The following is a 56,915-nucleotide window of genomic DNA, read 5'->3' as shown; positions in this document are numbered from 1 at the left end:
ACTACGTGAAGGACCTGCGCCAGAGCCGCGCGATCATCGCCTGTATGCTCGCGCTGTTCCTGATCGGCAGCAGCACCGCGCTGTGGTCGGAACACCAGCCCAACCCGGCCCTGGAAAGCGCCCAGGTGCAGCAGAGCGCGCCACTCGAAGGCAAGGAGAGCCGTTTCGGCACTACCGGCTCCGTACTGTGGACGGTGACCACCACCTCGGCCTCCAACGGTTCGGTCAACGCCATGCATGATAGCCTCAACCCGCTGACCGGCATGGTGGCGATGGTCAACATGATGCTTGGCGAGGTGATCTTCGGCGGCGTCGGCGCGGGCCTCTACGGCATGCTGCTGTTCGTGCTGATCGCCGTGTTCCTGGCCGGCCTGATGATCGGCCGCACCCCGGAATACCTGGGCAAGAAGCTGCAGGCCCGTGAAGTACAGCTGTTGGTGGCGACCCTGCTGGTGATGCCGGTGGGCGTGCTGGTGCTCGGCGCCATCGCCGCCAGCCTGCCAGGGCCTGCCGGCGCGGTGACCAACCCCGGGGCCCACGGCTTCAGCCAACTGTTGTACGCCTACACCTCGGGTACCGCCAACAATGGCTCGGCCTTCGCCGGCTTCGGCGCCAACACCCCGTTCCACAACGTGATGATCGGCCTGGCCATGCTAATCGGCCGCTTCGGCTACATCCTGCCGGTGCTGGCCCTAGCCGGCAGCCTGGCCGCCAAGAAGAGCGCGCCGCAAGGCCTGAACAGCTTCCCCACCCACGGCCCTTTGTTCACCACGCTGCTGCTGGTGACCATCCTGCTGGTCGGTGGCCTGACCTTCCTGCCGACCCTGGCCCTGGGGCCGATTGCCGAACACCTGAGCCTGGGTTTCTGAGGAACACACCATGAACATGCCCATTCCCGAAGTGAAGGCGCGTCATAGCGCCAAGGACCAGACCCGTTTCGCCGCCCTGTGGCGCCCGGCGCTGGTGCAGGCCTTCGTCAAGCTCGACCCGCGCCAGCTCAAACGCGCCCCGGTGATGCTGGTGGTGGCCCTCACTGCCATGCTGACCACCGTGCTTTGCTTCGCCCCTGAAAGTGGCGTGAGCACTTCAGTGGCCGTGCAGATCACCGTATGGCTATGGTTCACCGTGCTGTTCGCCAACTTCGCCGAAGCCCTTGCCGAAGGCCGTGGCAAGGCTCGCGCCGACAGCCTCAAGGCCGGCAGTCAGGGGCTGGCCGCCAAGCGCCGCAAGAGTGACGGTACGTTCGAGACCGTCGCCGCCACCCAGTTGCGCAAGGACGACGTGGTGCGCGTGGTGGCCGGTGAGCTGATCCCCGGCGACGGCGAGGTGCTCGAAGGCATCGCCGCGGTCAACGAGGCGGCCATCACCGGCGAGTCCGCGCCAGTGATCCGCGAGTCCGGCGGCGATCGTTCGGCCGTTACCGGCAACACCCGCCTGGTCTCAGACTGGCTGCTGATCCGCATCACCAGCAACCCCGGCGAGTCGACCCTGGACCGCATGATCGCCCTGGTCGAAGGCGCCAAGCGGCAGAAGACCCCCAATGAGATCGCCCTCGACATCCTGCTGATCGGCCTGACCCTGATCTTCCTGGTCGTGGTGGTGACCCTGCAGCCGTTCGCCCGTTTCGCTGGTGGCGAGTTGCCGCTGATCTTCCTCGCCGCGCTGCTGGTGACGTTGATCCCCACCACCATCGGCGGCCTGTTGTCGGCCATCGGCATTGCCGGCATGGATCGCCTGGTGCGTCTGAACGTGATCGCCCGCTCCGGCCGCGCCGTTGAAGCGGCAGGCGACGTGCACACGCTGATGCTCGACAAGACCGGTACCATCACCTTCGGCAACCGTCGCTGCAGCGCCCTGCATGCAGCTTCGGGCGTGACCGCCAAGGAGCTGGGGGAGGGCGCCTTGCTCGCCTCGCTGGCCGATGACACTGCCGAGGGCAAGTCGATCGTCGAGTACCTGCGCCAGTTGCACGATTTCGCGGAACCGGCGAGTAACCAGTACGAAGCCATCGCCTTCAGCGCCGAGACGCGCCTGTCGGGTATCGACTTCCAGCAGCGCCGCTACCGCAAGGGCGCCGTCGACGCGGTACTGGCCTTCTGCGGCCTGCAACGCCTGGAGCTGCCCACCGCGCTGGCCCGTGAAGTGGAGCGCATCGCCCAGAGCGGCGGCACCCCGCTGCTGGTGTGCGTCGACAAGCACCTGCTCGGCGTAATCCACCTCAAGGACGTGGTCAAGCCCGGTATCCGCGAGCGTTTCGCCGAACTGCGCAAGCTCGGTATCCGCACCGTGATGGTCACCGGCGACAACCCGCTGACCGCCGCCGCCATTGCTGCCGAGGCGGGTGTGGACGACGTGCTCGCCGAAGCCACCCCGGAGAAGAAGCTGGCGCGGATCCGCCAGGAGCAGAACGACGGCCGCCTGGTGGCCATGTGCGGTGACGGTGCCAACGACGCCCCAGCCCTGGCCCAGGCCGACGTGGGCATGGCCATGAACGATGGCACCCAGGCGGCCCGCGAGGCCGCCAACATGGTCGACCTGGACAGCGACCCGACCAAGCTGCTGGACGTGGTACAGGTGGGCAAGGAGCTGCTGGTCACCCGTGGCGCGCTGACCACCTTCTCCATTGCCAACGACGTGGCCAAGTACTTCGCCATCCTGCCGGCGCTGTTCGCCGCCATCTACCCACAGTTGGGCGTGCTCAACCTGATGCACCTGGCCAGCCCGCAAAGCGCGATCCTCTCGGCCATTGTGTTCAACGCGCTGATCATCATCGTGCTGATCCCCCTGGCGCTGCGTGGGGTGCGGGTGCAGGCCGCCAGCGCCGCCCATTTGCTGCGGCGCAACCTGCTGATCTATGGCCTGGGCGGCATTGTCGTGCCGTTCGCCGGGATCAAGCTGATCGACATGCTGCTTACTGCGCTGCACCTGGTCTGAGGAGAGACTGACATGACCGCTTATGTACGCCCGGCCCTGAGCCTGATCCTGCTGATGACCGTGGTCACCGGCGCGCTGTATCCCCTGGCGGTGACCGGCATCGCCCAGGTCGCCTTCCCTGAGCAGGCCAACGGTAGCCTGTTGCGCGATGATCGGGGCGAGGTGCGCGGTTCGGCGTTGATCGCCCAGGAATTCAAGGGTGACGCTTGGTTCCAGTCGCGGCCTTCGGCGGGGGCCTATGCCACCGTGGCCAGCGGCGCCAGCAACCTGGCGCCGAGCAACCCGGCGCTGGTCGAGCGGGTCAAGACCGATGCCGCTGCGCAGTACCAGGCGCAGCAGGGGCCGGTGCCACAGGCGCTGCTGACCACCTCGGGCAGCGGGCTGGACCCGCACCTGCCGCCCGAGGCGATCGCCTACCAGCTGCCGCGCGTGGCGGCGGCGCGGCAGGTCTCTGAGGAGCGCTTGCAAGTGCTGGTGAATGACGCCACCCTGCGTCCACTGATCGGGCCACCGGTGGTGAATGTGCTGGCATTGAACCAGGCGCTTGAGCGGTTGGCGCCGCTAGCCGCGCGCTGACGGTGGGATTTGTTCGCCGGCAAGCCGGCTCCTACGGGGTTTGTGCCGTCCTGGCATGTGTCTGTAGGAGCCGGCTTGCCGGCGAACAGCTGATCCTTGAACAACCAAAGGATGAAACATGAGTGACTCCGCCCGCGCCGACGCGCTGTTGGCGGGCCTGCCCCGGGAAGGCCGGGGCAGGCTCAAGGTATTTCTCGGCGCCGCGCCCGGGGTCGGCAAGACTTTCTCCATGCTGCAGGCCGCCCACGCCCAGCAACGCCAGGGCGTGCGCGTGGTGGCCGGGGTGGTCGAGACCCACGGCCGGGCCGAGACCGAGGCCTTGCTCGGCGGCCTGACCCAGCAACCCCTGCTGCGCAGCGAATACCGCGGCGTGATCCTCGAGGAAATGGATCTCGACGGCCTGCTCAAGGCCACGCCGCCGCTGGTGCTGGTCGACGAACTGGCGCACACCAACGCCCCTGGTAGCCGCCACGCCAAACGCTGGCAAGACGTGCAGGATCTGCTCGCCGCCGGCATCGACGTCTACACCACGGTCAACGTCCAGCACCTGGAAAGCCTCAACGACAAGGTCCGCGACATCACCGGCGTGCAGGTGCGCGAGACGCTGCCTGACTGGGTGTTGCAGGAAGCCTTCGAACTGGTGCTGATCGACCTGCCGCCGCGTGAACTGCTCGAGCGTCTGCGCGAGGGCAAGGTTTACGTACCCGAACAGGCACGGGCGGCCATCGAGGCCTATTTCTCCCAGACCAACCTCACCGCCCTGCGCGAACTGGCCATGCAGACCGCCGCCGCCCAGGTGGACGCGGACCTGGCCAGCGGCTATCGCCAGCGCGGTCAGGAAGCCCCGGCCCTGCGCGGCCGGCTGCTGGTGGGCATCGATGGCGACGAGCAGGCCGAACGCTTGGTGCGCCATGCCTGTCGCGTCGCCCAGCGTCGCCATCTGCCATGGAGCGTGGTCCACGTCGACAACGGCCGCCTGCGTGACGAGACGGCCCGCCATCGCTTGCAGGCTGCCCAGCAACTGGCCGAGCGCCTCGGCGGCGAAGTGGTGCTGCTGCGCGCCGGCGAAGTGGCGCGCACGTTGATCCAGCACGCCGCCGAGCGCCGCGCCAGCCTGGTGCTGGTGGGCCAGTCCCGTGATCTGTTGCGTCGGCGCCTGTTCGGCGCCGGTGTGGCGGCCCGCCTGCTGCGTGAGAGCCACGGCCTGGAGATCAACGTGCTCGACCGCGACGCCCAGCCGCCAGCGGCGCGCACGGTGGTAAAGCGCGTATGGGTATGGCGCCATTACCTGCTGGCGCTGCTCGCCACCGGGCTGGCGGCGGGCTTGTCCTGGGCGGTGTCGAGCGTGCTGGCGCTGCCCAACATTTCTCTGGTTTTCCTCGGCGCTGTGCTGCTGGTGGCGGTGCGCAGCAGCCTGGGGCCGGCGCTGGCGTGCGCGGCGCTGTCGTTCCTCACCTACGACTTCCTGTTTATCCCGCCGAACTTCTCCTTCGCCATCCAGCGCGAAGAGGACGTGCTGACCCTGGTGTTCTTCCTGCTGATGGCCGCGCTGACCGGCAACCTCGCCGCGCGCCAGCGCCGCCAGTTGCAGGCGTTGCGCGAGACCCAGGCAGAGACCCGCCAGTTGCTCGACCTGTCGCGTCGCCTGACCGTGGCCACCGACCGCCAGGCGGTGTTCAGCGCTGCCGGCCAGCATATGGATGGCTGGCAGGGCGTGCAGGTGTGTCTGCTCGAGCGCAGCGCCGACGGCCTGCTGCAAGTGGCAAGCGGTGGCTCGCCAGCCTTCACCGACAATGAACGCGCTGCCGCCGAATGGGCCTGGCAACATGGCCAGGCCGCGGGCTTCGGCAGTGACACCTTGCCCCACGGCCGCTGGTGGTGGTGGCCGCTGGTCGTGGAGGAACAGCCCCTGGCCCTGCTCGGCATCCGCCCACGCGACGGCGAACCACTGAGTGATCCGCGCCGTCGGTTGTTGATGGCCCTGGCGCAGCCCCTGGCCCAGGCCCTGGCCCGCGCCCGCCTGGGCGAGCAACTGGAGGCCGCCCGCCTGCATGGTGAAACCGAGCAACTGCGCAGCGCCTTGCTCGCCTCGGTCTCCCACGACCTGCGCACGCCGCTGACGTCGATGCGTGGCAGCATCGACAGTCTGTTGGCGCTGGGCGACGCCATCCCCCCGGACGACCGCCGCGAGCTGCTGGAAGGCACCCGCAACGAAGCCGAGCGCCTGGATCGCTACATTCAGAATCTGCTGGACATGACCCGCCTGGGCCACGGCACGCTCAAGCTGGCCCGCGACTGGGTGGCCCCGGCCGATATCGTCGGCAGCGCCCTCAACCGCTTGCGCGTGGTGCTGGCCCCCCTGCGCGTGCACACCGAAGTCCCGCCCGAACTGCCGCTGCTGTTCGTGCACGCGGCGTTGATCGAGCAGGCGCTGATCAACGTGCTGGAAAACGCCGCGCGTTTCTCTCCAACGCAAGGCCGCCTGGAACTTCAGGTCTCGGTGCGCGATGAGCAACTGTGCTTCGCCGTGGCCGATGAAGGCCCCGGCATCCCCCAGGATGAACGCGAGAAGATCTTCGACATGTTCTACACCGCCGCCCGCGGTGATCGGGGCGGGCAGGGCACCGGCCTGGGCCTGGCGATCTGCCAGGGCATGATCGGTGCCCATGGCGGGCGGATCCTGGTCGACGACGGCATCGATGGTCACGGCACCCGCATCACTCTATGCTTGCCGCTGCCGACCCAACCCGATACTGAAAGTGAAGCCCCATGAGCCAAGCCGCCACCCTGCTGGTGATCGACGACGAGCCGCAAATCCGCAAGTTCCTGCGCATCAGCCTGGCGTCCCAGGGCTACAAGGTGATCGAGGCCGGCACCGGCAGCGACGGCCTGGCCCAGGCCGCCTTGAACAAGCCCGACCTGGTGGTACTCGACCTCGGTCTGCCGGACATGGACGGCCAGCAGGTGCTGCGCGAGCTGCGTGAATGGAGCACGGTGCCGGTGATGGTGCTGTCGGTGCGTGCCAGCGAAGTGCAGAAGGTCGATGCGCTTGACGGCGGGGCCAACGACTACGTGACCAAGCCGTTCGGTATCCAGGAATTCCTTGCCCGGGTGCGGGCCTTGCTGCGCCAGGCACCCCAGGTGGGGGCAGCCACGTCGGCGGCGAGCTTTGGGCCATTGGTGGTGGATTTTGCCTATCGCAAGGTGACCCTGGAGGGCGTCGAGGTGGCGCTTACGCGCAAGGAATACGCGTTGCTGGCGCAACTGGCCGGGCACCCCGGGCGGGTAATCACCCAGCAGCAACTGCTCAAGGATATCTGGGGGCCGACCCATGTCGACGATACCCACTACCTGCGCATCGTGGTGGGGCATCTGCGGCAGAAACTGGGGGATGACCCCACGGCGCCCAGGTTCATCATTACCGAACCGGGCGTGGGGTACCGTCTGGTGACGCCGGCTTGACGCCCGTCGTCGTGGGAGCGGGCTCGCTCCCACAAACCCATCGCGTTACACGGATAACTCCAGGGCCAGCAGTTCCTGCACGCTCTGCCGTCGACGGATCATCCGCAGCCTGCCTTGCTCGAGCAGAAACTCCGGCAGCAACGGTCGGCTGTTGTAGTTCGACGACATCGATGCGCCATAGGCCCCGGCGTCGTGAATCACCAGCAGATCGCCCACCTTGGCCTGGGGCAGGTCCTGGGGCGTCAACTCCTCGTCGTTCTGGGTGAACACATCACCGGACTCGCACAGCGGCCCGGCCACCACGGTCGGTTGCAGGGGGCGATTGACTGGGCGCCCCACGGCATCGAACAGGCTCATGCGGTGATAAGCACCGTACATCGCCGGGCGCATCAGGTCGTTGAAGCCGGCATCGACCAGGATGTAGTGGCGGCCGCCCATCTGCTTGACCGCGCGCACCTCGGCCACCAGGTAGCCGGACTCGGCCACCAGGAAGCGCCCCGGCTCGATCTCCATGCGCACGGAGTGGCCGAGCATCGCCTCGATTTCCGAGCGGGCCACCGCCCAGGTGTGGGCGTAGCGCTGGAGGTCCACCGGTTGGTCGCCGTCGCGGTAGGGGGTGGACAGGCCGCCGCCGATGGAGAAGGCCTCGATATCCATGCCCAGCTTGCCGACCAGCCCGACCATGGCACCGGCTACCTGTTCCAGGTGTTCGTAGTCCACCCCCGAGCCGATGTGCATGTGCACGCCCACCAGGTGCAATCCGTACTGTTTCACACAGGCCAGCGCCTCGGACAATTGCTCGTGCCAGATGCCGTGCTTGCTGTTCTCGCCGCCGGTGTTGGTCTTGCGGCTGTGGCCATGGCCGAAGCCGGGGTTGATGCGCAGCCACACCCGGTGCCCGGGGGAGCGCTCGCCGAGCTGACGAAGCATGTCGATGGAGCCGGCGTTGACCTCGATACCGGTCTCCACCACCCGCGCCAGGGTCGGCTGGTCCAGCACGTCGCAGGTCAGCACCACACCGGCGGGTTCGCCGCCCACCGACGCCCCGGCGGCGAAGGCGCGTTCCATTTCGCCCAGGGACACAGCATCGAGCACCAGGCCGCGTTCGCGGATCAGGCGCAGCACGTGCAGGTTGGGGTTGGCCTTCTGTGCGAAGCGCACGGTGTCGAAGTGCTGCGTGAGCTGGTCGATGCGCTGATGGATGGTCTGGGCGTCGTAGGCCCACAGCGGCGAACCGTGCTGGCGGACGGCGTCGGCCAGGAGGGTGGTGGTCATGGTGGCGTTCCTTGTTTTGGATACGCCGATGGTGAGGCAGTTTTGGTGATTCATAAAAATAGCTATTGTTCTGAAGGTGATTCATATCTGATATGTATCCGCCCCTCCAGATTTCTGCTCACGCCCAGGTCTTGCCCCAGCCATGCGACTTTCCATTCGTCATATCGAAGTGTTCCGCGCCATCATGGCCGCCGGCAGTGTCACTGGCGCCGCGCGCCTGCTGTTCACCTCACAGCCCACGGTCAGCCGCGAGCTGGCGCGCATGGAGCAGGTCACCGGCCTGAGCCTGTTCGAACGCGAAGGCGGGCGCCTGGTGCCCAGCGCCCAGGCCTTGCTGCTGATCGAGGAAGTCGAGCGTGCCTTCGTCGGCCTCGAGCGCATCGACCGCTTCGCCCAGGCCATCCGTAATTTCGAGCAGGGCCGGCTGGCCATCACCTGCCTGCCGTTGTTCTCGCAAACCCTGCTGCCGAGGGCCTGCAAGGCGTTTCACCAGCACCATCCCGGAGTCAGCTTGAGCATTACCGCGCAGGAGTCGCCGTTGCTGGAGGAGTCGCTGGTCGCCCAGCAGCACGACCTCGGCTTGACCGAGACCGCGCAGGTGCCGCGGGGTGCGGTCGGTGAACTGTTGTTCAGTGCCGACATGGTCTGCGTGTTGCCCGCGCAGCACCCCCTGCTGGCCAAGCCGGTACTCCAGCTGCAGGACTTCCACGAAGTCGACTTCATCAACCTGGCCAGCCTGGACAGTTACCGGCAGCAACTCGACCGGCATTTCCGCGAGGCCGGCGTGAATCGCCGCACGATCATCGAGACCACCAGCGCCGCCTCGGTGTGCGCCATGGTCCGCCAGGGGCTGGGGGTGGCGATCATAAACCCGCTGAGCGGGCTGGAAGCGGGGCAGGCTGGGCTGGCGATCCGTCGCCTGAGCCTGTCGGTGCCGTACCAAGTGATGCTGATCCGGCCAGAGCTGCGGCCGGCGTCAGTGGTGCTGGAGCCATTCTGCCAGGCGCTGCGGGTGCAGGCCAGGGCAATGGAGGCGGCTTTGGCGCAAGGCACTTGAGCGGTCGGGCGACCGATTGGAACGTTCTCAGCCACGCCAGGGTCAACCCCCTCAGCAGTGATCGAAAATGCTCCACAGCATGAGGAATCGCCATGAGTACGCTGACGATCGAAGGCTGGTTCAAAGCTGAGGGTGATCGCAGGTCCACCCCGGTGGGTGATATCCACTTCGACATCCAGGGTGTGAACCACCGCAAGTTGGAGCAGGCCGAGGAGCGCCTGCAACAGAGCCACGAGCCCGAGGCGATGGTGGATGTCGACATGGACAGCCTGAACCTGGTGTTGCCCGAGGGCTACGGCCCGTTGTCGGACTGCCGCCTGCGCGTCTACCTGAGCGACGACGAGCGTGGCCAGTTTCATCTGGTCGGGCATCGGGCCAGCGATGGCAGCCTGATCTACACCAATGCGGTGTTGATCGCTCAGCTGAGCTGAGTATCGGCTGCGCGGTCGCCGGTTTCCAGGCGTGCCGCCACTGACGCTGCCACTTCGATGAAAGCCCGCGCCGCCGCGCTCTGGTAGGCGCCCCTGCGCTGCATCAACACCGCAGTGCGCTGCAGGCGCAGTGGGTCCAGGGCAATGGCGGCCAGTTCGTCATGGGCCAGGGCGATGGTGGCGGGCAGCAGGGTCGACAGTGTCGTACGGCGCACCACTTCGATCACTGCGCCAATGGCGTTGGCCTCCATCCGCACCTGTGGGCGTATACCGTGCTGGCGGAAATAGCGCTCGATCTGCTCGCGCGTGGCGAACTCGGCGCTGAGCAGTATCAGCGACTCGTCGTTGAGCGCCTGTGGGCCGATGCTGCGTGTATTGGCCAGTGGATGTGCGCGACTGACCACCAGCGCCAGGGTTTCTACCAGCAGTGGCCGGCTGTCGATGTACTGGCTGTGAACCTCATCGAAGGCAATGCCGACATCCAGCTCATCGGCCTGCAACAGTTCCTCCATGCTCTCCTGGGCGATCTCGCGCAGGTTCAGGGTGATGTTCGGGTAACGCGCATGGAAGGCCTCGACCAGCGGGCCGATCAGGTAGCTGGTGAAGGTCGGCGTTACCGCCACCCGCAGCGATCCTCGGCTCAGGTCGCCCACGTCATGGATGGCGCGCCTGGCCTCCAGCAGTTCCTGCTCCGCCCGCTTGGCATAGCGCAGGTAGACCTCCCCGGCATCGGTCAGCCGCGTGCTGCGCCCGGAACGGTCGAACAACTGCGCGCCAAGGCTTTCCTCCAGTTGCCTGACCTGCTGCGACAGCGCCGGCTGGGAGACATGCAGCGCCGCTGCGGCGCGGGTGAAACTGTGGTGTTGCGCCACTGCGAGAAAGTACTGGAGGTGCCGGGCAAGCATGACTGTTTCCATAAGATAATCTGATGCGCTTCATCATAAATGAGACTTTTACCTTATGTAATACGCTGCGTAACCTTTGCCTCAACACACCGCGACATTGAGGCAAGCAGCCATGAAAGACATCATCGACGGTTTTCTGAAGTTCCAGCGCGACGCCTTCCCCGAGCGGGTCAAGCTGTTCAAGGACCTGGCCACCCAGCAAAGCCCCCGGGCGTTGTTCATCTCCTGCTCCGACAGCCGCCTGGTGCCCGAGCTGGTCACCCAGCGCGAGCCGGGCGACCTGTTCGTCATCCGCAACGCCGGCAACATCGTGCCGTCCTACGGCCCTGAGCCTGGCGGCGTATCGGCCTCGGTCGAGTACGCCGTCGCCGCCCTACAAGTGGCCGACATCGTCATCTGCGGCCACTCCGACTGCGGCGCCATGACCGCCATCGCCACCTGCAAGTGCCTGGACCACATGCCTGCCGTGGCCGGCTGGCTGCGCTACGCCGACTCCGCCCGGGTGGTCAACGAGGTGCGCCAGCATCACAGCCCGCAGGCCAAGGTCGAGGCCATGGTGCGCGAGAACGTGATCGCCCAGCTGGCCAATATCCAGACCCACCCCTCGGTGCGCCTGGCCTTGGAAGAGGGCCGCGTGCGCCTGCATGGCTGGATCTACGACATCGAAAGCGGCCGCATCGACGCCTTCGATGGGCGCACCGGCCAGTTCGTGGCCCTGGCGCAGAACCCTGACGTCAACGCCGTTTCCCACCCCTCCAGGCACGTTGCCTGAACCTTTTTCAAACCCAAGGAGATACACCATGATCCAGTCGCAAATCAGCCAGAACGCCCGCCTTGCCCTGAGCGAAGTCATCCTCCTGGCCAAGGCCCGCAAGGACCTGTCGTTCGCCCAGATCACCGACGGCACCGGCCTGTCCGAAGCCTTCGTCACCGCCGCGCTGCTGGGCCAGCACCCGCTGCCGGCCAGCGCTGCCCAGGTGGTGGGTGACAAGCTCGGCCTGGATGCCGATGGCATTGCCCTGCTGCAGACCGTGCCACTGCGCGGCAGCATCCAAGGCGGCGTGCCGACCGACCCGACCATCTACCGCTTCTACGAGATGCTGCAGGTGTACGGTACCACCCTCAAGGCACTGGTCCACGAGAAGTTCGGCGACGGCATCATCAGCGCCATCAACTTCAAGCTCGACGTGAAGAAGGTTGACGACCCGGAAGGTGGTTCCCGCGCGGTGATCACCCTGGATGGCAAGTACCTGCCGACCAAACCGTTCTAATTCGCCCTTAGGGGAATGGCCCGACCGCAGCAAGACGGCCGGGCCATTTCCACGCTCGCTAATGATCCCCTATCAGGAGTGACGGCATGGACCTGATCTTCAGAAATGTCCGCATCGACGACGCAAAACCCTTGATGGATGTGGCCGTGCGCAATGGCAAGATCACTGATATCGCCCAGACGATCACGGCAACGGCAAACCAGGAAATCCAGGGCAACGGCAATGTCCTGGTCCCCGGCTTCGTCGAAGCCCACCTGCACCTGGAAAAAGCCAACGTCATGCAGCGCAAGGCCAACCGCTCCGGCACCTTGAAGGAAGCGATCGCCGTCACCGCCGCGCTCAAGCCCACCCTGACCCACGACGATATTCGCGAGCGTTCTGTGCAGGTGTTGCGCGCCCTGGTGCAGGCCGGCACCACCCATGTGCGCGCCCACGCCGAGTTCGATCCGGCCCAGGGTTTTACCGGCCTGGACGTGGTCCTGGAGCTGCGCGAAACCTTGCGTGATGTCATCGATATCCAGGTGGTGGCGTTTCCCCAGGAAGGCATCCTGAAACTGCCCGGCATGAAAGAGATGATGGTCGAGGCCATGGAGAGGGGCGCCGATGTGGTCGGCGGCATTCCCTACAACGACGTATCGCCCCTGGAGCACATCGATTTCGTCTTCGACCTGGCCCAGCGCTACGGCAAGGACATCGACCTGCACCAGGACTTCGCCGACGACGCCGAGCACATGACCATCGAGTACGTCGCCCGCCGGACCCTCGCCGCGGGCTACCAAGGGCGCGTCAGCGTCGGCCACCTGACCAGCCTGGCGGCCGTGGAGCCAGCGCGCCAGGCGCGCATCATCGCGCTGCTGCGCGAAGCCGGCATCAGCGTGATGTGCCTGCCTGCCACCGACCTGCACCTGGGCGCCCGCGGCGACAGCCACAATGTGCGCCGCACCCTCACACCGGTGCGAGCCTTGCGCGATGGCGGGGTGAACGTGTGCCTGGCCACCAACAACATACGCAATGCCTTCACCCCCTACGGTACCGGCGACCTGCTGCACATCGCGCAACTGGCCATCCCCGCCTGCCACCTGGGCGGGGCGGACGACCAGGCCACGGTGCTGCCGATGCTCACCAGCAACCCTGCCAAGGCCCTGGGGTTGCAGAACCATGGCCTGGCGGTGGGCAACGACGCGGACCTGGTGCTGATGGATACCCACCGTGTCAGCGACGTGATCCTCGACCTGCCTGCGCGGCTGATGGTGCTCAAGCGCGGCAGGGTGGTGGCGACGGCCGAGCAGCGGCGTTCGGTGGTGTTCTGAAGGCCGGGCTCAGACCGCCAGCAGCAACAGTGCCGCCACCAGTGCCGGGGGCATTACCAGCACGCCCAGGCGCAAGAAACCCAGCGCGCCGACATGCTCGCCCTCGCGGCGGATCGCCACCAGCCACAGCAGCGTGGCCAGGGAACCGGTGATCGACAGGTTCGGCCCCAGGTCGACACCGATAAGCAAGGCGGCGGTGGTCTGCCGGGGCAGCTCGACCAGCTGGCCGATGGAGCCGGCGATCAGGCCGGTGGGCAGGTTGTTCATCAGGTTGCCGGCCACCGCGGAGATCACGCCCGCAGCCCAGCTCGCCGTGCCCGGCGACTGCTGCGCCAGGGTCGCCAGCATATGCGCGAGCCGATCAATCACGCCGGTATGGGCCACCGCCTCCACCAGCACGAACAGGCCCGCGACCAGCGGCAGCACGCCCCAGGCCACATGGCGCAGCAACGGCGCCGGGCTGCGCCGCTGGCGCAGGTGGATCAGCCCGACCGTGGCCATGCCTGCGCAAAAGGTCGGCAGCCCCAGCGGCACGTCCAGTGCCGATACCGTCAACAGCAGGGCGCCGGTGAACATCAGGCCCAGCGCGCAAAGCCGGGCGCCGGCTGACAAGGGGCGCAGCTCGATGGCCACGGCCAGCGGCTGGCGGATGCGCTTGCGCATGGTCAGGCGCAGCATCAGGTAGGTCGCGGCGATGGCCGCCAGCGACGGCAGGCTGAACTGGCGCAGCCACTCCAGCAGCGGCGGCATCTGGCTGCCGAAGACCACCAGGTTGGCCGGGTTGGAGATGGGCAGCACGAAGCTGGCGGCATTGGCGATGAAGGCGCAGATGAACAGGTAGGGCAGCGGCTCGGCCTTGGCCGCCTTGCATGCCGCGTACACGGCCGGCGTCAGCACCACGGCGGTGGCGTCGTTGGACAGGAACACCGTGACCAGGGTACCGACCAGGAACACCAGGTCGAACAGACGCTGCCCGGAGCCCTTGGCGTGCTGCACCGCGTACCTGGCCAACCAGTCGAACAGTCCCTCTTGGCGCGCCAGTTCGGCCAGCACCATCATGCCGACCAAAAACAGGTACACATCGCCACCTTTGGCCACGGCCGACAATGCCATGCGCCAAGGGATCAGCCCGCAGGTCGTCAGCAGCACGGCGGCACCCAGCGCCCAGACGTATTCCGGCACGCGACCGGGGCGAACGATGACCAGGGCGGTGGCCAGGGCCGCGACCGACCAGATGATCAGTGCTGAATCAGCAACGGGCATGGGAACTACCAATTTCAGAATGGGGTATCGAGGGTGGCCACGACGCTGCACGCCGAGGCCGGCGGCATGGCCGCTTACGTTAGCACTCCCGTACCTTGGCAGGGATGAAGTTCGTGCAGGCCCGAGTGCACTGGCAGCCCTCCCTGGCAAAACCCATCAACCGCTATAAGCGCGATCAATGTTGGCAGACGGTCACTGCATCCGCCTCTAGATTGCACAAGGCGTGCTGGACGCCCCGAAAAACAATGATGAGGGACCCGACAATGCCCACCGCCCCCCAAGCGTCCAACGCCTGGCGCATCCTGTTCCTGCTGTTCCTGGCCAACCTGTTCAACTTCTTCGACCGCACCATCCCCGCCATCGTCATCGAGCCGATCCGCCTGGAGTGGCACCTGAGCGACTTCCAGATCGGCATCATCGGCACCGCCTTCACCCTGGTCTACGCCATCGCCGGCCTGCCCCTGGCACGTATCGCCGACACCGGTTCACGCAGCAAGCTCATGGGCTGGGGCCTGCTGGCCTGGAGCGGGCTGACGGCGGTCAACGGCATGGTCGGCAGCTTCTGGAGCTTCCTGCTGGTGCGCATGGGCGTGGGCATCGGCGAGGCCAGCTACGCGCCTGCCGCCAACTCGCTGATCGGCGACCTGTTCCCCGCCGGGCGGCGGGCAAGGGCGATGGGCATCTTCATGCTTGGCTTGCCGTTGGGCCTGTTGCTGGCGTTCTTCACAATCGGTGCAATGGTCGAGGCTTTCGGCACTTGGCGGGCGCCTTTCTTCATCGCCGCCGTGCCCGGCGTGCTGCTGGCGCTGTTCATCTTCATGATCCGCGAACCCGCGCGCGGTGCGGCGGAGACTGTGGCCATCGCCCAGACCCCGCTCGACCGCCCGCTGCGCCGGGTGCTCAGCGTGCCCACCTTCGCCTGGCTGGTGTTGGCGGGGCTGACCTTCAATTTCGCCACCTATGCCTGCAACTCATTCATGGTGCCGATGCTGCAGCGCTACTTTGCTCTAACGCTGCACGACGCCGCAGTGGCCACCGGGCTGATCGTTGGCCTCAGCGGCCTGGTGGGCCTGACCCTCGGCGGCTGGGTGGCCGACAAGGTGCACCAGCGCTTCGCCAATGGCCGCCTGGTGTTTGCCGCGTTGAGCATGCTGGTAGCCAGCCTGTGCACCGCCTGGGCGCTGCATGCCGGGCGCATCGAGCTGGGGGTGTTCGTGGCGGTCTTTGGTATTGGCTGGCTGTTCTCGTACAACTTCTACACCTGCGTGTACACCGCCATCCAGGACGTGGTGCAACCGCGCTTGCGGGCCACGGCCATGGCACTGTTCTTCGCCGGGCTGTACCTGCTGGGCGGCGGGCTGGGGCCGGTGGTGGTCGGCGGGCTCTCCGACCACTTCGCCGTGGCGGCCATGACGGCGGCGGGTGAGGGCATGATGAACGAGGCGTTCAAGGCCCAGGGGCTGCATGACGCGATGTACCTGATACCCGTGGCGCTGATGCTGACCATGGTGTTCCTGTTGGCGGCTTCGCGGTGTTTCAACCGGGATGCGCAGCGGATGCGCGAGGGGATGGTGCTGGAGGGTGGGGCAGTGGCGGGGCAGGCGGCACAGGCTTGAGTCCGTGCTTACCGGCCTGGACGCCAGCACTTGCTTGTCGAGAAGGTTGGCATTGAGGTTCATCGAGTCCTGACGCCGCGATTGTCACTCAAATCTCGGCGTTGCGGATCACTCGTTGATACGCCGCCGTCATGGCTTGCCATGTTTCGATGTCGGCGGGCACCAGGTGCTCGATACGCAGCGACGCCACCGTGATGTCCTGGGGCATGCCGAAGGTAGTGAAGGTGGACAGGAAGCGCAGCTCACCCTCGGCAGTGCGCACCCGGGTCAGCACCACTGGAGACATAGGCGTATCCGCCGCCAACGCGGGTGGCATGGGCAAGCCTTGCAGCAGTTTCACCAGGTCAGGGTTGCTCACCGCCTCCCTGGCCGCCCGTTGCCAGGCGATCGCCCGTATCTCGTCTGCATTGACCAGATGATCCCCCAGCCCGCCCGGGCGCAGCAGGGTGTCCAGCAGGTTGAGGCCCGAGGTGCTGCTGGTCGCTACGCCGGCCATTGCGAACAAAAGTCCGGCACTGGCATTGGCCGCCGTGATGTCCCAGTTGCTGGCGATGACGATGGCCGGTGCGGGGTTGTTGGCCTGCAGGATGTGCTCCACGGCGTCGTGCACCATCTTCATGGCCGGGGCGTCCGCTGCAGAGGCCATGTAGCGCGGTGCATAGCCAGCCGCGAGGAACACTTCGTTGCACTGATCGAGCGGTACCTGCAGCGCGCTGAGCAAAGCATGCAGGGTACTTGTGCTGGCCTTGGCGCGGCCGGTTTCCACGCAGCTCAGGTGGCGTTGCGAAACACCGGCGAGCAACGCCAGGTCGAGCTGGCTGAGCCCGGCCTGGCGCCGCAGGCGGCGCAGATGCGCGCCCGCGTCGGTAGCGGTGGGCGGGTGCGGGGTGTGGAAGGGAAGAGGGCTCATGCTGCGACTCTGGCTGTCCTTGGCTGAAGCGTCCATGACCTGTGAGGTCATTGCGGCGCAGGTGACTGTATCACTAGCGTGAGGCCAACTTCGCCCGCCAGATCGACAGGTATGGAATTCGACTATGAGAGCTCAATGGATCGCGCTGCCGGTGTTGCTGCTGTTTGCACTGTACACCGGCTGGACCATGATGATTGCGGAGCAATCGCTGATTACCTTTGGCCTGGAACTGATGTCCCGGTCAGACACCGCGCAGGTGGTTATCGACCTGTACGTGATGGCCGGGCTGGGCTGCGTGTGGATGGTCAGCGACCAGCGCAAGCGCGGCGGCTCTTTGCTTGGTGTCATGCCCTATCTGCTGCTGACGCTAGTGTTCGTCTGCATGGGGCCGCTGCTGTACATCGTGGTCAAGGGTGGCATGCCGAGGCACGGGCAATGAGCACCGCCCTGTTGGTTTATGCCTGCTGTGTGGTGGTGTTGTTCATCAAGATGCTGGCGATTTCCTGCTACCAGGGTTACTTCCGCCTGCGTTTCCTGGCCTTCACCAACGGCGAGGATGCGGCGGTGTTCAGACGCTCGGCTTGTCCCGCTGAACTGCCGCAGGTCACGCGCGCCGCGCAGGCTTGGCGCAATGACATGGAGAACATTCCGCTGTTCATGGCCTTGGCCGGGCTTGCGGTTGCGCTCGAGGCACCTGCAACCAGTATCGCGTGGCTGAGTGGCGTGTTCACCGTGGCGCGGGTGCTGCATACGGTGACCTACCTGGCGCGGCTCCAGCCCTGGCGGACGCTGAGCTATGGCGTGGGCGTGCTGTGCCTGATCGGCTTGGCCACGGTGCTCGTCATACGGATGTACTCAGCCGTGGCTTTACATTGAATTATTCCAGGCCAATAATTATTGCCATGGAATAATTGCGGATAAACCCATGGCTGACATCTTCCTGCGACCTGAACTGGCCGCCGACATGGCCCGGCAACTGCTCGAGCCGTCCGCGCTGGATATCGGCCTGCGTTCCGGGTTGTTCCTGTCTGGCCTGCGGCGCACCGGCAAGACCACCTTCCTCAGGAACGATCTGATCCCGGCGCTGGAGGCCAAGGGCGCGCTGGTGATCTACGTCGACCTGTGGAGCGACACCCAGACCAGCCCGGTGCATCTGGTGCTCGCCGCCGTGCGCAAGGCCCTGCGCGAGCTGCAGACGCCGGCGTCGTCGTTCATGCAGCGGCTCAGGGCCCTGCGCGGCGCCGAGGTGGAGCTGGCCGGGTTCAAGTTCGGCTTCAACCTCGACACCCTGGGCGAGGCGGGCGGCGTGACCTTGGCCCAGGCCCTGGGCGAGGTGGTCGACCAGGCCAAGGCCAATGTGGTGTTGATCGTCGACGAAGTGCAGCACGCCATCACCACCGAAGACGGGCAGCAGATGATGCTGGCGCTGAAGGCCGCGCGTGACGCCATCAACCCACGCCCAGCCCCGGCTGGGCATTTCCTGTTCATCGGCACCGGCTCGCACCGGGCGATGGTCAACGAGCTGACCGCCCGGCGTAACCAGGCCTTCGCCGGTGCCACCAACGTGGCCTATCCGGTACTGGGCGAGGACTATGTGGCGTTCTGGCTTGAACGGCTCGCAGCCGATGGCCTCGACAACCTGCCTTCGCTGGCGGTGGCGACCGAGGCGTTCCAGACGCTGGGCAGCCGCCCCGAAGAGTTCATCCGCGCCCTGCGCCAGTTGATTCATTCGCCCAGCCTGGCTTCTGGAGCGGATGTGGTGCTGCCGGTGATCGCTGCCACGCTGCGTTCGGCGGCGGCGGACCTGGAGCTGATGAAGGTCGAGGAGCTGGGCGTGCTCGCCCAGGCCATCTTCGCCCGCATCGCCTCGGTGGACGGCGAGACACGCGGGGTGTTCTCCGCCGAGGCGGCGGCGCAGTACTCGAAGGTCGTCGGGCGTGAGGTGCGGGTGGAGGAAGTTCAGCCCGTGGCCAATGACCTGCTGGCGGCCAATCTGATCATCCGCCGCGGGCATGGGTTGTATGGGGTGACGGATCCGTTCGTGCAGGAGATCTGGCGGGAGCGCCAGGCGATGTTGGGCAAGCGCTGAGTCGGCTGCGGTCGCCGATGCTCAAATGACAAGGATGTTGGTGTGAGCGATACCCCTTCGATATTCAAAAAACTGGCTGTACGGCTGCTGGGCTTGTGCGTGGTACTTCCCGTGTTGTTGGTTACGGGATACTGGGGCCTGTTCGCCGTGGTCTTGCTCCCAGGGATGATCTACAACGGTTTCGATGACCCTTGGGATTACCAACTGACCCGTATGGGGCTGGTCATCGTCACGGCGATGGGCTTGTGGGGCGTATACACAGGGCTACGGCTTTATCGGCACTTCCTGCAAAGCACGCGCCCACCAGCGTGGGCCCGCTCTGCCTGGGCGGGGTTGGCGTGCGGCACGGTGGCGAATCTGGCGATCCTCGCCTGGTTTCCGGAATCGTTGCTGTTCCTGGGGTGGCCTTTGATCGGCAGCGCGGCGTTTGCCTTGCTGTTGCTGCACAGCGCCAGGTTTAGCCCGCGCTACCGATGCAGCCCTTGATCAGCCGTTTGTGATCGGTCAGTGCCTGGTTGAAATCACTGAGCGCGAAGCTCACCGGCTTACTGTCTGGATACCAGTGCGTGGAAGCACCCACTTCCAGCCCGCCAGTGGCGCTGTTCCCGAACCGCCGCCAGTGTACGGTATCGCCGTCGATCACCTGTTCGGTCATCAGTGCGAAGCAGTCGAAGTTCATGTCGTCGCTGCACACCAGCAGCGGTACCAGGGTGGAGGTGCCATCCGCAGCCGGGATGATGCGCCGATTGGCCAGGGCGTCTTCTTCCTCGTCCAGCAACCACATCAAGGACAGGCCACTGCGTTCCAGATCAGGTTGGTCCAGGTGCTTGGCCAGCCAGATTTCGATGGGTACATCATCGATGGCCAGCCAGGCACAGGTACTGCGCGAACAGCTGGCTTGGTGGCAGAGGGCGGTGAGGCGGTGGTGCATGGGGCGTCCTTGAAGCGAGGTCCGGAGCCGTCGTAATACAGGAAACGCCTGACGATGCCAATGTCAGGTCTGGCTGATCGCGTCATGCCTGTCTTTGTAGGCAATCAGGTCGGGGAGCGTGATACCCCGCTCACCGTCGACGCAGGTATGAGGGATTGCCCCCTCGTCCAACTGCTTTGCCAGATACTCGCAAGAAACGTTGAGCGCGTGTGCCGCTTCCGAAATGGTCAGCGTGGACTTTTCCATGACAATGGTGCGCTCTACACCATGGAATTCATCACGAAGCTTCCGATACCCCAGCCGCGCGTAGAAGCCTTGGGCTGTGATGGACGAAGGAACGCGCAATGCGCTGACGCCAGTCCTGATCGCCGCTGTGTGGATAGCCTTCATCAGCTGCCTGCCGATACCTTCCCCATGATGGATCGGCGCGACAAACACTGTCCTTACAACCTCGCCATCGAGGCTCGCCGTCCCCAGCAGTTCGCTCTGGTTGAACGCCACGAACACCACCCGGCTATCGAGCAAGGCACTGACCGCCGTAGGTGAAAAACTCTGTTCTACCTGGGTGATCACCTCTGCCGGGTAATCCTGCGAGTTGGATTCGTGCAGCGCCGCGATCACGATGCGGCTGATGGCTTGTGCATCATCGCGCTGAGCGCGGCGGATATGACATTCCATGGACGTATCCCGAACTGATGTCCCCAAAGCCTAACCCGTGTCGAGCAGCCTTGTATTGCGAAAGGGCCGCAAAGCGGCCCTATGCACCTGTGACCTCAGTGCTTCATCCCCAACTCCGCATCATCCATCAGCGCCTTGGCCAGCGCGCTCAGGTAATACGATGCCCAGATCAGCTGAGGTTTTTCCTCCATGATCCCGGTGATGGTCAGGTCGCACACGCAGCCCATCAACTCCGAAGCCTGTTCCCGTGCGTGCTGACAAGGGATGCCGGGTTCGATGCAGAACAGCGGGTCGGTATGCCCTTCACCCTGGTAGAACCGAGTCTTGCCCACCGTGGTGTGGGGCGTGGTGTCGTCTGTGCTCATTGCTTAATCTCCCTGAAATGATCGGTGCCTGGGCGAGCTCTCACTGTTAGATCCGCTATCAGCTACACAGCATCTGCCGCGCAGCCACGCCGATCCCCTGTGGGAGCCGGCTTGCCGGCGATGAGGCCAGCCCAGGCAACCCATGGCTAACGGCCTAGTGCAGTGTGCGAGGCTCCACCTGCGGCATCTGCACCTGAATCAACGCTGATTCGAGCAGCACCCGCAGCGCCTCCATTTCATGCATCGCGGCCAGGACCAGAATCGACACGGGCGACTTGGGATGCAGCAGAACAGCCTGATGCGCCACGGTCTGCGCGCACAGGGCGTATTCCGTGGCCTGGATGATGGTGTCTTCGAGGGAGTGGTGGTTGTGGGGTGGATCGGGGACTATCTTCAGCATGGTTTTGTGCCCTTTGATGGGGCCGCTACCGGACTGCTGTCAAACAGGTAGGTGGCAGCTATGCATAGGTTGACAGACCGGCGGACACAAAAACCGGCGCACGCAAGCGTGCCCCATGCACAGCTGCCATAGAGGGCAAGCAGTGCAGGTGTCGCGTCGCAGCCTGTCAAAGCCGATCGCTGATTTGCAGCGACCTGCCGAGACTAGAGCGGTGGCAGAGCGATCGCAACGAAAAACTAGCAGATGCAGTATGTTTGGGAAATGGACTACAAAAAATGGGGTAAATCTGATTTTTAAACAAGAATCGGTCAACTAGCCGGTGAGATTGATTTAAACGGTAGATTTGCGTTTGTTGCAACGAGCAAAAGCCCGAATAGGCAGCTCCCGCCACTGCCCTTCATTAGTAAAGGTGAGATGTATTTTCAACTGAGTTTAGTTGTTAAATGAAAACAGGTCCGATCCAGCGCTCTCTAATATCTTGCCGGTTTAGGGCTTCAAAAAAAGGAGTCCAAAGGCGAGCTTGAGATTTTTGTATGATGAGCCGATAGCCTGGAAGACTTCTAAGTCTGGACCAAACCAATCCGTCATGTTGTCCAATAACATAGTCGATTGCTAATATGGGGCAGTGTGGCAAAAAGGGAATGCGCGGGCCAGGAGCTTGCATCAGACCTACCCAGCAATCATCTTGCTTTGCTGGGAGTGCATCGCCGGGAATGAAGTGAGCGTGAGATGCATAGGAATCTTGTGCATGCCCTCCTCTTTGGAAGTGAATGTAAGGGTGGGGCTCTATAGGGTCAGAGCTGTCCGGCTCATCTATTTTATCGGCATCAACATTGTTCTCGTGATTGGCTCCATCAAAATCGTGGCTGTCTACACGCCAATGATCTTGTAGTTGGACAATGCTGTGGCCTAAATCAAGAAAACCATCGACTTTGACTTGGAAGTCCGAGCGCTTTGGAATGGAGGTGTTCTTGAAGTCCTCTCCTAATGTAAATAGGAAGTTGATTTCAGCTTCCTCGGCACTACTTAGTCTTGGGAATAGTGCCTTTTTTCGTGGGGGTGGAATTAATATTCCATTGCCCTCTGTGCTAATGGTTCTATGATTTTCCCATGAGATTCGGAAGTAGTGTGTGAAACCGTAGAGAGCGCTGGCGGTTCTTTCGGTTTCAGGGATTTTATAGAGTTCTTCTGCAAGGCTTTCGATATCGCCTATAAAGTCATCCCACTCCATTTATGAGAACTTCCTTTTAAGTCTTTCTATGTCCTTTTTACTGATTCGGCGATCAGCCGAGTTCTGTACTGCAGATTTTAGTGACGCAAATAATGGGTCAACCCAAGTCGGCATGTCGACTCCGAGAGTGACTTTTACACCATTGTCTGCATCAATAGGGACATAAGCTCCACTCTCCTCCAGATTGAGGGCGCAGGCCCGCCACGGCTTTTCTCCAGGGCTCCCTTCGGGTAGAGTTAAAGATTTTATACCCTCTATATTAAGTTTAGTAGATAAGGCTTCGACTCTTTGTGCTGAAGTAAGGCTGATCAGTGCGTTGCGATTACTGATGGTGGCGTACCACCAATCTTCTAGTCCTCTTGCCCACCATCTTTTGAAATGGCCACCGCCAGCGCCTTTGTAATTGAATGAAAACGTATTAACAAGCTCGGCCCAAGAGCTTCCAGATGATTCAATGTCAATACCTAGGCGATAGGAAAGAACTTTCTCGTCAATTAAAAGCCCTGTGGGTAAAATAAAGCTCCGAATAAATGAGTTGGCGGCCACGTGAGGGGAAATAGCTGAGGCTATCCGATCAAGAAACGCAGGGTGTGCCCAGCGAGATAATGTGTTTTCATCAGAGCCCAATATGTTAGGTATTAACATCGGGAGGGAATCGTATTGTATGAGCTGCTCGTAAATCTCTCGGATAGCTAGCAGTCGCTGAACTATCCACTGGGGGTTTTTCATTTCGTGCTTTTGGATTTTTAGATCAAACAGATCGTCACTACTTGGATCGCCCCAAATCAGGTTTCTTACTTTCGGTTCTGCCGCAAAGCGTACGATAGGAAATTCGGGTACTAATCCAGCTTTCTGTTTGACTCTCAGGTCTTGGGCTATTCCTGGTCCTGTTCCCAACTCTCCGGCCTGAGCCGTGAGGTCGACATCAAGCAAGATACCTAACGGATTACAGCTTCCACTTAAAAGTAACTCTCTTGCTTGCGGTGGTGTCAAATATTCTATTTGCACCTCGCCAGTCAATGAAAGGTTGCTGGCGAAGGCGACGCCTTCCTCGGCGAGGTCGTCTACCAGATACCAATTTTCTTTATTATTCATCGGTTTCTCCTGGTAGTATTACTTCAATGCAAGTCGAATAGCCTTCTGGTGGATCAATTACTTCGACTGTTCCACCTGTATTCTCGACAATCTGCCGTACGATCCAAAGCCCTAAGCCTGTACCGCGAGCGTGCTCGGCATCCATAGCACCGCCAGCCGGGGACAGTCTTGTAGTGAAAAACGCATCGAAAACCTTATCTCTGTGCTCAGCAGGAATACCGTCACCGCTATCTGAGAATTTAAGGTAGACTTTGCTGCTTTCTTCGTCTACTCGTCCAGCTTCGATAAATATTTCTCTAGAGTTTTCAGAGCGTTTGAGAGCCTTCACTGCGTTGGTGTAGAAATTCAAAAGCATTGAGGCCAGCTCTGCCTCATGCATTGGAGCAGTGAACAAACCATCGTATGGTGGTACCTTTGTCTTGAAACTTACACTCATCGAGCTTGCTTGAAGCATAATTCCCTTTGAGAAGTCTTCTACAGCTTTGCTCAAGCTTAAAGGTGCCATACCCCGAGCTGATCTTGCTGAAGCCAAGGCATTTAGATAGGAGGTCAATGTGTCCAATCTTGCAAGCATGGCCTGCGCTCTTGATGCCTGTTCCAAAAAAGAGCTATTGGATTCGGAGTTTATTGCAACTTCAAAGACACGCTTGAAGTCTAATCGGAATGCATCGAACGTCATGCCAGTCTCGTGGCTGAACTCCGCAGTGGTCATTCCTAGGGTTGCCAAGAAGCGCAGCATGGCGGCTTCGTCAGCCATTTGCTCTTGTGCAGTAACTATGCTTTCTCTGACTGCTTCAAGATTTGATACCGCGTTGGCTGTTTCAATGGCGGCTTTCTGAAGGGTTGGGGAAGGCGACTCTTTGGAGATTTTTTCTACAATGCTATGCGCACTTCTGATTGCTTTTTCGACAGTTAAAAACTCATTATCTTGAATTTTTTTTAATACTGGTTTGTCACCGGCTCTAATTTTTTTTCCACGATCTTCGGCGATTTTTCGAGCAGTGGTTACTAATACTGAAGATAAAAGCTCTTTGAGCTCTGAGAAGGCAGGGTTCTCAATTAGGCCCTCTCGCGAAGTGTGCTCCTCGAACATTTCTCCATTTACGTCGCGTACTTCAGTTACGCCAAAGAAATTTCGGTTAGCGATAGGGAATAAGTACGAACGCCTTGTATATAATTCGTCAAGCCTCAGCCAATCATTGTCGGGTTCACCATATGGTACTACCCGGAATCCATTACGGTATAACCGTACGCCCCCGTATTGACTCAGCTCATCTCTGATTCGGGTAAAGACTAAGCTTGGAAGTAGACTTGCTTCAAGAATCACGTAATGACTCTTCATCCAAGTATTCTTTAGGTAAGTATATGCGGGTGGATTATCAGATTCGGGGCTTTTATGGTGGATCGGACGCCAATCAAAAGTTTCTCCAAAAATATTTTTGGATAGCTTCCAGAATGCATGGCCGTTGTTGTCTACTTTCAGCTCAACTGTCGCGGGTAGATAATTGAGGATCTCTGTCTCTATGTTTACTACGACGGCTTCATCGTTATATAGGTCGTGTCCGCGCAAGAATTCAACATGAAAACCTGGGTCTATTTCTTCATTGGTCCTCTTCAGCTGAACAACAGGTGCTACCGGAAAGGGTTGCTGTAGTGCTAAAACACCTCGCCAGCATCTCCGAATCTGCGACTCTGACCAATCATCACTAAGTCCTTCTATTCGTACTACAGTGCCAATAGTGTCGAGCGCTTTCTCTTCTAGTGTCACAGGGACTTGGTCAAGAGATATGCCTGGTAAAAACTTTGCCCAGTCTACGGTAAGGACATATCCTGTCTTTGCGCCAAGTTTTCTCGTGGAAAGGATGAGCTTTTCGCCTAATCGTTGAGTCGAGAATCGGCCAATACCTTTTCTGCCTGCGCGCTGACGCTTATATTTTTTCGAAAGAGGTGATTTTACTTTCAGGTCACTCGCTAACCGCAGAAAACCACCTACTATCTCTTCTTGAGACATACCCTCTCCATCATCCCGTATTTCTAGAGAGGCACCATCGATATTTAAATCAAAAATAACTTTTACATTGGTCGCGTCAGCGTCGTAACAGTTTTTAATAAGCTCAATTAGTGCTGTCTCTTGCTTGGCAACAAGCTCTCTGCCAAGCCTGTTGATGATTGCTGCGTCTGCGTGAAAAATATATTCTTCAGCCATTTTTATCCCTGGGAGCTGTTTTTGAGGCGCAATTGACGAAGTGTTTGGAGTTCGTCGTTGAGTTCCCTTTGTGCTCTAATCCATTTTGTTCCAAAGATTTTAGGCATGAAAAATTTATCTATTAAATTTCGCGCCTGTTCCTTCTGGTTCTTTCGCATTAAGCGATCTATTTCTTGATAGATTGCGATGTTGAATTCTATTCGGTTGCATAGCACTGGTAGTGAGCGTGCTTCTGATATTTCAAACTTTAATACTCCTCCGCCGTATGATCTGCCGATTTTTTCTGCGGCGACTTGTCCGAAGGTTGATAGTATCGACAGGGTTGTGGATAGTTTTAAGCTTTCTGTTATCCCTTCTTTGAAACGTAGACGATGAAGGGTGTTGGTGCAAATAACCCCCTTTTCCAATATGGCTATTCGGGGTGTGGCGTCATTCATATAAGTTAACACGCCATCGTACCCGTCATCTACCTGCACTCGCCACCAAGGATCTCTTTTTCTAAACCAAGAAACCGATTTTAATTCCTCTGAAGAGACACTGTCGAAGTGTGCGATTATTTCTGGTGTCAAGGTTTTTGGGTGGAGAAGCCACGTTTTCTCGCCGCTCTTTGCGAGTAACATTAAATCGTTTCGAGTTACTTTTGTGCCAATTGCATGGCGTGCTCGAGAAAGGGTTGGTATGAAATTGCTATGGTCAATTCCTGAGGTTTTTATTTCTTCTTGTGAGAAAAGGAAAAGCTTATTCCTTCCAGTAACAGCGCCTATGGATACTTTCGCTAGGTCGCCAAGTTGCATGCAGTGTGCAGAAATTCTCGTAAACTCATCTGAGTGTCGCTCTTTGCGAGCGGTTGGTATTCCATCATCGCTTATGAAGCCCGTTATATAGGCATCTGAATTCCCAGCTCCAAAGCCTTCGGCGAATATCACTGCACCACTTTCATCTGCATGGGTGCTCCATTTAGGTCGTTCCGTAAATGAATAGACCCCAACATTTGAAAATTTGGAGCAAATCCAGTTCAGGATTTTTTTACCGTGGTTAGTAAAAAATACTGAGCGAGGAACAATGTATGCCATCCTCCCCCCTGGCTTAAGAAAACTTAAGGAGTGGATGATAAATGAAGCCCAGATTCCTGCGCTAGGAGGTGCGTTAAACTCACTTCGAATTTTTGCTCTGACATCTTTTTCTAAAGAGTGGTTTCTAATAAATGGGGGGTTTGCGATGATGAAGTCGACTTTCTTTTGAGTAGATGCTGGCTGAGTTAGGAAATCACCCAGCTTCACGTTTATATCGCGATAATCTAATTGGCATATGGATTCTATAGCATATGGGTCTATGTCAAAGGCATAGACACTTAGGCGTGGTTCGGTAAATATTTCACCAGCCCTTTGCATTACGGCTTTTATAAGGGCTCCAGAACCAGCGCTTGGCTCTAAAATTACATCACTAGCAGATCGGACTCCCCAGCGGGCCAACACTTCGGCAATTGATTGAGGTGTATAGAAAGCGCCGAGATGCTTAGTGCGAGCCAGCCCCACAAAGTTATTCAAACTGAAACCCTTTGATAGTTTTTCTCTATCATGTTAAATCGTGTGATTGACGTGTTGAATAGTTTGCTTCTAGGATACATTGTGTGAGGGAGCTTAGCCCCAACATTTTTCTCCATCGTTTAATCTCAGTTGAAAGCATCTTACGAATGCGTCTGCGCTATGTACGCTTTAGCTCACTGCTAGCCCTTCTTGGCGTTCACCCGGTGTGTAAAGCTTGCAGTGAGTTGATCAGGGAGGTGGAATTTTCTATGTGCGTGGATGCTTCGGTGGGTCGACAGTAATCACGGCAGCGGGTCCGGCGCCAAAAAAATGGCCCCTCCGTCTCAAGACATTGCTAGAAACGCCGCCTCCAACAACTGCCTTGTATACCCATGCTGCGGCTCATGAAATATAGCCCCCGCCTCACCCTGTTCCACCACTTGCCCATGCTTGATCACCATCAACTGATGACTCAACGCCTTGACCACCGCCAGGTCATGACTGATGAACAGATAAGTCAGGTTGTACTTAACCTGCAAATTCCGCAGCAGCTCAACCACCTGCCGCTGCACCGTCCGATCCAGCGCCGAGGTCGGCTCATCCAGCAGAATCAGCGCCGGCTTCAACACCAACGCCCGCGCAATCGCAATCCGCTGCCGCTGCCCGCCGGAAAACTCATGGGGATACCGATGCCGCGTCCGCGGATCCAGCCCCACTTCCTCCAACGCCGCGATAATCGCCGCTTCCTGCTCAGCCGGCGTGCCGATCTTGTGAATCCGTAACCCCTCGCCAACGATATCCGCCACGCACATGCGCGGGCTCAGGCTGCCAAAGGGGTCCTGGAACACCACCTGCATCTCCCGCCGCAGCGGCCGCACTTCCTTCTGGTTCAGCCCCTCAAGATTCTGCCCATGGAAACGAATCCCACCCTGGCTGGAAATCAACCGCAAGATGGCCAGCCCCAAGGTGGACTTGCCCGAGCCACTCTCGCCAACGATGCCCAGCGTCTGCCCCTGGGGCAGGCTGAAGTTCACCCCGTCCACGGCCTTCACATGGTCCACGGTACGGCGCAGCAGCCCCTTCTTGATCGGGAACCACACCTTCAAGTCCTTTACCTCCAGCAACGGCGCGCCTTCGGCATTCGCCGCCGGTGCCCCGCTGGGCTCGGCGTTGATCAGCATCTGCGTATACGGATGCTGCGGCCTGCTGAACAGCGTGGCGCAATCGGCCTGCTCGACGATCTTGCCGCACTGCATCACGCACACGCGGTGGGCGATGCGGCGCACCAGATTGAGGTCGTGGCTGATCAGCAGCAGGGCCATGCCGAGGCGCGCCTGCAACGACTTGAGCAGGTCGAGGATCTTCAACTGCACGGTCACGTCGAGCGCCGTGGTGGGCTCGTCGGCGATCAGCAGTTCGGGTTCGTTGGCCAGGGCCATGGCGATCATCACCCGCTGGCGCTGGCCACCGGACAGCTCATGGGGCAAGGCTTTCAGGCGCTTCTGCGGCTCGGGAATGCCGACCAGCTCCAGCAGCTCCAGGGTGCGGGCCGTGGCGGCCTTGCCGGTGAGGCCCTTGTGCAGCAAGAGGATCTCGTTGATCTGCTTCTCGATGCTGTGCAGCGGATTCAGCGAGGTCATCGGCTCCTGGAAGATCATCGCGATGCGATTGCCGCGAATGCGCTGCATGGGCTTTTCGCCCAGGTGCAGCAGGTCCTTGCCTTCGTAATGGATGGTGCCAGAAGGATGCCGCGCCAGCGGGTAGGGCAGCAGGCGCAGGATCGAGTGGGCGGTCACCGACTTGCCCGAGCCGCTTTCGCCGACCAGGGCCAGGGTCTCGCCCTTGCGGATGTCGAAGCTGATGCCGTCGACCACGCGGTTGACCTGCTCGCCAGTGACGAACTCCACCGCCAGGTCGCGGACTTCGATCAGGGTGTCTTGGCTCATGTCATTTCCTCGGGTCGAAGGCGTCGCGGGCGGATTCGCCGATGAATACCAGCAGGCTCAGCATCACCGCCAGCACGGCGAAGGCGCTGATGCCCAGCCACGGGGCTTGCAGGTTGGACTTGCCCTGGGCCACCAGCTCGCCCAGCGAGGGGGAGCCGGCGGGCAGGCCGAAGCCGAGGAAGTCCAGGGCGGTGAGGGTGCCGATGGCGCCAGTGAGGATGAACGGCATGAAGGTCATGGTCGAGATCATCGCGTTGGGCAGGATATGCCGGTACATGATCGCGCCGTTGCGCATGCCCAGGGCGCGGGCGGCGCGCACGTATTCCAGGTTGCGCCCGCGCAGGAACTCGGCGCGCACCACGTCCACCAGGCTCATCCACGAGAACAGCAGCATGATGCCCAGCAACCACCAGAAGTTGGGCTGCACGAAACTGGCGAGGATGATCAGCAGGTACAGCACCGGCAGGCCGGACCAGATCTCCAGGAAGCGCTGGCCGGCGAGGTCCACCCAGCCGCCATAGAAGCCCTGCAGGGCGCCGGCGATCACGCCGATGATCGAGCTGGCGATGGTCAGCGTCAGGGCGAACAGCACCGAGATGCGGAAGCCGTAGATCACCCGGGCCAGCACATCGCGGCCCTGGTCGTCGGTGCCCAGCAGGTTGTCGGTGGAGGGCGGCGCGGGGGCAGGCACTTTCAGGTCGTAGTTGATGCTCTGGTAGCTGTAGGGGATCGGCGCCCACAGCACGAAGGCGTCTTTCTTGGCCAGCAACTCGCGGATATACGGGCTCTTGTAGTTGGCCTCCAGCGGGAACTCGCCGCCGAAGGTGGTCTCCGGGTAGCGCTTGAAGGCCGGGAAGTACCATTCGCCGTCGTAGCGCACGGCGATGGGCTTGTCGTTGGCGATGAACTCGGCGCCCAGGCTGAGCACGAACAGCACCAGGAAGATCCACAGCGACCACCAGCCGCGGCGGTTGGCCTTGAAGCGCTCGAAGCGCCGGCGATTGAGGGGGGAGAGGGCCATGTCAGTGCTCCCGGCTGGCGAAGTCGATGCGCGGATCGACCAGGGTGTAGGTGAGGTCGCCGATCAGCTTCACCACCAGACCGAGCAGGGTGAAGATGAACAAGGTGCCGAACACCACCGGGTAGTCGCGGTTGATCGCCGCTTCGAAACTCATCAGGCCCAGGCCGTCGAGGCTGAAGATCACCTCGATCAGCAGCGACCCTGTGAAGAAGATACCGATGAACGCCGAGGGGAAGCCGGCGATCACCAGCAGCATGGCGTTGCGGAACACATGGCCGTAGAGCACGCGGGTGCGGCTCAGGCCCTTGGCCTTGGCGGTGACCACGTACTGCTTGTTGATCTCGTCGAGGAAGCTGTTCTTGGTCAGCAGGGTCATGGTGGCGAAGTTGCCGATCACCAGCGCGGTGATCGGCAGCACCAGGTGCCAGAAGTAGTCGAGCACCTTGCCGGTGGTGCTCAGCTCGTCGAAGTTGTTGGAGGTGAGCCCGCGTAGCGGGAACCAGTCGAAATAGCTGCCGCCGGCGAACAGCACGATCAGCAGGATGGCGAACAGGAACGCCGGAATGGCGTAGCCGACGATGATCGCCGAGCTGGTCCAGACGTCGAAGTGGCTGCCGTGGCGCACGGCCTTGGCGATCCCCAGCGGGATCGACACCAGGTACATGATCAGCGTGCTCCATAGCCCGAGGGAAATGGACACGGGCATCTTCTCGGCGATCAGGTCGATGACCTTGGCGTCGCGGAAGAAGCTGTTGCCGAAGTCCAGCTGGGCATAGTTCTTGACCATGATCCACAGCCGCTCGGGCGCGGATTTGTCGAAGCCGTACATGCGCTCGATCTCGGCGATCAGCGCCGGGTCCAGGCCTTGCGCGCCACGGTAGTTGGAGCCGGCCACCGAGACTTCGGCGCCGCCGCCGGCGATGCGGCTGGTGGCGCCGTCGAAGCCTTCGAGCTTGGCGATCATCTGCTCCACCGGGCCGCCGGGAGCGGCCTGGACGATGATGAAGTTGATGATGAGGATGCCGAACAGGGTGGGGATGATCAGCAGCAGGCGCCGCAGGATATAAGCCAGCATGTCAGTTGGCCTCATCCGGAACGGTGGCTTCGCTTACCGCGGGCGTGACGTCGGGCTTGATCCACCAGGTGTCGATACCGATGTCGTACTTGGGCGATACGGCGGGGTGGCCGATATGGTTCCAGTAGGCCACGCGCCAGGTCTTGATGTGCCAGTTGGGGATCACGTAGTAACCCCATTGCAGTACACGGTCCAGGGCGCGGCAGTGCTCGATCAGGCTCTGCCGGGAGTCGGCATTGATCAACTGCTCCACCAGCTGGTCGATGGCAGGGTCGCGCAGGCCGATGAAATTGCGGCTGCCGGGGTTGTCGGCGGCGGCGCTGTTCCAGTACTCGCGCTGCTCGTTGCCGGGCGAGTTGGATTGTGCGAAGCCGCCGACGATCATGTCGTAGTCACGCGAGCGCAGGCGGGTGATGTACTGCGACACGTCCACGCGGCGGATCTCGAGGTTGATGCCAAGGTCCGCGAGGTTGCGCTTGAACGGCAGCAGCACGCGCTCGAACTGGGTCTGGGCCAGAAGGAACTCGATGGTCATCGGCTTGCCGTCTTTATCGACCATCTTGTCGTCGACGACCTTCCAGCCGGCCTCCTGCAGCAGCTTGTAGGCCTGGCGCTGCTGGTCGCGGATCATGCCGCTGCCGTCGGTGACCGGGTTGTGAAAGGCGCCGTTGAATACTTCGGCCGGCACCTTGCCGCGCAGCGGCTCGAGGATCTTCAGCTCGGCGGGGCTGGGCAGGCCGCTGGCGGCCATTTCGGAGTTCTCGAAGTAGCTGCCAGTGCGGGTGTAGGCGCCATTGAACAGCTGCTTGTTGGTCCATTCGAAGTCCAGCAGCAGGCTGATGGCGTGGCGCACGCGGATGTCCTGAAACATCGGCTTGCGCAGGTTGAAGATGAAGCCCTGCATGCCGACGGGGTTGCCGTTGGGCAGTTCTTCCTTGATCAGCCGGCCGTCGCGCACGGCGGGCACGTCGTAGGCGGTGGCCCAGTTCTTCGCACTCACCTCTAGGCCATAGTCGAACTGGCCGGCCTTGAGGGCTTCGAGGGCGACGGTGTTGTCGCGGTAGGAGTCGAAGGTCATCACGTCGAAATTGTAGAAGCCGCGGTTGATCGGCAGGTCCTTGGCCCAGTAGTCCTTGACCCGCTCGTAACGGATCGAGCGGCCGGCCTTCACCTCGGCGACCTTGTACGGGCCGCTGCCGAGCGGGATCTCCAGGTTGCCGCGGTCGAAGTCGCGGCCTTGGTACCAGTGCTTGGGCAGCACCGGCAACTGGCCGAGAATCAGCGGCAGCTCGCGGTTGTTGTTGTGCTTGAACTTGAACAGCACCGTGAGCGGCGCTTCGGCGACCACTTCGGCGACGTCGGCGTAGTACTGGCGGTACAGCGGCGCGCCGTCCTTGATCAGGGCATTGAAGGTGAATACCACGTCTTCGGCGCGCATCGGGTGGCCGTCGTGGAAGCGTGCTTCGGGGCGCAGGTAGAAGCGCACCCAGCTGTTGTCGGGGGCCTTTTCGATCTTGCCGGCCACCAGGCCATACTCGGTGAAGGGCTCGTCCAGGCTCTGGCGCATCAGCGTGTCGTAGATGGCGCCGACGTTGTCGGCGGGCACGCCCTTGTTGATGAACGGGTTGAGGCTGTCGAAGCCGCCGAAGCTGGACTGGCGGAAGGTGCCGCCCTTCGGTGCGTCGGGGTTGACGTACTCGAAGTGCTTGAAGCTGGCCGGGTATTTCGGCGCCTCGTCGTACAGGGTCAGGGCGTGTTGCGGGGCGGCCACGGCCGGGAGCGTGAGGCAGGCCAGCAGCAGGCTGGCGGCCAGGCGGCGCAGGGTCGGCGTCATTTGGCTTTCTCCGAAGTCTTCTTGATCCACCAGCTGTTCAGCCCGAGGGTGTAGGGCGGCGTGGTGACGAAGGCGAACCGGTTGCGGTAGGCCAGGCGGTGATTGTCGAGGTACCAGTTGGGGATCATGTAGTACTGCCATGAGAGCACGCGGTCCAGGGCGCGCGCGGTGGCGATCTGGTCATCGCGGCTGCGGGCGGCGAGCAAGGTGTCGAGCAGGTGATCGACCACCGGGTCCTTCACGCCAGCATAGTTCTTGCTGCCCTTGGTGGCGGCCTGGCTTGAGTGGAAATACAGCCACTGCTCGAGGCCCGGGCTCAGGGTCTGGTTCAGGGTCATCAGGATCATGTCGAAATCGAACTGGTCGAGCCGTTGTTTGTACTGGGCGCGGTCCACGGTGCGCAAGCGCGCATCGATGCCGATGCTGGCCAGATTTTCGACATAAGGTTGCAGGATACGTTCGAGGTTGGGGTTCACCAGCAGCAGCTCCAGCCTGAACGGTTGGCCTTTGCTGTCGACCAGGCGCTGGCCGTTGAGCTTCCAGCCGGCCTGGGCGAACAGGGCCAGGGCCTGGCGCAGGGCGGGGCGGCTGATGCCGCTGCCGTCGGTGTGGCTGACCTGGTAGGGCTCGGTGAACAGCTTGTCCGGCAACTGGTCGCGGAATGGCTTGAGCAGCAGCCATTCCTTGCCGGTGGGCAGGCCGCTGGCGGTGAAGTCGCTGTTCGGGTAATAGCTGGTCGAGCGGCGGTAGGCGCTGCTGAACAGGGCGCGGTTGGTCCACTCGAAGTCGAGCATCAGGCCTAGCGCCTGGCGCACCCGTGGGTCGCTGAACGCGGCGCGGCGACTGTTCATGAACAGGCCTTGGGTTTGCGTGGGGATCTTGTGCGGGATCTGCGCCTTGATCACCTCGCCACGGCGTACGGCGGGGAAGTTGTAGCCGTTGGCCCAGTTCTTCGCCTGGTGCTCGATGTAGATGTCGAATTCACCGGCCTTGAACGCTTCGAAGGCCACGGTGGCGTCGCGGTAGAACTCGTATTCGACGCGCTTGAAGTTGTATTTGCCGCGGTTAACCGCCAGGTCCTTGCCCCAGTAGTTCTTCACCCGTTCGAACACCAGGCGCCGGCCCGGCTGCACCTCGGTGATGCGGTACGGGCCGCTACCCAGTGGTGGTTCGAAGGTGGTGGCCTTGAAGTCGCGCTTGGCCCAGTAGTGCTTGGGCAGCACCGGCATCTCACCCAGGCGCAGGATCAGCAGCGGGTTGCCAGCGCGCTTGAACACGAAGCGGATGCGCAGCGGGCCGAGGATATCGACCCGGGCCACTTCCTGCAGGTTGGTGCGGTAGATCGGGTGGCCGTCCTTAAGCAGCGTGCGGTAGGAAAACGCCACGTCCTGCGCGGTGATCGGCACGCCATCGTGGAAGCGCGCCTCGGGGCGCAGGTTGAACACCACCCAGCTGCGGTCCTCGCTGTACTCGACCGAGCGGGCGATCAGGCCGTAGCTGGAGGTGGGTTCGTCGCCGGACGGGTCGTACATGCCGGTGCCGACCATCAGCGGCTCGTTCAGCTCGCTGATGCCGTACTGCAGGAAGTTGGGCGTAGTGACCGGGCTCGAGCCCTTGAAGGTGTAAGGGTTGAGCGTGTCGAAGGTGCCGAAGGCCATAGCCCGCAACGTGCCGCCTTTGGGGGCTTGCGGGTTGACCCAGTCAAAGTGGGTAAAGCTGGCCGGGTACTTGAGCGTGCCGAACTGCGCGTATCCGTGGCTTTCGCTCACCATCGCGACGGCGGGGAAGCTCAAGGCCAGGCTGAGTGACAGCAGGAGGGGACGTATCAAGTCGGCATCCGATCCAGAGGGCGTTGGGCTTGGTTCGGGGTACAGTAACAGCTTGTCTGGAATGGAAAAAGGGTAGGGCGCGGGGCTTTGCTTCAGCCTTCAAAGCATCGTGGGGGCAGCCCCCCTCCCACGCCGATCGTGACTGGCGTGGGAGGGGGCTGGCCCCGCTATCGAGGTATCAGCGCGCGAGGTAGACGGTCAGGGTCTGGCCTGGCTTGAGCGCATGCCCGGTACGTGGGTTCCAGCGCTTGAGGTGCTTCATCTCGACGTTGAAGCGCTTGGCCACCAGGTAGTACGAGTCGCCCTTACGCACCTTGTACTGGGTGGAGCGTTGCTTGGAGTCGGCCACGCGGTTGGCTGCCGCGCTCGGCGCGCTGCCGCCACGCAGGGCCAGGACCTGGCCGACCTTGAGGCTGTTGCCGCGGATGCGGTTCCAGCTTTGCAATTGCTTGACCGACACCCGGTTGGCCTTGGCGATGCTGCCCAGGTTGTCGCCACGCTTGACCCGGTAGCTGCGCGCCGCGGGTGCCTTGGCCTCGGCCAGGGCGGCCTGGAACACGGCCTTGTTCGGTTGCAAGCTGACCAGTTCCTCGGGCTTGAGGTTGGACATGCGGTCGCTGAGCAGTTGCGCCTTGGCGGTCGGCACCAGCAGTTGTTGTGGGCCGTCCACGGTCATGCGCTTCTTGAAGGCAGGGTTGAGCTGGATCAGTTCGTCTTCGTCGATGTCGGCGAAGGCGGCCACGCGGGACAGGTCGAGGCGGTCGTTGATGGCGACGGCTTCGAAGTACGGCTCGTTGGCGATCGGGTTCAGGTTGACCCCGTAGGCGGCCGGGGTGTTGACCACCTGCGACAGGGCCAGCAGCTTGGGCACGTAGTCGCGGGTTTCCTGCGGCAGCGGCAGGTTCCAGTAGTCGGTCGGCAGGCCCAGGCGCTCGTTGCGCTCGATGGCGCGGCTGACCGTGCCTTCACCGGCGTTGTAGGCCGCCAGGGCCAGCAGCCAGTCGCCGTTGAACATGTCGTGCAGGCGGTTCAGGTAGTCCAGCGCGGCGTTGGTCGAGGCGGTGACGTCGCGACGGCCATCGTAGAAGTTGGTCTGGCGCAGGTTGAAGTGGCGCCCGGTGGACGGGATGAACTGCCACATGCCGGCGGCGTGCGCGCGGGAGTAGGCCATCGGGTTGTAGGCGCTCTCGATGGCCGGCAGCAGGGCCAGCTCCAGCGGCATGTCGCGTTCTTCGAGGCGCTCGACGATGTAGTGCAGGTAGAGGCTGCCGCGCTCGCCGGCGTTCTCGAGGAACGACGGGTTGCTGGCGAACCACAGGCGCTGCTGTTCGATGCGCGGGTTGACGTCCATGCCGTCCTGCAGGGCAAAGCCCTGGCGCATGCGCTCCCAGACGTCCTGCGGCGGTGCCTGCTCCTTGGGCTTGACCACCAGCGGCGCCGGCTTGTGCTTGATCCGCGCCTGGTAGTTGTGCGCGCGAACGCTGTCGGCTTCGTCGAGCTGACGGGTGCTCTGGCAGCCGACCAGGGTGGCGGCCAGCGCCAGTGCACTGATCTGGGCCAGTCGCGTCAGGGCGACCGAGTGAGAGGTTCTGCGGCTACGGGAAGACATCGGCTGGGACGGTTATCCGGGCGAAAAAGTTGGGCGATTCTAGAAACCGCTCCCCGCCGGGTCAACCATCGGGCCTATGATGCGATATATCTTGGGGTTATCAGAACACGTCCTTCCAAGACCTCAAGGCAGCAAAAACAGTGGCTTGGCTGGGGTTGGAATGTCCCTTCCATTCGTCTGCTTTTTGTTTAACGAATGTTTCAGCGGTGCGCAAAAACGGGTTGGTCAGGCGCTCCAGGCCAATGTTGGAGGGCAAGGTGATGCGATTGTCGGCGCGCAACCGGGTAACGTCCTCGAACCGTTGGCGAACGTGTTCATTGTCGGGTTCCACGGCACGGGCGAATCGCAGGTTGCTCAGAGTGTATTCGTGGGCGCAGTACACTTCGGTCGCGGCGGGCAGGGCGGCCAGGCGTTGCAGCGAATGGTGCATCTGCTCGGGCGTGCCTTCGAACAAGCGGCCGCAGCCGGCGGCGAACAGGGTATCGCCACTGAACAGTAGCGGTGTGGGCGATTGCGCAGTGTAATAGGCGATGTGCCCCAGGGTGTGGCCGGGCACGGCCAGGACCTCGAATGCAAGGCCCAGCACCTCGATGCGGGCGCCGTCTTCCAGAGCGATATCGCGGCCCGGGATAGGTTCGCTGGCCGGGCCGTACACCCGGGCGCCGGTAGCCTGTTTCAAGGCTTCGACGCCGCCGACGTGGTCATGGTGGTGGTGGGTGACGAGGATTGCCTGCAATGCCCAGTCCGGGTGCTGCTCTAGCCACGCGCGCACCGGCCCGGCGTCACCGGGGTCGACCACTGCGCAGTGGCGATTGGCAGTATCCTGTAACAACCAGATGTAGTTGTCGTTGAAAGCGGGTAGGGCATCGATCTGTATCATGTGCGGATCCGTATCGCCAAGCCTGGACATTGAGGGCATCTTAGCCGCGATGGCGCGAGCGGAGAACCTTCGAGGGAGAACGCAATGACCGACCAAGCCTTCGCCCAGGCCGACCCCGACTGGGTCGAGCTGATCCGCCTGGCCCGCGACTGGTTCGATGGGCCTCTTGGGCAGTTGATGCTCAAGGAAGAGGAAAAGTTGCTCGAAGAAGAGCTGCGGCGCTTCTTCGGTGGCTACCTTGTGCACTACGGCCCCTGCGCCGAACCTCCGCCCAATGCCCCGCAGGTGCAGCGCAACGTGCGCCTGGGCGCGCCGCTGCCGGGGGTGGAGATCGTCTGCGAGGAGCAGGCCTGGCCGCTGTCGGAGCACGCCGCCGACGTGGTGGTGCTGCAGCATGGCCTGGACTTCAGCCTGTCTCCCCACGGGCTGCTGCGTGAGGCCGCCAGTTCCGTGCGCCCGGGGGGGCACCTGCTGATCATCGGGATCAACCCCTGGAGCAGTTGGGGCGTGCGCCATTTCTTCAGCCACGGGGCCTTGCGCAAGGCCCGTTGCATCTCGCCGTCGCGGGTTGGCGACTGGCTCAACCTGCTGGGCTTCGCGCTGGAGAAACGCCGCTTCGGGTGTTATCGTCCGCCGCTTGCCTCGCCGGCCTGGCAACAGCGCCTGGCTGGCTGGGAGCGCGTGGCCGGGGGCTGGCAAACTGCCGGCGGCGGTGTCTACCTGCTGGTGGCGCGCAAGATGGTGGTGGGCCTGCGGCCGTTGCGTCTGGAGCGCCGCGAGCCGATGGGCAAGCTGCTGCCGCTGCCGCTGGCCAAGGTCAACCGCAGCGCCACCCATCCCGAATCCGAAAAGCACTGAACATGAGTGGTACATGAGCGATAGCGTCGAGATCTACACCGATGGTGCCTGCAAGGGCAACCCTGGCCCGGGCGGCTGGGGTGTGCTGATTGTCTACAAGGGCGTCGAGAAGGAATTGTGGGGCGGCGAGCGCGAGACCACTAACAACCGCATGGAGCTGATGGCGGCGATCGAGGGCCTCAAGGCGCTCAAGCGCGAGTGCGAGGTGCTGCTGACCACCGACTCGCAGTACGTCATGAAGGGCATCAACGAGTGGATGGTCAACTGGAAGAAGCGCGGTTGGAAGACCGCGGCCAAGGAGCCGGTGAAGAACGCCGACCTGTGGGTGCAGCTCGATGAGCAGGTCAACCGGCACAAGGTGACCTGGAAGTGGGTCCGTGGGCATATCGGCCATCCGGGCAACGAGCGGGCCGACCAGCTGGCCAATCGTGGGGTTGATGAGGTTCGCGCGCAACGTTGATTGTGTTGCGGGCAATCGCGGGGCAAGTCGGGTCGCCGCATCGCCGCTCCCACGAGATGACTGCTGGCTGCGTGGGAGCGGCGATGCGGCGACCCGACTTGCCCCGCGATGACCGCAAAACGGCCCCGATTTCGTTATACTCCCACCCCCGAATTCAAGCACCGCCAGTTGGAGTCCCCGCGTGGAGCAGCAGCAAGACAAACGGTTCGTCATCCTCGACACCGAGACAACCGGCATGCCGGTGGCCGAAGGCCACCGCATCATCGAGATCGGTTGCGTCGAGGTCGTGGGCCGGCGCCTGACCGGGCGGCACTTCCATGTCTACCTGCAGCCCGACCGCGAGAGTGACGAGGGCGCGATCAACGTCCACGGCATCACCGACGCTTTCCTGGTCGGCAAACCGCGTTTCGGCGATGTGGCCGAGGAGTTCTTCGAGTTCATCCAGGGCGCCACCCTGGTCATCCACAACGCGGCGTTCGACGTCGGCTTCATCAACAACGAGTTCGCCCTGATCGGCCAGCAGGATCGTGCCGATATTTCGCAGCATTGCCCGATCCTCGACACCTTGATGATGGCGCGCTCGCGCCACCCGGGGCAGCGCAACAGCCTCGATGCCCTGTGCAAACGCTACGGCATCGACAACTCCGGCCGTGAGCTGCACGGCGCACTGCTCGACTCGGAACTGCTGGCAGACGTCTACCTGGCGATGACCGGTGGCCAGACCAGCCTGTCGCTGGCGGGCGAGGGGGCGGGCGACGAGGAAGGGCAGGGCGGTACCGGCAGCGAGATCCGTCGTATCGTCGGGCGTGCGCCGGGGCGGGTGATCCTGGCTAGCGAGGAAGAGCTCGAGGCCCATGCCGAGCGGCTGGCGGCCATCGCCAAGTCGGCGGGTGGGCCGTCGATGTGGCAGGCATTGACCGAGCCAGCCGCCAGCTGACTCGAAGGCAGGCCCGGCCCATCGCTGGCAAGCCAGCTCCCACAGGGAGCGCATCCAGCGCTGCACCTTGTGAGTCGGCCTGGCGATGACAGCATCACACTCGACTACCCTGAGGGAAATTACCCGCAGAGGTAGCCGCCCGATGTACAAGGACCTGCAGTTCCCGATCCTCATCGTCCACCGGGCCATCAAGGCCGACAGCGTCGCCGGCGAGCGGGTGCGCGGCATTGCCGATGAACTGGCGCGTGACGGCTTCGCCATCCTTGCCGCCGCCGACCAGGCCGAAGCGCGGCTGGTGGCTGCCACTCATCATGGCCTGGCCTGCATGCTGATCGCCGCCGAGGGCGTCGGCGACAACAGCCGCCTGCTGCAGAACATGGCCGAGCTGATCCGCCTGGCGCGGCTGCGGGCGCACAACCTGCCGATCTTCGCCCTGGGCGAGCAGGTCACTCTGGAGAATGCCCCGGCCGAGGCCATGGGCGAGCTGAACCAGCTGCGCGGCATCCTCTACCTGTTCGAAGACACCGTGCCGTTTCTCGCCCGCCAGGTGGCCCGGGCCGCGCACAACTACCTCGATGGCCTGCTGCCGCCGTTCTTCAAGGCCCTGGTGCAGCACACCGCGCAATCCAACTACTCCTGGCACACACCGGGCCATGGCGGTGGCGTGGCCTACCGCAAGAGCCCGGTGGGGCAGGCCTTCCATCAGTTCTTCGGTGAAAACACCCTGCGCTCGGACCTGTCGGTCTCGGTGCCGGAGCTGGGCTCGCTGCTCGACCACACTGGCCCGCTGGCCGCCGCCGAGGCACGGGCGGCACGCAACTTCGGCGCCGACCATACCTTCTTCGTCATCAATGGCACCTCCACCGCCAACAAGATCGTCTGGCACGCCATGGTCGGGCGCGGTGACCTGGTGCTGGTGGACCGCAACTGCCACAAATCGGTGGTGCATGCGATCATCATGACTGGCGCCATTCCTATCTACCTGTGCCCGGAACGCAACGAACTGGGCATCATCGGGCCGATCCCGCTCAGTGAGTTCAGCCCGGCGTCTATTCAGGCGAAGATCCAGGCCCATCCGCTGACCCAGGGAAAGCCTGCAAAGATCAAGCTGGCCGTGGTCACCAACTCCACCTACGACGGCCTGTGCTACCACGCCGGGATGATCAAGCAAGCCCTGGGTGCCAGCGTCGAGGTGCTGCACTTCGACGAGGCCTGGTTCGCCTATGCCGCCTTCCATGAGTTCTTCGTCGGCCGCTATGCCATGGGTACGCCGCGTGGCGATGACGGGCCGCTGTTGTTCAGCACCCATTCCACCCACAAGCTGCTGGCGGCCTTCAGCCAGGCCTCGATGATCCATGTGCAGGACGGTGCCAGCCGCCAGTTGGACCGTGACCGTTTCAACGAAGCATTCATGATGCATATCTCCACCTCGCCGCAATACAGCATTCTCGCTTCGCTGGACGTGGCCTCGGCGATGATGGAAGGCCCGGCGGGGCGTTCGCTGCTGCAGGAGATGTTCGACGAGGCCCTGAGCTTTCGCCGGGCGCTGGCCAACCTGCGCGAGCACCTCGCCGCCGATGACTGGTGGTTCAGCATCTGGCAGCCGCCGACGGCGCAGGCCGGCGAGCTGCAGGCGGCGGACTGGCTGCTGCAACCGGGGGCGCAGTGGCATGGCTTTGGCGGGTTGGGCGACGACTATGTCTTGCTCGACCCGCTCAAGGTCACCCTGGTGATGCCGGGCGCCGCTGGTGCAGCGGAGGGCCATGGAATTCCCGCGGCAGTGGTGGGCAAGTTTCTCTGGGAGCGCGGGCTGGTGGTGGAAAAGACCGGCCTGTACAGCTTCCTGGTGCTGTTCTCGATGGGGATCACCAAGGGCAAGTGGAGCACGCTGCTCACCGAGCTGCTGGAATTCAAGCGCCACTACGACGCCAATACCGCCCTGGCCGACTGCCTGCCCAGCGTGATGGTGGAGCAGCCGTCACGCTACCAGGGGCTGGGGCTGCGCGACCTGTGCCAGCAACTGCACGGTTTCTACCGTGGCAATGCCACATCCAGGCAGCTCAAGCAGCTGTTCACCCGTTTGCCCGAGGTGGCGATGACTCCGGCCGGGGCCTATGACCGGATGGTGCGCGGGGAGGTGGAGGCGGTGCCTATCGAGCATCTGCTGGGCCGGGTCGCGGCGGTGATGCTGGTGCCCTATCCACCAGGAATCCCGTTGATCATGCCGGGCGAGCGCTTCACCGAGGCGACCCGTTCGATCCTGGTCTACCTGAACTGCGCCCGGGCCTTCGACCAGGGTTTCCCAGGCTTCGTCGCCGACGTGCACGGCCTGCAGCGGGAAGGGCAGTTGTATACGGTGGACTGCGTCAAGGAATGCGAATGATCTCGACGCCGGTCTGGGCCAGCTCGAAACGGTCGTCGCCCAGGTGATTGACGCGGTCGCCGATAGCCAGGCGATAGCTGGTAACCGGCGCGCCGAGGGTGCTGCCGTCGGCCTGGAGGGTGGACTCCTGGAACTCGTGGACCGGGTAGATACGGCCTTCGGCGTCGCGGGCGTGGAACTGGCCGACCATTACTGCTGCCATTTAGGTGGAAACCTCTGAATCGTGTAGGAAATGTCTGTAGACATAGACCAGTGAAACGCCCGGGAAGTTTTCAGCCGAATGGAAAAAAACCGCGAAGCCGAGGAACGGTCATCTATAACTAACTGGTCCCATTCCCAGAGCAGAGGTTGCAAAACGCCATGAGCCAGGTCTATTCGGTAGCGGTCGTCGTCGGCAGCTTGCGCAAGGACTCCTACAACCGCAAGGTGGCCCGCGCGCTGTCTGAGCTGGCGCCGTCCAGCCTTGCCCTGCGAATCGTCGAGATCGGCGATCTGCCGTTGTACAACGAAGATGTCGAGGCCGAGGGCGCCCCTGAGGCGTGGAAACATTTCCGCGACGAGATCCGCCGCAGCGACGCGGTGCTGTTCGTCACGCCGGAATACAACCGTTCGGTGCCGGGGGGGTTGAAAAATGCCATTGATGTAGGATCGCGTCCCTATGGGCAGAGCGTGTGGGCTGGCAAGCCGGCGGCGGTGGCCAGCGTGTCGCCGGGGGCGATCGGCGGGTTTGGTGCCAATCATGCGGTGCGCCAGTCGCTGGTGTTCCTCGATATGCCGTGCATGCAGATGCCCGAGGCTTACCTCGGTGGGGCGGCAACGTTGTTCGATGACAGTGGCAAGTTGAGCGACAAGACCCGGCCGTTCCTGCAGGGGTTCATCGACAAGTTTGCCTCGTGGGTGAAGCTTAACCGGTCGGTCTGAAGATGCCTCATCGCCGGCAAGCCGGCTCCTGTGGGAGCCGGCTTGCCGGCGATGGCCATCACGCGGACGATCAGCAAGCCTGCGGCATCTCCCCCTTGGCCAACCGCCGGTTGATATCGGCGATCACCTCGGGCAGCTCGTTGATGGTGTCGATCAGGTAGTGCGGGCGCGACCCTGCAAACATCGCGTGAATACGCTTGCGCTCGCTCTCCAGCTTTTCCGCGCTCAAGGCCTGGTAACCTTCCCAGGTCAGCCCCAGGGCATTGCCCGAGCACACCAGCGCCACGGTCCACATCCCGGCGCGGCGGCCTTCGAGAATGCCCGGCACGGTGTCGTCGACCTTCACGCAGGCCGCCACATCGTCGATCCCCAGGGCGATCACGTTGGCCAGGGCCTGGGCCGGCCATGGGCGGCCGTTCGGGGTTTCGTCGGTGGCCACCACGTGGTCGGCGACGTAGCCATTGCGTGCCGCCAGCTCCACCACCTTGTCCATCACCACTTTCGGATAGCCCGAGCAGGAGCCGATCTTCAAGCCTCCCTTGCGCAGGCCGGTAAGGGTGTCCAGCGCGCCGGGGATCAGCGCCGAGTGCAAGGCGATCTTCTCGATCTGCAGCGGCATGAAGCGTTCGTAGATGGCGGTGACGTCATCATCGCTCGGCGTGCGGCCAAACACCTTGCGGTAGCGCTCGGCGATCTCCGGCACGTCGCACAGGGTACGGATATGGTCCCATTTGCCCATGCCCATCGGCCCACGGGCCTCCTCGATGGACACCTGAACGTCGAACTCGGCGAAAGCCTCGACGAAGATCTGCGTGGGGGCGAACGAGCCGAAATCGACCACGGTGCCGGCCCAGTCGAGGATGGCGGCTTGCAGCTGGGTAGGGTTGCTGTAGTTCATGTGCGCAGTTTCCTTGAATTGGGTAGGCAGAAGATCAGATGTCCAGTACTTCCATTTCCCGCAGCACCTCGGCCACGGCGTTCACGGCGGCCTGCATGCCCTCGGCGCCGACCACGCCGATGCAACCGACACGGAAGGTCTCGACCTGGGTCAGTTTGCCGGGGTAGAGGATGAAGCCCTTGGCCTTGACCCGCTCGTAGAAGTCCTTGAACTGGTAGCGCGCATCGTTTGGCGCGTGGAAGGTGACGATGATCGGTGCCTGGATTTCGGCGGGCAGGAAACTCTGCAGGCCGATTTTTGCCATGCCGTCGAGCAGGGTCTGGCAGTTGTCGGCGTAGCGCTGGTGGCGGGCGGGCAGGCCACCCTCTTCGTTGTATTGCTGCAGCGCTTCGTGCAGGGCGGCGACCACGTGGGTCGGCGGGGTAAAGCGCCACTGGCCGGTCTTGGTCATGTAGGCGTGCTGGTCGTGCAGGTCCATGGCCAGGGAGTGGGCATTGCCTTCGGCGGCGGCCAGGGCGGTTTTTTCAGCGAAGACGAAGCCCATCCCGGGTACGCCTTCCAGGCACTTGCCGGAGGCGGCGATCAGCGCTTCGAAGGGAATCTTGCGGGCGTCGATTGGCAGTGCGCCGAACGAACTCATCGCGTCGATGATCAGGCGTTTGCCATGACGCTTGATCACCTGGGCGATCTCTGGCAGCGGGTTGAGGATGCCGGTGCTGGTCTCGCAGTGGATCAGTGCCACGTGGGTCACGGCGGGGTCGGCGGCCAACAGGCGGTCGACGTCCGCGGCGGTGGTTGGCTGGTCCTCGGCGGTCTCGAAGGTGCTGTACGCGCGGCCCAGTACCTTGCAGATCTTGGCCAGGCGTTGGCCGTAGGCGCCGTTGATCAGCACCAGTACCTTGCCGTCCCGGGGTACCAGGGTGCCGATGGCGGCCTCGACGGCGAAGGTGCCGCTGCCTTGCAGGGGCACGCAGTGGTGGGTGGCGCTGCCGTCGAGGATGGCCAGCAGCTGCTCGCACACGCTGGCGGTCAGTTGGTTGAAGTCGCGGTCCCACGAGCCCCAGTCCACGAGCATGGCCTGGCGGGTGCGGATCGAGGTTGTCAGTGGACCGGGGGTCAGCAGGATCGGGGCGTTGCTCATTCCGTGGTTCCTCACTTGCGGTGGGCTGGAAGCTAGTGGGGCTAGGTTGCAATTCACCGTGTCATCAATCAAATTGTTTGTAGATATGCCAGCCATAAGTCAGGCCGATAGATATGAACCTGTTCCAGCTCCGTGCCTTCGATGCCGTCGCCCGCGAGGGCAGCTTCACCCGTGCCGCCGAGCGCCTGTTCATCAGCCAGCCGGCGGTGACCGGGCATGTAAAGGCGCTAGAGGAGCATTACCAGATCACGTTGCTGCGGCGAACCGCACGGCGGGTCGAGCTGACCGAGGAGGGTACGCGCCTGGCGGCCATCACCCGAGCCATGTTCGGCCTGGCCGAAGAGGCCCAGGCCATGCTCGAGGCCAACCGGCAGTTGCTCACCGGGCGGCTGGAAGTTGCCGCCGACGGTCCGCACCGAGTCATGCCCATGCTGGCGCAACTGCGCGAGCGTTACCCGGGCATCACCGTCAACCTGCGCCTGGGCAATGCCCAGGAAACCCTGGCCGCGTTACTGACCGAACATGCCGATGTGGCGGTGTTGACCGAGATCGAGCCACGCAAGGGGCTGCACCTGCAGAGCCTCTGCCAGTCGCGCCTGTGCGCCCTGCTGCCGGTGGGGCATGCCTGGGCCACGGCCACCGATGACTTGCCGCTGGCCGAGCTGGACAAGCAGATCATGGTGCTGCGCGAACCCAGCTCGACCACTCGCCGCACCTTCGACAAGGCTTGCGCCGATGCCGCGGTGCAGCCGCGGGTGCTGCTGGAGCTGGACAGCCGCGAGGCGGTGGCCGAGGCCGTGGCGGCCGAGCTGGGTATCGGTGTGGTGTCGTCCACCGAGGTGGCACATGACCCGCGGGTGGTGGCGCGGCCATTGAGTGGCGCCGGCCTGGTCAACCAGCATATGGTCGGTTGCCTGGAGCGGCGCCGGGAGCTGCGCCTGATCCAGGCGTTCCTGGGCCTGGCGGCCGGCGTGTGATAGCTGTTTACAGCGGTGCGGCCTAAGATGGCCGGCAATGTGACGACAGGACGGTCGATGAGCGAGAAAGACACCATCTCCATGCAACTGGTGCGCGAGGCGCTGTTGCAGACCTGCCCGGCGGGTGCCGATACGGCATTGTTGGCGCGTGCCGGTATCGATGCCGGCCAGCTTGACCTGCCCGAGGCGCGTGTCGGCGCCGAGGCCTATGCCCGGCTCTGGCGCCTGCTGGCGCGGCGCTGCAACGATGAGTTCTTCGCCATGGATCCGCGCGGCCTGCGCAGTGGCAGCCTGGCGTTCCTGTGTCGGGCGAGCATGGCACAGCCGACCCTGGCCGCTGGTATCGAGACCGCGTTGGCGTTCCTTGGCCTGATGCTCGAGGACCTGCAGCCAAGCCTGGTGCGCCAGCAGGGCCTGGCCGAAATCGTCATCAACGAGCCGCGTGACGCGCCACGCCGGGCCTTCACCTACTTCACCTTCTGGATGATCGTGCACGGTGTGGCCTGCTGGCTCGCCGGGCGCCGCATCCCGATCCTGGCCATCGAGTTGCGTTGTGCCGAGCCGCTATTCTGCGACGACTATCGGGTGATGTTCTCGGAAAACCTGCAGTTCGACCGGCCGCGCACGCGCATGATCCTCGCCGCCGATTGCCTGGACCTGCCGTTGCGCCGCCACCCGGAGGAGTTGCAGCGGTTCCTCGCCGAAGCACCGGGCAACATCCTGGTCAAGTACCGCGACCCGGCAAGTCTGGCCCGGCGCCTGCGCGGTGACCTGCGTGGGCGGGACCCGGCCAGCTGGCCGGATGCCGAGGGCCTGGCCAGCGACCTTTGCATGTCGGTATCGACCCTGCGCCGTCGCCTTGCCGAGGAAGGGCAGACCTACCAGGGGCTCAAGGACAGTGTTCGCCGCGAACTGGCCATCGCCTGGCTGGCCGACCCGGCCGTCGGGCTGGGCGATATCGCCCAGCGCCTCGGCTTCGCTGACAGCAGTTCGTTCTACAAGGCGTTTCGCAAGTGGTTTGGTTGCAACCCTGGGCAGTACCGCACGGTGGCGTTGGGACATGAGGGTTCCGGGGGCACGGTTCCTGCTGCCGAATCCTGAGCGAATTGCGCAGAGTCGGGGCTTTCTGACCCCGACATGGAATTCCAGCATGACTACACCCGCAGTCGCCTCGAAGGAGGCGGCTCGTACCGCCAAACTGGCACATGCCACTGACGACTTTATCGCCGAGCACCTGCCAGCCTGGCTCAAAGGCGCCGGCGCAAGCGCGATCAACCGGCTGCGTGACAGTGCCCGGGCGCATAGAGCGACCCAGACACACCTGGCCACGGCCTTCGAAAAAATCGAACCGTTGGATTTGTTCGTGGCACGTAAGCTGCCATCCGAAGTCATTGCGCCTCTGGAGCTGACGCAGAACCTGAAGCATCTGTACTGGCGCGAGGGCCACGGCACGTTGCACCGGCCGCAAAACCCGCTTGATTTTCCGAGGATCGAGCTTCAGACCGTCCAGGAGCCCTTGCAGCAGCGCATGCTGCGCAACTTCGAGGCTAACGCCAGTTTTTTCGAAGGCACGGGCTTGCCGCCGGCAGAGGGCGAGAGCGTGCGTCTTGGGTTGGCGCGTCGGCTGTTTCGCCCGGAGCGGGTCGAACACCAGGCACGCCTGCATATGCAGCGGCTCGCGGCGCGGTATGCGCGTAACGTTCCGAACGGCGCAGGGCTCGCGGTCGATGAGGTCGAGGTCAGTCTGGCCTAGCGCAGTTCGAACAGGTCGAGCAGCCATTCTGGGCACGTGAGGAGCAGCTCTATGACGGGCGCCACGCATTGGCCCATGGTGCTTATCTGGAGCAGAGCGTGCAGCTGTCGGGCGAACGCCAGCAGGCGGTCGCGGCGCTGGTCCTGCGCCTGACCCTGCAAGCCTTGGCGGCTGGTGAGGGGCGTCCTTACTGAGCCTGCGCGTACTTTGCCTGGGCGCTTTCCCTCTGCCTTGGCGAGGGATCTGGCGCCATCGTGGCGCCTCCGATCACCCAGGAGGCGTCAAGGATGAACCAGCACCACCAAACCCCATCAACGGCGATTCAAGCAAGGGGCGTAAATCCAACCGATGACTTTATTGCAAGTCGTTTGCCTGACTGGCTGGCCAGGGCTTCACGTGGACAGATCAGGGCGCTGCGAGACCGCTTTGCCCGGCACCGGGAAAGTCAGGAGCGACTGCGCCAGGCCACGCTTGAGCTGATACCGCTGCAGCAGTTCGCCAAAGAGAAAAACGCTCCCCTGTTGCCGGCGGCGTTGAACATCGATCAATTGCAGTGGCGGGAAGTGGTACTGCGCAACACCAGCCGTTTTCCGAATCTGCAGATGCCCCAGATAGAGCTTGGGGAGCGTGTGCAGCCTGCCTTGCTGAGGCTGATGCAGAACTTTCATGAAGGTGCGGATTTCTGGACAGGTACGGGGCTGGTCGATGCTGGGACCAACCAGTTGGTTTACGACCGGCTCGACACGTTGGTTCACGCTGTCCGCCAGCTCGACGCGGGCCAACAGTATCAGGCCTTGCTGGACAGGGTGCTTGGCGCGGCACGCCAGGAACTGGTCCAGGACAAGCGTGATGGCCTGGCGTTGGCCACCGAGATTGCGGCATTGAAAGGGCAGGTCAGCCCTCACGAGCAAATCGTCCTGCGGGCGCTGGCCAAGGGCGAAGAAGCACATGGCAGCAATCTGCATGGTTATGCGGGGGCGCTCAAGGTTCTTGACCAGACCATCGTTGATGCAGTGGTCATCGTCCTGCGCGATGTCGACGGTCAGGACGCGGGGGTCATCCTGTACCTGCCCAGCGATCCGGAACGGGCACTGCGCAGCTTTGCGTCGCGCAAGGCACTGAGCGACGAGTTGGTGAGGCAACTGCGTCAGAAGGCTTACCGCCAATCTTTCAGCCGCCTGGTCAGTCTCAAGGAGCGCGCCGAGTTCCTGTCCACCCTCGAGCTTCGATTGAAGGATGATGAAACGGACCTGCAGGTCGAAGGCTACACACTTTCGAGCAATATCTTCGATGAGGTGGTCGCGCAGCAGATCGAGCGGGTCAAAGCTGATGCCCGGCTGCTCCTGGTACCGACAGCGCAAGCCAGCCAGCTGGCTGCGCAGCGCAGGCTCGACACCTGGAAGTCAGTGGGACTGGGTTTGTTCAACCTGGCGGGGTTCTTCATTCCGGAGGTCGGCGCCTTACTGCTGGGTCAGTTCGTCGTACAGACCTTGGCGCAGGTCTACGAAGGGGCTATGGACTGGCACCACGGTCATCAGCACGAAGCGCTGAACCACATGCTCGGGGTTGCCGAGAACGTGGCGGTCGGAGCTGTGGTTGGGGTGGGCGCAGGTCTGGTGCGCAGCGCGTTCGTCGATGAACTTGTGCCCGTCAGTGTGCAGGGTGAGCATCGGCTGTGGCATGACGACCTTGAGGTTTATGCCGTGCTGCGAGATGAGGAATCGTTGCAGGAAGATGGACTGTACGGCGTTGGTGAACATCGTCTGATGCGCGATGGCGGGCGATTCTATCAGGTCCATCGAGAGGGACCTTCACGGTCTTGGCGTCTGCGCCACCCCTTGCGCGAGGGTGGCTATGGCCCGGTTGTCGAGCACAACGGCGAGCGGAGCTGGATGCTGCGCCAGGAGCATCCGCTGCAATGGAACGACAGCAGTAGGATGCTGAACAGCCTCTGGGCGCTGGCCACACCTTTCGATGCCAACCAGGCAGAGCAGATCCTGCTTTGTTCCGGCATCGATCAGGACGAGTTGCGGGGATTGCTGGTGGAAGGGCGTCGGGTACCTTTCAATCTGCGCGACACGTTGCAGCGCTTTGAGGCTCATGCGCGTATCGGAACATTCTTCGCGCACCTGCAGCGTGATGCGTTGTCGCCCGAGGAAGGGGCGTTGTTGCAATGGTGCCGGACGCGGGCAGGCCTGACAGGCCAGGGCACTGCATTGCGTTCGATGTTGTTGCGCGAGGCACCGACCCTGCGTCGCCAGATGTTCGCGTACCTGACCCAGTCTGATGTGCCGGACGACCCGCTCCTGCTCTTGGTGAGTCGGGACTTTCCAGGATTGCCTGACCTGTACGCGCGGGAAGTCGTCAGCCAGGTCAGCGATGCGCAGCGTTCGATCGCAACCCGCACACAACGTCTCCCATTGGCCTTGGCCAGCCGGGCGCGGACCCTGCTGCGCCTGGCTAGTCTGAACAGAGCGGTTGAAGGTCTGTACCTGCCGGAGGCCTATCATGACAACAGTGGGCATTTGCTGTTGGCGTCATTGCGCACGCTGCCCGAATGGCCGCGTGACGTTGATCTGGAGTTGCGCGACGGCGCCGTCGATGGGCGCATCATCGCGCAGGTTTTTCCCGAGGTCACCGGAACGCGACGCTTCAGGTTGTTGCATCAGCAGGGTGCGTTCTCGCTCTACGACTCGCTGGGTGAACCGGTACCGTTGGGCATGGGCAGGAACGCCGACGTTTTCGATGCAATCATGGGCGTGCTGACGGAGGACCATCGGCAGGCCTTGGGCAGCCTCTCACGTGAACAACTGCGCCAGCGTTTGCTTGAGCACTTGCCCTTTTCGCGCGAGGGCCTGGCCGATCTGCTGGAGCTACCGCACGCAGCCGGCTGGGTCAATCCTGGCCACCGGCTAGCGGATGGCCGCGTAGGTTACCTGCTCAGTGGGCGCGCGGGCAGTGGCAGCAGTCCCCGGCAGCGCATGCTCGATCGGTTGCGCGGGATCTATCCTGGGCTTGATGAGCAGCAGCTCGAGCCGGAATATGAGCGGCTGTTGCGTCTTGAGGGGCCGATTTTTCAACACCTGGCCAACCTGGAGGACGACGCGGAGCAGTTGAATGTACACCTGAACCGATGGGTGGACGCGGAGCTGAATCCCGCCCGGCAGGTGATACGCGAGCGTTTTGCCATGCAGATGCGGCGGGCCTGGCGGCTACAAGGGGAACCGATACAGGCCGTGGCCGGGCAGCCGGCCGGGCAGCGCTTGAGCCTCATCAACCTGCGGGTGACCACATTGCCGCAACTGCCGGCTCAGGTGGATTTCTCAAGGATTACCGTGTTGACATTGGCCGAGGGGACCCTGACCGGTGTACACGAGGAGTTTCTGCATTGTTTCACTGCCTTGCGTGAGCTGAATCTGAGCAGCAACAGGCTGTTGCAAGTCCCTCGGGGCCTCGCCTACCTGATCGAATTGCGCCGCTTGCGGCTGGCGCACAACAATATTCGGCTGGACCGCATCGGCCTCGATGCGCTCAATGGGCTGCCCAACCTGACCCATCTTGACTTGAGCTACAACCCCTTGGGTGCCTATCACTTCCGCTACAACCAGCTGTCGCACCTGGTCGAGCTGAATCTGCGTCATACCCGCCTGATCGAGTGGCCGTCTGGCATCGAGCTTTGCGAAGGGCTTGAGCGGGTGGACCTGCGTGACAACGAACTGGCCACGGTTCCCCCGGAAATCCTGGCCATGCCCAATGTTTTCCGACGTGCCTTCCTGGTGCGCGGCAACAACTTGCGCAGGCGCGATATCCATGGCTTGTACGCCCTGGATCTTATCCAGGAGCATCACCATCTGCCGCAAGCGCGGCGGTTGGTCGACCCGGTGCAGACGCGCGCCGCCTGGATTGCTTGCGCGGACGAGGCCGTCCGCAATGCCAGGGCCACGCAATGGGACGCGCTGCAGGTCATGCCGGGCAGTGAGGGCCTGTTCACGCTGCTCGGCCATCTGCTGCATACGGCCGATTACAGCAATGCCCGGGCGGTGCTGGAGCAGCGTGTCTGGCGACTGCTTGGCGCATTGCAGGGGAACAGCGATCTGCGCAACAGGGTGCACGGCCTGGCAGCCCTGGAACTGAGCTGCGAAAACAGCGTTGCCGATCGATTCAGCGATCTCCTCATCCAGCAAGTCATCGACGCCGCGGAACGCAACACGGCGCAGGCGCGAGGCGATGAACTGCTGGCATTGGGGCGTGGCCTTTTCCGCCTGGAGGAGGTCGAGTGGTTCGCCCGCCGGGACATCATGGCGCGTATCGCTGTGGACAATGATGTCGACCAGATCGCAACTGCGCTGTATTACCGTGTGCAACTGCGGCAGAGACTGTCGTTGCCGGAGCAACCCCACTCGATGCTGTATGCCGACGCCGCCGCAGTCGACGTCGATCAGATCGAAGCAGCGTTCCAGACCGTGCGCGTGGCTGAATCACCCATGGGCCTGGCCGAGAGCCTCAGTCACCGGCTGTTTTGGCAGCGCTATCTGCGTGAGCGTCATCGACCCGTGTTCGACGCGTTTGATCAGGTGTACGCCACTCGACGTTCGCTGTTGCAGAGCCGTCAGGCGCAGCTGTCGGCGTTGGAGTACAGCCAGTTGCTGGACAGCCTGGAAATCGACAGGGCCTCGGACGAGCACGCGCAGATGCTGCAACTGACCCGCGAGTTCCTCATGGGGCGCGAGCGTGGGCGGGGCTGAGCCAGGCCACGGCCAAACCGGTCATCGCGATTGACAGCTTTGGCCATTGCCGCGCCTGATGCGTGGCGCGAACATCGTCGGACTGATGGTTCAACTCCAAAAACAAGAAACCAGGAGTCCGACGATGCGCGATTATGCCGAGGCCGCTCGCTCGTTCGACCATGCCCGGGCCGCCGATGCGGCGCTGCATGGCAACCTCGAGGCCCTCAACGCCTGTGTCGAATGCTGCGACCGGCACACCGGCGGCGACCAGCCCGCCCTGATCTGGGAAGACCGTGACGGTAACGGTGGGCGTTACAGTTTCGACCAGTTGCAGGGTATGGCGAGCCGCCTGGCCAATGTGCTCAAAGGCCAAGGGGTCCAGGCCGGCGACCGGGTCGCCGGGCTGATGCCGCGTACGCCCGAATTGCTGGTAACCATCCTCGCCACCTGGCGCCTGGGTGCGGTCTACCAGCCGCTGTTCACTGCATTTGGCCCCAAGGCCATCGAGCACCGCCTCGAGCAGTCCCATGCCAGGGTGGTGGTCACCGATTGCAACAACCGGCCCAAGCTCGATGACGTGGCGGATTGCCCGTTCATCATCACGGTCGGGGCAGGCAATGGCGAGCTGGATTTCCACCGGGCGCTGGAGGCTGCGAGCAGCGTCTGCGAGCCCGTGATGCGCCGCGGCGACGATCCGTTTCTGCTGATGTTCACCTCCGGCACCACGGGCCCAGCGAAGCCGCTGGAAGTGCCATTGCGGGCCATCGTCGCCTTTCAGGGCTACATGCGCGATGCCATTGGCTTGCTTCCCGAGGACAACTTCTGGAACCTGGCCGACCCGGGCTGGGCCTACGGCTTGTACTACGCGGTCACCGGACCGCTGTCACTGGGCCATGCCACCACTTTCTACGATGGACCGTTCAGCGTGGAGAGTTGCGCACGGGTCATCGACAAGCTCGGCATCACCAACCTGGCCGGTTCACCCACGGCCTACCGCTTGCTGATCGCCGCAGGCAGCACCTTCTCGGCGCCGATCAAGGGCCGCCTGCGGGTGGTCAGCAGCGCTGGCGAGCCACTGAACCCCGAAGTGATCCGCTGGTTCGCCGGCGAACTGGGGGTGACCATCCACGACCACTACGGCCAGACCGAGCTGGGCATGGTGTTGTGCAACCATCATGAACTCAAGCACCCGGTGCACATGGGGTCGGCCGGCTTCGCCATCCCCGGCCACCGCATCGTGGTGCTCGATGAGCAGGGCAACGAACTGCCCGCCGGCCAGCCCGGCATCCTCGCGGTGGATCGTGAGCAGTCGCCGCTGTGTTGGTTTGCCGGCTACCACGGGCTGCCGACCAAGGCGTTCGTCGGCAAGTACTACCTCAGTGGCGACACGGTCGAACTGAACCCGGACGGCAGCATCAGCTTCGTCGGCCGCAGCGACGATGTGATCACCACTTCCGGCTACCGGGTCGGGCCGTTCGACGTGGAGAGCGCGCTGATCGAACACCCGGCGGTGGTCGAGGCGGCGGTAATCGGCAAGCCCGACCCGGAGCGCACCGAGCTGATCAAGGCCTTCGTGGTGCTCGGCCAGGGCTATCAAGGCAGTGCCGAGCTGGAGGAAACCCTGCGCCAACACGTGCGCCAGCGCTTGTACGCCCACGCCTACCCGCGTGAAATCGAATTCGTCGGCGAGCTGCCCAAGACCCCGAGCGGCAAGCTGCAACGCTTCATCCTGCGCAATCAGGAAATCGCCCGACAACAAGCCGCGCAGCCGATCGCTGCGGGCGCCTGAAGGAAAATCACCATGCAAATCCAGAACAGACACTTCATCGTCAGCGGCGCAGCCTCGGGCCTGGGCGCCGCCACCGCGCAGATGCTCATCGAGGCCGGCGCCGAGGTCATGCTGGTCGACCTGAATGCTGCGGCAGTTGAGGCCAAGGCCGCCGAGCTGGGCACAAATGCCCGATTCGCGGTGGCCGACATCAGTGACGAACAGGCGGCCAAGGCGGCCGTCGATGCCGCCGTCAGCGCCTTCGGCAGCCTGCATGGTCTGGTCAACTGCGCTGGCATCGTCGGTGCCGAGAAGGTCCTCGGCAAGAACGGCCCGCACGCCCTGGGTAGCTTCGCCAAGGTTATCAACGTCAATCTGATCGGCAGCTTCAATCTGCTGCGCCTGGCTGCCGCGGCCATGGCCGAGGGGCAGTCGGACGAGGGCGGTGAGCGTGGCGTGATCATCAACACGGCCTCCATCGCCGCCTACGATGGGCAGATCGGCCAGGCGGCCTATGCCGCCTCCAAGGGCGCCATCGCCAGCCTGACCTTACCGGCCGCCCGTGAGCTGGCGCGTTTTGGCATCCGTGTGATGACCATCGCCCCAGGCATTTTCGAAACCCCGATGATGGCCGGCATGACCGAGGAAGTGCGAGCCTCGTTGGCTGCCGGGGTGCCGTTCCCGCCACGCCTGGGCCGCCCGCAGGAATACGCGGCACTGGCCCGCCACATCATCGAGAACAGCATGCTCAACGGCGAGGTGATCCGCCTCGACGGCGCGCTGCGCATGGCTGCCAAGTAAGGTAAGGAGCAAAGAACATGACCCTCGCCAATGATCCGATCGTTATCGTCAGCGCCGTGCGCACGCCCATGGGCGGCCTGCAGGGCGACCTCAAGAGTCTGACCGCCGCGCAGCTGGGCAGCGCGGCGATCCGTGCCGCCGTCGAGCGCGCCGGCATCGATGCCGCCAGCGTCCAGGAAGTATTGTTCGGCTGTGTGCTGCCGGCTGGCCAGGGCCAGGCTCCGGCGCGCCAGGCGGCACTCGGCGCCGGGCTCGACAAGCACACCACCTGCACCACGCTGAACAAGATGTGCGGCTCGGGCATGCAGGCGGCGATCCTGGCCCATGACCAGTTGCTCGCCGGCAGCGCCGACGTCATCGTCGCCGGTGGCATGGAGAGCATGACCAATGCCCCGTACCTGCTGGACAAGGCCCGCGGCGGCTACCGCATGGGGCACGGCAAGATCATCGACCACATGTTCATGGATGGCCTGGAAGATGCCTACGACAAGGGTCGGCTGATGGGCACTTTCGCCGAGGACTGCGCGCAGAACGGTGCATTCAGCCGCGAGGCCCAGGACAACTTCGCCATCGCTTCGCTGACCCGGGCGCAGGACGCCATCAAGAATGGTCGCTTCGCTGCCGAGATCGTCCCGGTGGAAGTCACCGAGGGTAGGGAAAAGCGCGTTATCAAGGATGACGAACAGCCGCCGAAAGCGCGCCTGGACAAGATCCCGCAGCTCAAGCCGGCGTTCCGTGAAGGCGGCACCGTCACTGCGGCCAACTCCAGTTCGATCTCCGACGGTGCTGCGGCGCTGGTGCTGATGCGCCGCTCCGAAGCCGAGAAGCGTGGCCTGAAACCTCTGGCGGTGATCCATGGTCATGCGGCTTTCGCCGACACCCCGGCGCTGTTCCCGACAGCCCCCATCGGTGCCATCGACAAGCTGCTGAAACGCACCGGCTGGAACCTTTCCGAGGTCGACCTGTTCGAGATCAACGAGGCCTTCGCCGTGGTCACCCTGGCGGCCATGAAGCACCTCGACCTGCCCCACGACAAAGTCAACATCCATGGCGGCGCCTGCGCCCTGGGCCACCCGATCGGCGCCTCGGGCGCGCGTATCCTGGTGACCCTGCTGTCGGCCCTGCGCCAGAACAACCTGCGTCGTGGCGTGGCGGCCATCTGCATAGGCGGTGGCGAAGCGACGGCCATGGCCGTCGAATGCCTGTACTGAGGTGAATCATGCTGGTAACTGACGAGCAACAACAGATCGCTGACTCAGTGCGGGCGTTTGCCCAGGAGCGGCTGAAGCCGTTCGCCGAGCAGTGGGACAAGGAGCACCGCTTCCCCAAGGAGGCCATTGAGGAAATGGCCGAGCTTGGCCTGTTCGGCATGCTGGTGTCGGAGCAGTACGGTGGCAGCGACACAGGATATGTGGCCTACGCCATGGCTCTGGAAGAGATCGCCGCCGGCGACGGCGCCTGCTCAACCATCATGAGTGTGCACAACTCGGTGGGTTGCGTGCCGATCCTCAAGTTCGGCAGCGAGGCGCAGAAGCAGCAGTTCCTCGCGCCCCGGGGCCGCCGCGC

General features: G+C 62.9%; 49 protein-coding genes and 2 pseudogenes (1 of these 51 cut by a window edge). 29 read left to right on the top strand and 22 right to left on the bottom strand.

Going from position 1 to position 56,915, the window contains the following annotated elements; translation table 11 throughout:
- From kdpA to AC3WL2_RS19055, 5 genes are all read left to right on the top strand, one after another.
- On the top strand, window positions 1-869 hold the 3' portion of the coding sequence (kdpA, locus tag AC3WL2_RS19075) for a potassium-transporting ATPase subunit KdpA (protein WP_102683720.1). The gene continues 826 nt to the left of window position 1, outside the view; only the last 869 of its 1,695 coding nucleotides appear in the window; its start codon lies off the left edge, out of view; its stop codon occupies window positions 867-869.
- 10 nt (window positions 870-879) lie between these two features.
- On the top strand, window positions 880-2,934 hold the full coding sequence (kdpB, locus tag AC3WL2_RS19070; protein WP_102683719.1) for a potassium-transporting ATPase subunit KdpB: 2,055 nt from the start codon (window positions 880-882) through the stop codon (window positions 2,932-2,934).
- Between the two features lie 12 nt (window positions 2,935-2,946).
- Window positions 2,947-3,510, top strand: coding sequence for a potassium-transporting ATPase subunit KdpC (gene kdpC, locus AC3WL2_RS19065; RefSeq protein ID WP_102683718.1), 564 nt, complete (start codon window positions 2,947-2,949; stop codon window positions 3,508-3,510).
- A gap of 118 nt (window positions 3,511-3,628) precedes the next feature.
- Complete coding sequence (locus AC3WL2_RS19060) at window positions 3,629-6,283, top strand: DUF4118 domain-containing protein (protein ID WP_102683717.1); 2,655 nt, start codon at window positions 3,629-3,631, stop codon at window positions 6,281-6,283.
- Window positions 6,280-6,972: a response regulator gene (locus tag AC3WL2_RS19055; protein ID WP_102683716.1), complete on the top strand. Its 693-nt coding sequence runs from the start codon at window positions 6,280-6,282 to the stop codon at window positions 6,970-6,972. Before AC3WL2_RS19060 ends, AC3WL2_RS19055 begins: the two co-directional genes overlap by 4 nt.
- Before the next feature lie 45 nt (window positions 6,973-7,017).
- Here the strand turns inward: AC3WL2_RS19055 and lysA are convergent, their stop codons facing one another.
- Complete coding sequence (gene lysA / locus AC3WL2_RS19050) at window positions 7,018-8,247, bottom strand: diaminopimelate decarboxylase (protein ID WP_102683715.1); 1,230 nt, start codon at window positions 8,245-8,247, stop codon at window positions 7,018-7,020.
- A 142-nt stretch (window positions 8,248-8,389) separates the two neighbouring features.
- On the opposite strand from lysA, the gene AC3WL2_RS19045 reads away from it, so the two are divergent.
- Window positions 8,390-9,304 (top strand): LysR family transcriptional regulator, encoded by a 915-nt coding sequence (locus tag AC3WL2_RS19045; RefSeq protein ID WP_102683714.1) that lies wholly within the window; start codon window positions 8,390-8,392, stop codon window positions 9,302-9,304.
- Between the two features lie 92 nt (window positions 9,305-9,396).
- Window positions 9,397-9,735, top strand: a complete 339-nt coding sequence (locus tag AC3WL2_RS19040; RefSeq protein ID WP_102683713.1) for a hypothetical protein — start codon at window positions 9,397-9,399, stop codon at window positions 9,733-9,735.
- Here AC3WL2_RS19040 and cynR read toward each other — a convergent pair.
- Window positions 9,723-10,640 (bottom strand): transcriptional regulator CynR, encoded by a 918-nt coding sequence (cynR, locus tag AC3WL2_RS19035; RefSeq protein ID WP_102683712.1) that lies wholly within the window; start codon window positions 10,638-10,640, stop codon window positions 9,723-9,725. The genes AC3WL2_RS19040 and cynR overlap by 13 nt on opposite strands.
- A 112-nt stretch (window positions 10,641-10,752) precedes the next feature.
- Between cynR and AC3WL2_RS19030 the strand changes: the two genes are divergently transcribed.
- The 3 genes from AC3WL2_RS19030 (at window position 10,753) to AC3WL2_RS19020 (ending at window position 13,221) form a co-directional block, all read left to right on the top strand.
- Entirely contained in the window at window positions 10,753-11,412 is a 660-nt protein-coding gene (locus AC3WL2_RS19030) for a carbonic anhydrase (protein WP_102683711.1), read from the top strand.
- A 28-nt stretch (window positions 11,413-11,440) separates the two neighbouring features.
- Window positions 11,441-11,911: a cyanase gene (cynS, locus tag AC3WL2_RS19025; protein WP_038706489.1), complete on the top strand. Its 471-nt coding sequence runs from the start codon at window positions 11,441-11,443 to the stop codon at window positions 11,909-11,911.
- A gap of 86 nt (window positions 11,912-11,997) precedes the next feature.
- Complete coding sequence (locus tag AC3WL2_RS19020) at window positions 11,998-13,221, top strand: amidohydrolase family protein (protein WP_102683710.1); 1,224 nt, start codon at window positions 11,998-12,000, stop codon at window positions 13,219-13,221.
- 9 nt (window positions 13,222-13,230) lie between these two features.
- Here AC3WL2_RS19020 and AC3WL2_RS19015 read toward each other — a convergent pair whose 3' ends face one another.
- A complete protein-coding gene (locus AC3WL2_RS19015) occupies window positions 13,231-14,484 on the bottom strand; it encodes an arsenic transporter (protein WP_102683709.1) in 1,254 nt (417 codons plus the stop codon).
- A gap of 263 nt (window positions 14,485-14,747) precedes the next feature.
- Between AC3WL2_RS19015 and AC3WL2_RS19010 the strand changes: the two genes are divergently transcribed.
- Window positions 14,748-16,100 (top strand): spinster family MFS transporter, encoded by a 1,353-nt coding sequence (locus AC3WL2_RS19010; RefSeq protein WP_102683708.1) that lies wholly within the window; start codon window positions 14,748-14,750, stop codon window positions 16,098-16,100.
- Window positions 16,101-16,188: 88 nt separating this feature from the next.
- Here the strand turns inward: AC3WL2_RS19010 and AC3WL2_RS19005 are convergent, their stop codons facing one another.
- Entirely contained in the window at window positions 16,189-17,010 is an 822-nt protein-coding gene (locus AC3WL2_RS19005) for a helix-turn-helix domain-containing protein (protein WP_256582600.1), read from the bottom strand.
- Window positions 17,011-17,134: 124 nt separating this feature from the next.
- On the opposite strand from AC3WL2_RS19005, the gene AC3WL2_RS19000 reads away from it, so the two are divergent.
- Genes AC3WL2_RS19000 through AC3WL2_RS18985 form a run of 4 tightly spaced genes read left to right on the top strand, consistent with a single transcriptional unit; the run spans window position 17,135 to window position 19,585 of the window.
- Window positions 17,135-17,449: a DUF2834 domain-containing protein gene (locus tag AC3WL2_RS19000; protein ID WP_102683706.1), complete on the top strand. Its 315-nt coding sequence runs from the start codon at window positions 17,135-17,137 to the stop codon at window positions 17,447-17,449.
- Window positions 17,446-17,886, top strand: coding sequence for an MAPEG family protein (locus tag AC3WL2_RS18995; RefSeq protein WP_102683705.1), 441 nt, complete (start codon window positions 17,446-17,448; stop codon window positions 17,884-17,886). The genes AC3WL2_RS19000 and AC3WL2_RS18995 overlap by 4 nt, the downstream gene beginning before the upstream one ends.
- 49 nt (window positions 17,887-17,935) lie before the next feature.
- Entirely contained in the window at window positions 17,936-19,099 is a 1,164-nt protein-coding gene (locus tag AC3WL2_RS18990; protein WP_102683704.1) for an AAA family ATPase, read from the top strand.
- A 42-nt stretch (window positions 19,100-19,141) separates the two neighbouring features.
- Window positions 19,142-19,585 carry a hypothetical protein gene (locus AC3WL2_RS18985; RefSeq protein ID WP_102683703.1) on the top strand — a complete coding sequence of 148 codons (444 nt, stop codon included), beginning with the start codon at window positions 19,142-19,144 and terminating at the stop codon, window positions 19,583-19,585.
- Here the strand turns inward: AC3WL2_RS18985 and AC3WL2_RS18980 are convergent.
- From AC3WL2_RS18980 to gloB, 15 genes and pseudogenes are all read right to left on the bottom strand, one after another.
- Window positions 19,557-20,030, bottom strand: coding sequence for a hypothetical protein (locus tag AC3WL2_RS18980; protein WP_102683702.1), 474 nt, complete (start codon window positions 20,028-20,030; stop codon window positions 19,557-19,559). The two genes, AC3WL2_RS18985 and AC3WL2_RS18980, sit on opposite strands and share 29 nt — an antisense overlap.
- Window positions 20,031-20,267: 237 nt before the next feature.
- Window positions 20,268-20,708 (bottom strand): annotated as a pseudogene (locus AC3WL2_RS18975) (GNAT family N-acetyltransferase); the annotation flags it as partial.
- A 95-nt stretch (window positions 20,709-20,803) separates the two neighbouring features.
- A complete protein-coding gene (locus AC3WL2_RS18970) occupies window positions 20,804-21,073 on the bottom strand; it encodes a DUF3077 domain-containing protein (protein WP_046854813.1) in 270 nt (89 codons plus the stop codon).
- Between the two features lie 154 nt (window positions 21,074-21,227).
- Complete coding sequence (locus AC3WL2_RS18965) at window positions 21,228-21,473, bottom strand: hypothetical protein (RefSeq protein WP_102683700.1); 246 nt, start codon at window positions 21,471-21,473, stop codon at window positions 21,228-21,230.
- 439 nt (window positions 21,474-21,912) lie between these two features.
- The gene (locus AC3WL2_RS18960) at window positions 21,913-22,704 is read right to left on the bottom strand and encodes a hypothetical protein (RefSeq protein WP_146022609.1); all 792 of its coding nucleotides are present in this window, start codon (window positions 22,702-22,704) and stop codon (window positions 21,913-21,915) included.
- Window positions 22,705-23,799 (bottom strand): hypothetical protein, encoded by a 1,095-nt coding sequence (locus AC3WL2_RS18955; protein WP_146022610.1) that lies wholly within the window; start codon window positions 23,797-23,799, stop codon window positions 22,705-22,707.
- Complete coding sequence (locus AC3WL2_RS18950) at window positions 23,792-26,005, bottom strand: sensor histidine kinase (protein WP_102683699.1); 2,214 nt, start codon at window positions 26,003-26,005, stop codon at window positions 23,792-23,794. The genes AC3WL2_RS18955 and AC3WL2_RS18950 overlap by 8 nt, the downstream gene beginning before the upstream one ends.
- Window positions 26,006-26,007: 2 nt before the next feature.
- Entirely contained in the window at window positions 26,008-27,552 is a 1,545-nt protein-coding gene (locus AC3WL2_RS18945) for an N-6 DNA methylase (protein WP_102683698.1), read from the bottom strand.
- Window positions 27,553-27,875: 323 nt separating this feature from the next.
- Window positions 27,876-29,477, bottom strand: a complete 1,602-nt coding sequence (locus AC3WL2_RS18940) for an ABC transporter ATP-binding protein (RefSeq protein WP_102683697.1) — start codon at window positions 29,475-29,477, stop codon at window positions 27,876-27,878.
- Window position 29,478: 1 nt separating this feature from the next.
- A complete protein-coding gene (locus AC3WL2_RS18935; RefSeq protein ID WP_102683696.1) occupies window positions 29,479-30,498 on the bottom strand; it encodes an ABC transporter permease in 1,020 nt (339 codons plus the stop codon).
- 1 nt (window position 30,499) lies between these two features.
- Window positions 30,500-31,573 (bottom strand): microcin C ABC transporter permease YejB, encoded by a 1,074-nt coding sequence (locus AC3WL2_RS18930; protein ID WP_038706480.1) that lies wholly within the window; start codon window positions 31,571-31,573, stop codon window positions 30,500-30,502.
- Window position 31,574: 1 nt separating this feature from the next.
- Window positions 31,575-33,407: an extracellular solute-binding protein gene (locus AC3WL2_RS18925; protein ID WP_102683695.1), complete on the bottom strand. Its 1,833-nt coding sequence runs from the start codon at window positions 33,405-33,407 to the stop codon at window positions 31,575-31,577.
- A complete protein-coding gene (locus tag AC3WL2_RS18920; RefSeq protein WP_207238354.1) occupies window positions 33,404-35,236 on the bottom strand; it encodes an extracellular solute-binding protein in 1,833 nt (610 codons plus the stop codon). Before AC3WL2_RS18920 ends, AC3WL2_RS18925 begins: the two co-directional genes overlap by 4 nt.
- A 178-nt stretch (window positions 35,237-35,414) precedes the next feature.
- Complete coding sequence (locus AC3WL2_RS18915; RefSeq protein ID WP_102683694.1) at window positions 35,415-36,845, bottom strand: lytic transglycosylase domain-containing protein; 1,431 nt, start codon at window positions 36,843-36,845, stop codon at window positions 35,415-35,417.
- Window positions 36,846-36,945: 100 nt separating this feature from the next.
- Entirely contained in the window at window positions 36,946-37,725 is a 780-nt protein-coding gene (gene gloB, locus AC3WL2_RS18910) for a hydroxyacylglutathione hydrolase (protein ID WP_102683693.1), read from the bottom strand.
- Between the two features lie 84 nt (window positions 37,726-37,809).
- Between gloB and AC3WL2_RS18905 the strand changes: the two genes are divergently transcribed.
- From AC3WL2_RS18905 to AC3WL2_RS18890, 4 genes are all read left to right on the top strand, one after another.
- Window positions 37,810-38,583 carry a methyltransferase domain-containing protein gene (locus AC3WL2_RS18905; RefSeq protein ID WP_038706475.1) on the top strand — a complete coding sequence of 258 codons (774 nt, stop codon included), beginning with the start codon at window positions 37,810-37,812 and terminating at the stop codon, window positions 38,581-38,583.
- Between the two features lie 13 nt (window positions 38,584-38,596).
- Complete coding sequence (gene rnhA, locus AC3WL2_RS18900) at window positions 38,597-39,043, top strand: ribonuclease HI (RefSeq protein ID WP_023629443.1); 447 nt, start codon at window positions 38,597-38,599, stop codon at window positions 39,041-39,043.
- A 181-nt stretch (window positions 39,044-39,224) separates the two neighbouring features.
- Window positions 39,225-39,980, top strand: coding sequence for a DNA polymerase III subunit epsilon (gene dnaQ / locus AC3WL2_RS18895; RefSeq protein ID WP_102683692.1), 756 nt, complete (start codon window positions 39,225-39,227; stop codon window positions 39,978-39,980).
- Between the two features lie 142 nt (window positions 39,981-40,122).
- Complete coding sequence (locus AC3WL2_RS18890; RefSeq protein ID WP_102683691.1) at window positions 40,123-42,363, top strand: Orn/Lys/Arg family decarboxylase; 2,241 nt, start codon at window positions 40,123-40,125, stop codon at window positions 42,361-42,363.
- Here AC3WL2_RS18890 and AC3WL2_RS18885 read toward each other — a convergent pair.
- Window positions 42,347-42,565, bottom strand: coding sequence for a hypothetical protein (locus AC3WL2_RS18885; protein ID WP_028690532.1), 219 nt, complete (start codon window positions 42,563-42,565; stop codon window positions 42,347-42,349). The genes AC3WL2_RS18890 and AC3WL2_RS18885 overlap by 17 nt on opposite strands.
- A gap of 158 nt (window positions 42,566-42,723) precedes the next feature.
- On the opposite strand from AC3WL2_RS18885, the gene AC3WL2_RS18880 reads away from it, so the two are divergent.
- A complete protein-coding gene (locus AC3WL2_RS18880) occupies window positions 42,724-43,284 on the top strand; it encodes an NADPH-dependent FMN reductase (RefSeq protein WP_102683690.1) in 561 nt (186 codons plus the stop codon).
- Between the two features lie 70 nt (window positions 43,285-43,354).
- Here the strand turns inward: AC3WL2_RS18880 and phnX are convergent, their stop codons facing one another.
- Entirely contained in the window at window positions 43,355-44,182 is an 828-nt protein-coding gene (gene phnX, locus AC3WL2_RS18875; RefSeq protein ID WP_102683689.1) for a phosphonoacetaldehyde hydrolase, read from the bottom strand.
- A gap of 34 nt (window positions 44,183-44,216) precedes the next feature.
- Window positions 44,217-45,323 (bottom strand): 2-aminoethylphosphonate--pyruvate transaminase, encoded by a 1,107-nt coding sequence (locus AC3WL2_RS18870; RefSeq protein WP_102683688.1) that lies wholly within the window; start codon window positions 45,321-45,323, stop codon window positions 44,217-44,219.
- Window positions 45,324-45,436: 113 nt separating this feature from the next.
- On the opposite strand from AC3WL2_RS18870, the gene AC3WL2_RS18865 reads away from it, so the two are divergent.
- The 9 genes and pseudogenes from AC3WL2_RS18865 to AC3WL2_RS18825 all read left to right on the top strand — a co-directional run.
- Complete coding sequence (locus AC3WL2_RS18865) at window positions 45,437-46,300, top strand: LysR substrate-binding domain-containing protein (RefSeq protein WP_102683687.1); 864 nt, start codon at window positions 45,437-45,439, stop codon at window positions 46,298-46,300.
- A gap of 57 nt (window positions 46,301-46,357) precedes the next feature.
- On the top strand, window positions 46,358-47,401 hold the full coding sequence (locus AC3WL2_RS18860) for an AraC family transcriptional regulator (protein ID WP_102683686.1): 1,044 nt from the start codon (window positions 46,358-46,360) through the stop codon (window positions 47,399-47,401).
- A 49-nt stretch (window positions 47,402-47,450) separates the two neighbouring features.
- Window positions 47,451-48,053, top strand: a complete 603-nt coding sequence (locus tag AC3WL2_RS18855) for a hypothetical protein (RefSeq protein ID WP_102683685.1) — start codon at window positions 47,451-47,453, stop codon at window positions 48,051-48,053.
- Window positions 48,054-48,121: 68 nt separating this feature from the next.
- Window positions 48,122-48,247 carry a hypothetical protein gene (locus AC3WL2_RS18850; RefSeq protein ID WP_256582603.1) on the top strand — a complete coding sequence of 42 codons (126 nt, stop codon included), beginning with the start codon at window positions 48,122-48,124 and terminating at the stop codon, window positions 48,245-48,247.
- A gap of 93 nt (window positions 48,248-48,340) precedes the next feature.
- Window positions 48,341-52,798: an NEL-type E3 ubiquitin ligase domain-containing protein gene (locus AC3WL2_RS18845; RefSeq protein WP_102683684.1), complete on the top strand. Its 4,458-nt coding sequence runs from the start codon at window positions 48,341-48,343 to the stop codon at window positions 52,796-52,798.
- 124 nt (window positions 52,799-52,922) lie between these two features.
- Window positions 52,923-54,569, top strand: coding sequence for an AMP-binding protein (locus AC3WL2_RS18840; protein WP_102683683.1), 1,647 nt, complete (start codon window positions 52,923-52,925; stop codon window positions 54,567-54,569).
- A 12-nt stretch (window positions 54,570-54,581) separates the two neighbouring features.
- Window positions 54,582-55,349: an SDR family NAD(P)-dependent oxidoreductase gene (locus AC3WL2_RS18835; protein WP_102683682.1), complete on the top strand. Its 768-nt coding sequence runs from the start codon at window positions 54,582-54,584 to the stop codon at window positions 55,347-55,349.
- Between the two features lie 17 nt (window positions 55,350-55,366).
- On the top strand, window positions 55,367-56,560 hold the full coding sequence (locus tag AC3WL2_RS18830) for an acetyl-CoA C-acyltransferase (RefSeq protein ID WP_046854831.1): 1,194 nt from the start codon (window positions 55,367-55,369) through the stop codon (window positions 56,558-56,560).
- An 8-nt stretch (window positions 56,561-56,568) separates the two neighbouring features.
- Window positions 56,569-56,915 (top strand): annotated as a pseudogene (locus AC3WL2_RS18825) (acyl-CoA dehydrogenase); the annotation flags it as partial.

Source organism: Pseudomonas sp. FW305-96, assembly GCF_058783825.1.
This window is presented reverse-complemented; position numbering and strand designations above follow the sequence as displayed.

What these genes read in the sequence shown, in the direction of transcription:
- kdpB (WP_102683719.1), top strand. Translation starts at nt 880, where the DNA reads ATGAACATGCCCATTCCCGAAGTGAAGGCGCGTCATAGCGCCAAGGAC.
- kdpC (WP_102683718.1), top strand. Translation starts at nt 2,947, where the DNA reads ATGACCGCTTATGTACGCCCGGCCCTGAGCCTGATCCTGCTGATGACC.
- AC3WL2_RS19060 (WP_102683717.1), top strand. Translation starts at nt 3,629, where the DNA reads ATGAGTGACTCCGCCCGCGCCGACGCGCTGTTGGCGGGCCTGCCCCGG.
- AC3WL2_RS19055 (WP_102683716.1), top strand. Translation starts at nt 6,280, where the DNA reads ATGAGCCAAGCCGCCACCCTGCTGGTGATCGACGACGAGCCGCAAATC.
- lysA (WP_102683715.1), bottom strand. Translation starts at nt 8,247, where the DNA reads ATGACCACCACCCTCCTGGCCGACGCCGTCCGCCAGCACGGTTCGCCG.
- AC3WL2_RS19045 (WP_102683714.1), top strand. Translation starts at nt 8,390, where the DNA reads ATGCGACTTTCCATTCGTCATATCGAAGTGTTCCGCGCCATCATGGCC.
- AC3WL2_RS19040 (WP_102683713.1), top strand. Translation starts at nt 9,397, where the DNA reads ATGAGTACGCTGACGATCGAAGGCTGGTTCAAAGCTGAGGGTGATCGC.
- cynR (WP_102683712.1), bottom strand. Translation starts at nt 10,640, where the DNA reads ATGCTTGCCCGGCACCTCCAGTACTTTCTCGCAGTGGCGCAACACCAC.
- AC3WL2_RS19030 (WP_102683711.1), top strand. Translation starts at nt 10,753, where the DNA reads ATGAAAGACATCATCGACGGTTTTCTGAAGTTCCAGCGCGACGCCTTC.
- cynS (WP_038706489.1), top strand. Translation starts at nt 11,441, where the DNA reads ATGATCCAGTCGCAAATCAGCCAGAACGCCCGCCTTGCCCTGAGCGAA.
- AC3WL2_RS19020 (WP_102683710.1), top strand. Translation starts at nt 11,998, where the DNA reads ATGGACCTGATCTTCAGAAATGTCCGCATCGACGACGCAAAACCCTTG.
- AC3WL2_RS19015 (WP_102683709.1), bottom strand. Translation starts at nt 14,484, where the DNA reads ATGCCCGTTGCTGATTCAGCACTGATCATCTGGTCGGTCGCGGCCCTG.
- AC3WL2_RS19010 (WP_102683708.1), top strand. Translation starts at nt 14,748, where the DNA reads ATGCCCACCGCCCCCCAAGCGTCCAACGCCTGGCGCATCCTGTTCCTG.
- AC3WL2_RS19005 (WP_256582600.1), bottom strand. Translation starts at nt 17,010, where the DNA reads ATGAGCCCTCTTCCCTTCCACACCCCGCACCCGCCCACCGCTACCGAC.
- AC3WL2_RS19000 (WP_102683706.1), top strand. Translation starts at nt 17,135, where the DNA reads ATGAGAGCTCAATGGATCGCGCTGCCGGTGTTGCTGCTGTTTGCACTG.
- AC3WL2_RS18995 (WP_102683705.1), top strand. Translation starts at nt 17,446, where the DNA reads ATGAGCACCGCCCTGTTGGTTTATGCCTGCTGTGTGGTGGTGTTGTTC.
- AC3WL2_RS18990 (WP_102683704.1), top strand. Translation starts at nt 17,936, where the DNA reads ATGGCTGACATCTTCCTGCGACCTGAACTGGCCGCCGACATGGCCCGG.
- AC3WL2_RS18980 (WP_102683702.1), bottom strand. Translation starts at nt 20,030, where the DNA reads ATGCACCACCGCCTCACCGCCCTCTGCCACCAAGCCAGCTGTTCGCGC.
- AC3WL2_RS18970 (WP_046854813.1), bottom strand. Translation starts at nt 21,073, where the DNA reads ATGAGCACAGACGACACCACGCCCCACACCACGGTGGGCAAGACTCGG.
- AC3WL2_RS18965 (WP_102683700.1), bottom strand. Translation starts at nt 21,473, where the DNA reads ATGCTGAAGATAGTCCCCGATCCACCCCACAACCACCACTCCCTCGAA.
- AC3WL2_RS18960 (WP_146022609.1), bottom strand. Translation starts at nt 22,704, where the DNA reads ATGGAGTGGGATGACTTTATAGGCGATATCGAAAGCCTTGCAGAAGAA.
- AC3WL2_RS18955 (WP_146022610.1), bottom strand. Translation starts at nt 23,799, where the DNA reads ATGAATAATAAAGAAAATTGGTATCTGGTAGACGACCTCGCCGAGGAA.
- AC3WL2_RS18950 (WP_102683699.1), bottom strand. Translation starts at nt 26,005, where the DNA reads ATGGCTGAAGAATATATTTTTCACGCAGACGCAGCAATCATCAACAGG.
- AC3WL2_RS18940 (WP_102683697.1), bottom strand. Translation starts at nt 29,477, where the DNA reads ATGAGCCAAGACACCCTGATCGAAGTCCGCGACCTGGCGGTGGAGTTC.
- AC3WL2_RS18935 (WP_102683696.1), bottom strand. Translation starts at nt 30,498, where the DNA reads ATGGCCCTCTCCCCCCTCAATCGCCGGCGCTTCGAGCGCTTCAAGGCC.
- AC3WL2_RS18930 (WP_038706480.1), bottom strand. Translation starts at nt 31,573, where the DNA reads ATGCTGGCTTATATCCTGCGGCGCCTGCTGCTGATCATCCCCACCCTG.
- AC3WL2_RS18925 (WP_102683695.1), bottom strand. Translation starts at nt 33,407, where the DNA reads ATGACGCCGACCCTGCGCCGCCTGGCCGCCAGCCTGCTGCTGGCCTGC.
- AC3WL2_RS18915 (WP_102683694.1), bottom strand. Translation starts at nt 36,845, where the DNA reads ATGTCTTCCCGTAGCCGCAGAACCTCTCACTCGGTCGCCCTGACGCGA.
- gloB (WP_102683693.1), bottom strand. Translation starts at nt 37,725, where the DNA reads ATGATACAGATCGATGCCCTACCCGCTTTCAACGACAACTACATCTGG.
- AC3WL2_RS18905 (WP_038706475.1), top strand. Translation starts at nt 37,810, where the DNA reads ATGACCGACCAAGCCTTCGCCCAGGCCGACCCCGACTGGGTCGAGCTG.
- rnhA (WP_023629443.1), top strand. Translation starts at nt 38,597, where the DNA reads ATGAGCGATAGCGTCGAGATCTACACCGATGGTGCCTGCAAGGGCAAC.
- AC3WL2_RS18890 (WP_102683691.1), top strand. Translation starts at nt 40,123, where the DNA reads ATGTACAAGGACCTGCAGTTCCCGATCCTCATCGTCCACCGGGCCATC.
- AC3WL2_RS18885 (WP_028690532.1), bottom strand. Translation starts at nt 42,565, where the DNA reads ATGGCAGCAGTAATGGTCGGCCAGTTCCACGCCCGCGACGCCGAAGGC.
- AC3WL2_RS18880 (WP_102683690.1), top strand. Translation starts at nt 42,724, where the DNA reads ATGAGCCAGGTCTATTCGGTAGCGGTCGTCGTCGGCAGCTTGCGCAAG.
- phnX (WP_102683689.1), bottom strand. Translation starts at nt 44,182, where the DNA reads ATGAACTACAGCAACCCTACCCAGCTGCAAGCCGCCATCCTCGACTGG.
- AC3WL2_RS18870 (WP_102683688.1), bottom strand. Translation starts at nt 45,323, where the DNA reads ATGAGCAACGCCCCGATCCTGCTGACCCCCGGTCCACTGACAACCTCG.
- AC3WL2_RS18865 (WP_102683687.1), top strand. Translation starts at nt 45,437, where the DNA reads ATGAACCTGTTCCAGCTCCGTGCCTTCGATGCCGTCGCCCGCGAGGGC.
- AC3WL2_RS18860 (WP_102683686.1), top strand. Translation starts at nt 46,358, where the DNA reads ATGAGCGAGAAAGACACCATCTCCATGCAACTGGTGCGCGAGGCGCTG.
- AC3WL2_RS18855 (WP_102683685.1), top strand. Translation starts at nt 47,451, where the DNA reads ATGACTACACCCGCAGTCGCCTCGAAGGAGGCGGCTCGTACCGCCAAA.
- AC3WL2_RS18845 (WP_102683684.1), top strand. Translation starts at nt 48,341, where the DNA reads ATGAACCAGCACCACCAAACCCCATCAACGGCGATTCAAGCAAGGGGC.
- AC3WL2_RS18840 (WP_102683683.1), top strand. Translation starts at nt 52,923, where the DNA reads ATGCGCGATTATGCCGAGGCCGCTCGCTCGTTCGACCATGCCCGGGCC.
- AC3WL2_RS18835 (WP_102683682.1), top strand. Translation starts at nt 54,582, where the DNA reads ATGCAAATCCAGAACAGACACTTCATCGTCAGCGGCGCAGCCTCGGGC.
- AC3WL2_RS18830 (WP_046854831.1), top strand. Translation starts at nt 55,367, where the DNA reads ATGACCCTCGCCAATGATCCGATCGTTATCGTCAGCGCCGTGCGCACG.